General features: G+C 71.0%; 60 protein-coding genes (1 of these 60 only partly in view). 36 read left to right on the top strand and 24 right to left on the bottom strand.

Translation table 11 applies throughout. From position 1 onward, the window contains the following. Positions 1-212 carry the 5' portion of a large conductance mechanosensitive channel protein MscL gene (gene mscL / locus VMS22_11150; GenBank protein ID HXJ34577.1) on the bottom strand. Its footprint begins 223 nt before the window's first position, so the window shows 212 of its 435 coding nt (coding positions 1-212); it begins with the start codon at positions 210-212; the stop codon falls past the left edge of the window. Between the two features lie 255 nt (positions 213-467). Here mscL and VMS22_11145 point away from each other — a divergent pair, with 255 nt between their 5' ends. The 5 genes from VMS22_11145 to VMS22_11125 are packed head-to-tail and all read left to right on the top strand — an operon-like array spanning position 468 to position 4,452. Continuing rightward, a complete protein-coding gene (locus tag VMS22_11145) occupies positions 468-1,517 on the top strand; it encodes an aminotransferase class V-fold PLP-dependent enzyme (GenBank protein ID HXJ34576.1) in 1,050 nt (349 codons plus the stop codon). Next, positions 1,514-2,242, top strand: coding sequence for an NTP transferase domain-containing protein (locus VMS22_11140; protein HXJ34575.1), 729 nt, complete (start codon positions 1,514-1,516; stop codon positions 2,240-2,242). Before VMS22_11145 ends, VMS22_11140 begins: the two co-directional genes overlap by 4 nt. After that, the gene (locus VMS22_11135) at positions 2,239-3,333 is read left to right on the top strand and encodes a CDP-alcohol phosphatidyltransferase family protein (GenBank protein HXJ34574.1); all 1,095 of its coding nucleotides are present in this window, start codon (positions 2,239-2,241) and stop codon (positions 3,331-3,333) included. Before VMS22_11140 ends, VMS22_11135 begins: the two co-directional genes overlap by 4 nt. Before the next feature lies 1 nt (position 3,334). After that, a complete protein-coding gene (locus VMS22_11130) occupies positions 3,335-4,108 on the top strand; it encodes a phytanoyl-CoA dioxygenase family protein (GenBank protein HXJ34573.1) in 774 nt (257 codons plus the stop codon). A gap of 50 nt (positions 4,109-4,158) precedes the next feature. Next, positions 4,159-4,452: a hypothetical protein gene (locus VMS22_11125; GenBank protein ID HXJ34572.1), complete on the top strand. Its 294-nt coding sequence runs from the start codon at positions 4,159-4,161 to the stop codon at positions 4,450-4,452. 166 nt (positions 4,453-4,618) lie between these two features. Here VMS22_11125 and VMS22_11120 read toward each other — a convergent pair whose 3' ends face one another. The 5 genes from VMS22_11120 to VMS22_11100 are packed head-to-tail and all read right to left on the bottom strand — an operon-like array spanning position 4,619 to position 9,665. Continuing rightward, complete coding sequence (locus tag VMS22_11120; GenBank protein ID HXJ34571.1) at positions 4,619-5,635, bottom strand: aldo/keto reductase; 1,017 nt, start codon at positions 5,633-5,635, stop codon at positions 4,619-4,621. Then, on the bottom strand, positions 5,622-6,638 hold the full coding sequence (locus tag VMS22_11115) for a flippase-like domain-containing protein (protein ID HXJ34570.1): 1,017 nt from the start codon (positions 6,636-6,638) through the stop codon (positions 5,622-5,624). The genes VMS22_11120 and VMS22_11115 overlap by 14 nt, the downstream gene beginning before the upstream one ends. A gap of 6 nt (positions 6,639-6,644) precedes the next feature. Then, positions 6,645-7,667 carry a Gfo/Idh/MocA family oxidoreductase gene (locus VMS22_11110; GenBank protein ID HXJ34569.1) on the bottom strand — a complete coding sequence of 341 codons (1,023 nt, stop codon included), beginning with the start codon at positions 7,665-7,667 and terminating at the stop codon, positions 6,645-6,647. Beyond that, entirely contained in the window at positions 7,591-8,574 is a 984-nt protein-coding gene (locus VMS22_11105) for a glycosyltransferase family 2 protein (GenBank protein HXJ34568.1), read from the bottom strand. The genes VMS22_11110 and VMS22_11105 overlap by 77 nt, the downstream gene beginning before the upstream one ends. Next, entirely contained in the window at positions 8,574-9,665 is a 1,092-nt protein-coding gene (locus VMS22_11100; GenBank protein HXJ34567.1) for a DegT/DnrJ/EryC1/StrS family aminotransferase, read from the bottom strand. Before VMS22_11100 ends, VMS22_11105 begins: the two co-directional genes overlap by 1 nt. Positions 9,666-9,867: 202 nt before the next feature. On the opposite strand from VMS22_11100, the gene VMS22_11095 reads away from it, so the two are divergent. Together VMS22_11095 and VMS22_11090 are read left to right on the top strand one after the other, a co-directional pair. After that, positions 9,868-11,529: a glycosyltransferase family 39 protein gene (locus tag VMS22_11095; GenBank protein HXJ34566.1), complete on the top strand. Its 1,662-nt coding sequence runs from the start codon at positions 9,868-9,870 to the stop codon at positions 11,527-11,529. After that, on the top strand, positions 11,490-12,866 hold the full coding sequence (locus VMS22_11090; GenBank protein ID HXJ34565.1) for a BamA/TamA family outer membrane protein: 1,377 nt from the start codon (positions 11,490-11,492) through the stop codon (positions 12,864-12,866). The genes VMS22_11095 and VMS22_11090 overlap by 40 nt, the downstream gene beginning before the upstream one ends. Before the next feature lie 155 nt (positions 12,867-13,021). Here VMS22_11090 and VMS22_11085 read toward each other — a convergent pair whose 3' ends face one another. After that, positions 13,022-14,734 (bottom strand): glycosyltransferase family 39 protein, encoded by a 1,713-nt coding sequence (locus VMS22_11085; protein ID HXJ34564.1) that lies wholly within the window; start codon positions 14,732-14,734, stop codon positions 13,022-13,024. A 56-nt stretch (positions 14,735-14,790) separates the two neighbouring features. On the opposite strand from VMS22_11085, the gene VMS22_11080 reads away from it, so the two are divergent. Continuing rightward, complete coding sequence (locus tag VMS22_11080) at positions 14,791-15,456, top strand: methyltransferase domain-containing protein (protein ID HXJ34563.1); 666 nt, start codon at positions 14,791-14,793, stop codon at positions 15,454-15,456. Between the two features lie 23 nt (positions 15,457-15,479). After that, the gene (gene eno, locus VMS22_11075) at positions 15,480-16,751 is read left to right on the top strand and encodes a phosphopyruvate hydratase (GenBank protein HXJ34562.1); all 1,272 of its coding nucleotides are present in this window, start codon (positions 15,480-15,482) and stop codon (positions 16,749-16,751) included. A 12-nt stretch (positions 16,752-16,763) separates the two neighbouring features. On the opposite strand, the gene VMS22_11070 is transcribed toward eno, so the two are convergent. Then, positions 16,764-17,579 (bottom strand): YiiX/YebB-like N1pC/P60 family cysteine hydrolase, encoded by an 816-nt coding sequence (locus VMS22_11070; GenBank protein HXJ34561.1) that lies wholly within the window; start codon positions 17,577-17,579, stop codon positions 16,764-16,766. A 179-nt stretch (positions 17,580-17,758) separates the two neighbouring features. Here VMS22_11070 and VMS22_11065 point away from each other — a divergent pair, with 179 nt between their 5' ends. Next, positions 17,759-18,298: a hypothetical protein gene (locus tag VMS22_11065; protein HXJ34560.1), complete on the top strand. Its 540-nt coding sequence runs from the start codon at positions 17,759-17,761 to the stop codon at positions 18,296-18,298. Here VMS22_11065 and asd read toward each other — a convergent pair. From asd to VMS22_11050, 3 genes are read right to left on the bottom strand one after another with little or no spacing between them, the layout of a single operon-like run. After that, the gene (asd, locus tag VMS22_11060) at positions 18,283-19,371 is read right to left on the bottom strand and encodes an aspartate-semialdehyde dehydrogenase (GenBank protein HXJ34559.1); all 1,089 of its coding nucleotides are present in this window, start codon (positions 19,369-19,371) and stop codon (positions 18,283-18,285) included. The two genes, VMS22_11065 and asd, sit on opposite strands and share 16 nt — an antisense overlap. 44 nt (positions 19,372-19,415) lie before the next feature. Further along, the gene (locus VMS22_11055; GenBank protein HXJ34558.1) at positions 19,416-20,531 is read right to left on the bottom strand and encodes a hypothetical protein; all 1,116 of its coding nucleotides are present in this window, start codon (positions 20,529-20,531) and stop codon (positions 19,416-19,418) included. After that, positions 20,513-21,391 (bottom strand): LysR family transcriptional regulator, encoded by an 879-nt coding sequence (locus VMS22_11050; GenBank protein HXJ34557.1) that lies wholly within the window; start codon positions 21,389-21,391, stop codon positions 20,513-20,515. The genes VMS22_11055 and VMS22_11050 overlap by 19 nt, the downstream gene beginning before the upstream one ends. A gap of 154 nt (positions 21,392-21,545) precedes the next feature. Here VMS22_11050 and VMS22_11045 point away from each other — a divergent pair, with 154 nt between their 5' ends. The 8 genes from VMS22_11045 (at position 21,546) to msrA (ending at position 27,125) form a co-directional block, all read left to right on the top strand. After that, positions 21,546-22,361, top strand: coding sequence for a glucose 1-dehydrogenase (locus VMS22_11045; GenBank protein ID HXJ34556.1), 816 nt, complete (start codon positions 21,546-21,548; stop codon positions 22,359-22,361). A 2-nt stretch (positions 22,362-22,363) separates the two neighbouring features. Beyond that, positions 22,364-22,588: a hypothetical protein gene (locus VMS22_11040; protein HXJ34555.1), complete on the top strand. Its 225-nt coding sequence runs from the start codon at positions 22,364-22,366 to the stop codon at positions 22,586-22,588. After that, positions 22,585-23,100 carry an isoprenylcysteine carboxylmethyltransferase family protein gene (locus tag VMS22_11035; protein HXJ34554.1) on the top strand — a complete coding sequence of 172 codons (516 nt, stop codon included), beginning with the start codon at positions 22,585-22,587 and terminating at the stop codon, positions 23,098-23,100. Before VMS22_11040 ends, VMS22_11035 begins: the two co-directional genes overlap by 4 nt. A gap of 9 nt (positions 23,101-23,109) precedes the next feature. Further along, positions 23,110-23,487, top strand: a complete 378-nt coding sequence (locus tag VMS22_11030) for a GFA family protein (GenBank protein HXJ34553.1) — start codon at positions 23,110-23,112, stop codon at positions 23,485-23,487. A gap of 99 nt (positions 23,488-23,586) precedes the next feature. Beyond that, complete coding sequence (locus VMS22_11025; protein HXJ34552.1) at positions 23,587-24,147, top strand: SCP2 sterol-binding domain-containing protein; 561 nt, start codon at positions 23,587-23,589, stop codon at positions 24,145-24,147. 47 nt (positions 24,148-24,194) lie between these two features. After that, positions 24,195-24,521, top strand: a complete 327-nt coding sequence (locus VMS22_11020) for a hypothetical protein (protein ID HXJ34551.1) — start codon at positions 24,195-24,197, stop codon at positions 24,519-24,521. 250 nt (positions 24,522-24,771) lie between these two features. Beyond that, positions 24,772-25,899, top strand: a complete 1,128-nt coding sequence (locus VMS22_11015) for an SGNH/GDSL hydrolase family protein (protein ID HXJ34550.1) — start codon at positions 24,772-24,774, stop codon at positions 25,897-25,899. Between the two features lie 110 nt (positions 25,900-26,009). Next, positions 26,010-27,125, top strand: coding sequence for a peptide-methionine (S)-S-oxide reductase MsrA (gene msrA / locus VMS22_11010; GenBank protein HXJ34549.1), 1,116 nt, complete (start codon positions 26,010-26,012; stop codon positions 27,123-27,125). 7 nt (positions 27,126-27,132) lie between these two features. On the opposite strand, the gene VMS22_11005 is transcribed toward msrA, so the two are convergent. Together VMS22_11005 and VMS22_11000 are read right to left on the bottom strand one after the other, a co-directional pair. Continuing rightward, complete coding sequence (locus VMS22_11005) at positions 27,133-27,564, bottom strand: GFA family protein (protein HXJ34548.1); 432 nt, start codon at positions 27,562-27,564, stop codon at positions 27,133-27,135. Continuing rightward, positions 27,564-28,145 (bottom strand): L,D-transpeptidase, encoded by a 582-nt coding sequence (locus VMS22_11000; protein HXJ34547.1) that lies wholly within the window; start codon positions 28,143-28,145, stop codon positions 27,564-27,566. Before VMS22_11000 ends, VMS22_11005 begins: the two co-directional genes overlap by 1 nt. Positions 28,146-28,232: 87 nt before the next feature. On the opposite strand from VMS22_11000, the gene glmU reads away from it, so the two are divergent. From glmU to hslO, 4 genes are all read left to right on the top strand, one after another. Then, a complete protein-coding gene (gene glmU / locus VMS22_10995) occupies positions 28,233-29,744 on the top strand; it encodes a bifunctional UDP-N-acetylglucosamine diphosphorylase/glucosamine-1-phosphate N-acetyltransferase GlmU (protein ID HXJ34546.1) in 1,512 nt (503 codons plus the stop codon). Positions 29,745-30,087: 343 nt separating this feature from the next. Further along, complete coding sequence (gene ribB / locus VMS22_10990; GenBank protein ID HXJ34545.1) at positions 30,088-31,302, top strand: 3,4-dihydroxy-2-butanone-4-phosphate synthase; 1,215 nt, start codon at positions 30,088-30,090, stop codon at positions 31,300-31,302. A gap of 11 nt (positions 31,303-31,313) precedes the next feature. Beyond that, entirely contained in the window at positions 31,314-32,993 is a 1,680-nt protein-coding gene (locus VMS22_10985; GenBank protein HXJ34544.1) for a cytochrome c biogenesis protein CcdA, read from the top strand. Next, on the top strand, positions 32,986-33,855 hold the full coding sequence (hslO, locus tag VMS22_10980; GenBank protein HXJ34543.1) for an Hsp33 family molecular chaperone HslO: 870 nt from the start codon (positions 32,986-32,988) through the stop codon (positions 33,853-33,855). Before VMS22_10985 ends, hslO begins: the two co-directional genes overlap by 8 nt. A gap of 149 nt (positions 33,856-34,004) precedes the next feature. Here the strand turns inward: hslO and VMS22_10975 are convergent, their stop codons facing one another. Genes VMS22_10975 through motA form a run of 3 tightly spaced genes read right to left on the bottom strand, consistent with a single transcriptional unit; the run spans position 34,005 to position 38,118 of the window. Further along, positions 34,005-36,332 carry a Smr/MutS family protein gene (locus VMS22_10975; protein HXJ34542.1) on the bottom strand — a complete coding sequence of 776 codons (2,328 nt, stop codon included), beginning with the start codon at positions 36,330-36,332 and terminating at the stop codon, positions 34,005-34,007. 11 nt (positions 36,333-36,343) lie between these two features. Further along, positions 36,344-37,255, bottom strand: coding sequence for a flagellar motor protein MotB (locus VMS22_10970; GenBank protein ID HXJ34541.1), 912 nt, complete (start codon positions 37,253-37,255; stop codon positions 36,344-36,346). Continuing rightward, positions 37,252-38,118, bottom strand: coding sequence for a flagellar motor stator protein MotA (gene motA / locus VMS22_10965; protein HXJ34540.1), 867 nt, complete (start codon positions 38,116-38,118; stop codon positions 37,252-37,254). The genes VMS22_10970 and motA overlap by 4 nt, the downstream gene beginning before the upstream one ends. Before the next feature lie 92 nt (positions 38,119-38,210). Between motA and VMS22_10960 the strand changes: the two genes are divergently transcribed. From VMS22_10960 to VMS22_10950, 3 genes are read left to right on the top strand one after another with little or no spacing between them, the layout of a single operon-like run. Then, positions 38,211-39,035 carry an alpha/beta fold hydrolase gene (locus tag VMS22_10960; protein HXJ34539.1) on the top strand — a complete coding sequence of 275 codons (825 nt, stop codon included), beginning with the start codon at positions 38,211-38,213 and terminating at the stop codon, positions 39,033-39,035. Continuing rightward, entirely contained in the window at positions 39,032-40,183 is a 1,152-nt protein-coding gene (locus tag VMS22_10955) for an acetyl-CoA acetyltransferase (protein HXJ34538.1), read from the top strand. Before VMS22_10960 ends, VMS22_10955 begins: the two co-directional genes overlap by 4 nt. Next, the gene (locus VMS22_10950; protein HXJ34537.1) at positions 40,180-40,587 is read left to right on the top strand and encodes a Zn-ribbon domain-containing OB-fold protein; all 408 of its coding nucleotides are present in this window, start codon (positions 40,180-40,182) and stop codon (positions 40,585-40,587) included. Before VMS22_10955 ends, VMS22_10950 begins: the two co-directional genes overlap by 4 nt. Positions 40,588-40,755: 168 nt before the next feature. Here the strand turns inward: VMS22_10950 and VMS22_10945 are convergent, their stop codons facing one another. Then, positions 40,756-41,130: a hypothetical protein gene (locus VMS22_10945; GenBank protein ID HXJ34536.1), complete on the bottom strand. Its 375-nt coding sequence runs from the start codon at positions 41,128-41,130 to the stop codon at positions 40,756-40,758. A 120-nt stretch (positions 41,131-41,250) separates the two neighbouring features. Here VMS22_10945 and VMS22_10940 point away from each other — a divergent pair, with 120 nt between their 5' ends. Then, on the top strand, positions 41,251-41,901 hold the full coding sequence (locus tag VMS22_10940; GenBank protein HXJ34535.1) for a PHP-associated domain-containing protein: 651 nt from the start codon (positions 41,251-41,253) through the stop codon (positions 41,899-41,901). Next, the gene (locus VMS22_10935) at positions 41,898-42,350 is read left to right on the top strand and encodes a GNAT family N-acetyltransferase (GenBank protein ID HXJ34534.1); all 453 of its coding nucleotides are present in this window, start codon (positions 41,898-41,900) and stop codon (positions 42,348-42,350) included. Before VMS22_10940 ends, VMS22_10935 begins: the two co-directional genes overlap by 4 nt. A gap of 102 nt (positions 42,351-42,452) precedes the next feature. Here VMS22_10935 and VMS22_10930 read toward each other — a convergent pair whose 3' ends face one another. The 3 genes from VMS22_10930 to VMS22_10920 form a co-directional block, all read right to left on the bottom strand. Next, entirely contained in the window at positions 42,453-42,896 is a 444-nt protein-coding gene (locus VMS22_10930) for a response regulator (GenBank protein HXJ34533.1), read from the bottom strand. 75 nt (positions 42,897-42,971) lie between these two features. Further along, positions 42,972-44,378: a sigma-54 dependent transcriptional regulator gene (locus VMS22_10925; protein ID HXJ34532.1), complete on the bottom strand. Its 1,407-nt coding sequence runs from the start codon at positions 44,376-44,378 to the stop codon at positions 42,972-42,974. Next, the gene (locus VMS22_10920; protein ID HXJ34531.1) at positions 44,375-45,856 is read right to left on the bottom strand and encodes a HAMP domain-containing sensor histidine kinase; all 1,482 of its coding nucleotides are present in this window, start codon (positions 45,854-45,856) and stop codon (positions 44,375-44,377) included. The genes VMS22_10925 and VMS22_10920 overlap by 4 nt, the downstream gene beginning before the upstream one ends. Before the next feature lie 38 nt (positions 45,857-45,894). On the opposite strand from VMS22_10920, the gene VMS22_10915 reads away from it, so the two are divergent. The 4 genes from VMS22_10915 to VMS22_10900 all read left to right on the top strand — a co-directional run bounded on the left by VMS22_10915 (position 45,895) and on the right by VMS22_10900 (position 47,885). After that, entirely contained in the window at positions 45,895-46,332 is a 438-nt protein-coding gene (locus VMS22_10915) for a MaoC family dehydratase N-terminal domain-containing protein (GenBank protein ID HXJ34530.1), read from the top strand. Between the two features lie 3 nt (positions 46,333-46,335). Beyond that, positions 46,336-46,737 (top strand): MaoC/PaaZ C-terminal domain-containing protein, encoded by a 402-nt coding sequence (locus VMS22_10910; GenBank protein HXJ34529.1) that lies wholly within the window; start codon positions 46,336-46,338, stop codon positions 46,735-46,737. Positions 46,738-46,836: 99 nt separating this feature from the next. Then, on the top strand, positions 46,837-47,652 hold the full coding sequence (locus tag VMS22_10905) for a lysophospholipid acyltransferase family protein (protein HXJ34528.1): 816 nt from the start codon (positions 46,837-46,839) through the stop codon (positions 47,650-47,652). Then, positions 47,649-47,885 (top strand): hypothetical protein, encoded by a 237-nt coding sequence (locus VMS22_10900; GenBank protein HXJ34527.1) that lies wholly within the window; start codon positions 47,649-47,651, stop codon positions 47,883-47,885. The genes VMS22_10905 and VMS22_10900 overlap by 4 nt, the downstream gene beginning before the upstream one ends. Positions 47,886-47,891: 6 nt before the next feature. Here the strand turns inward: VMS22_10900 and VMS22_10895 are convergent, their stop codons facing one another. Next, the gene (locus VMS22_10895) at positions 47,892-49,250 is read right to left on the bottom strand and encodes an FAD-binding protein (GenBank protein ID HXJ34526.1); all 1,359 of its coding nucleotides are present in this window, start codon (positions 49,248-49,250) and stop codon (positions 47,892-47,894) included. 133 nt (positions 49,251-49,383) lie between these two features. On the opposite strand from VMS22_10895, the gene VMS22_10890 reads away from it, so the two are divergent. After that, complete coding sequence (locus tag VMS22_10890; protein HXJ34525.1) at positions 49,384-50,343, top strand: lysylphosphatidylglycerol synthase transmembrane domain-containing protein; 960 nt, start codon at positions 49,384-49,386, stop codon at positions 50,341-50,343. A 13-nt stretch (positions 50,344-50,356) separates the two neighbouring features. Here the strand turns inward: VMS22_10890 and VMS22_10885 are convergent, their stop codons facing one another. After that, positions 50,357-51,481: a M20/M25/M40 family metallo-hydrolase gene (locus VMS22_10885; protein HXJ34524.1), complete on the bottom strand. Its 1,125-nt coding sequence runs from the start codon at positions 51,479-51,481 to the stop codon at positions 50,357-50,359. Between the two features lie 9 nt (positions 51,482-51,490). On the opposite strand from VMS22_10885, the gene VMS22_10880 reads away from it, so the two are divergent. The 4 genes from VMS22_10880 (at position 51,491) to VMS22_10865 (ending at position 53,991) form a co-directional block, all read left to right on the top strand. Further along, positions 51,491-52,498 carry a 2-dehydropantoate 2-reductase gene (locus tag VMS22_10880; protein HXJ34523.1) on the top strand — a complete coding sequence of 336 codons (1,008 nt, stop codon included), beginning with the start codon at positions 51,491-51,493 and terminating at the stop codon, positions 52,496-52,498. Continuing rightward, the gene (locus VMS22_10875; protein HXJ34522.1) at positions 52,486-52,953 is read left to right on the top strand and encodes a Mov34/MPN/PAD-1 family protein; all 468 of its coding nucleotides are present in this window, start codon (positions 52,486-52,488) and stop codon (positions 52,951-52,953) included. Before VMS22_10880 ends, VMS22_10875 begins: the two co-directional genes overlap by 13 nt. After that, complete coding sequence (locus VMS22_10870) at positions 52,950-53,714, top strand: hypothetical protein (GenBank protein HXJ34521.1); 765 nt, start codon at positions 52,950-52,952, stop codon at positions 53,712-53,714. Before VMS22_10875 ends, VMS22_10870 begins: the two co-directional genes overlap by 4 nt. Positions 53,715-53,862: 148 nt before the next feature. After that, on the top strand, positions 53,863-53,991 hold the full coding sequence (locus VMS22_10865; GenBank protein ID HXJ34520.1) for a hypothetical protein: 129 nt from the start codon (positions 53,863-53,865) through the stop codon (positions 53,989-53,991). A 4-nt stretch (positions 53,992-53,995) separates the two neighbouring features. Here the strand turns inward: VMS22_10865 and VMS22_10860 are convergent, their stop codons facing one another. Both VMS22_10860 and VMS22_10855 read right to left on the bottom strand, forming a co-directional pair. Next, positions 53,996-55,246, bottom strand: a complete 1,251-nt coding sequence (locus VMS22_10860) for a hypothetical protein (protein ID HXJ34519.1) — start codon at positions 55,244-55,246, stop codon at positions 53,996-53,998. Between the two features lies 1 nt (position 55,247). Continuing rightward, a partial coding sequence (locus tag VMS22_10855; protein ID HXJ34518.1) for an AIR synthase-related protein occupies positions 55,248-55,638 on the bottom strand: 391 nt, incomplete at its 5' end.

Below are 55,638 nucleotides of genomic sequence, written 5' to 3'. Positions count from 1 at the left end.
TGCGCGGCCTTCAGCGACGGAAACGATCCGCCGCTGAGCGTCAAGAAGAGGTTCGTGAAGTCGACGCCGCCCAGAAGCTTGCCGATCGGCGGCATGATGACGTCCTTCACGAGCGAGTCGACGATCTTCCCGAAGGCGGCGCCGATGATCACGCCGACGGCGAGATCGACGACGTTGCCCTTCATCGCGAACTCTTTGAACTCCTTGAGCATGGTCCCCCTCCTCGCGTTCGCTCAGCCGCCGAGCAGCGACTGGATCGACTTCAGGGTGTCGACGTTCTTTTGGAGCGCGGCCGCGACCATCGCGCCGATTCGTCGTCCGTGTCTCATCGTGGATCCTCCCTGGGTTGGAACGGTCGTTCGCGAGCTGGTCGGGCCTGTACACCCGCCTCCTGCTTCTGGCTAGACGGGTTCCGATCTCGTTTGACCCCGACGGGTCGCCCGGATAGCCGGGCGGCGTCGGCTCTCATGATCCTCCTCAATCCCGGCCCCGTGAACGTCTCGCCGCGCGTGACGGCCGCGCTCGCAAGGGGCGATCTCTGCCATCGGGAGCCCGAGTGCGCCGCGCTCCTCGAGCGCATCCGGCGACGCCTGGTCGCGGCATTTGCACCCGATGAGGGCTTCTCGGCCGTGCTCGTCACGGGATCCGGGACGGCGGCGCTCGAGATGGCCGTCACCAGCGCCGTCGGGCCCGGCGGCCGGCTCGTCGTGGTGGCGAACGGCGTCTACGGCGAGCGCGTCGCGGCGATGGCGACCGCGGCCGGCATCGCCCACACCGTCGTCGCCAGCGAGTGGACGTCGGCCCCGGACCTCGCGGCCGTCGAGCGCGCGATCGCAGCGCCGGGCGTCGAAGTCGTCGCCATGGTGCACCACGAGACGACGACCGGGCTCTTGAATCCCGTCGCGGCCGTGGGCGCCATCGCGCGGCGGCACGGCAAGATCCTGCTCGTCGATTCCGTGAGCGGCCTCGGCGGCGACGCGCTCGACATGAGCACGGTCGACCTCGTCGTCGGGACGGCCAACAAATGCATCCAGGGTCTGCCGGGCATGGCGTTCGTGCTCGTGCGCACGAGCGTGCTCGCACGCCTCGCGACGTATCCGCGCCGCTCGGTCTACCTGTCGCTGCCGACGTACGTCGAGAGCCCCATGCCCTTCACGCCCGCCGTCCAAGCTGCCTACGCGTTCGACGAGGCGCTCGCCGAGCTGCTGGAAGAGGGCGTTGCGACGCGCCTGCGGCGCTACGCCAACGCCGCCGCGCAGCTTCGCGCGGGTTTCGATCGCCTCGGGCTCGAATGCGTGCTCCCCGCCGAGCTCCGCTCGAGCTCGATCACGTCGCTCTGGCTTCCGCAGGATCGCTCGTACCGGGACCTCCACGACGAGCTGAAGGAGCGCGGCTTCGTCATCTACGAGGGGCAAGGGCGGCTCGCGCGGGAGATCTTCCGCGTCGCGAACATGGGCCATCTCACCCCTGTGGATTTCGAGCAGTTCCTCTCTGCGCTCGCGAAGGTGCTCGCGTGACGGCGATCATACTCGCGGCCGGCGTCGGCAAGCGCCTCCACGCGGCATCGGGCGGGCGGCCGAAGTGTCTCATCGAGATCGGCGGCAAGAGCCTGCTGCGCCGGCTGCTCGAGAGCCTCGCCGCGTGCGAGGTGCGCGATGCCGTCGTCGTGACGGGCTTTGGCGACGACGCGGTGCGCGCGGCGCTCGCCGCACCTCCGCCCGGCATCGTCGTGCGGACGCTCTTCAACGCACGATTCGCCGAAGGGGCGATCCTGTCGCTCGCGACCGCGCGCGCCCTCCTCGATCGCCCCGTGCTGGTGATGGACGCCGACGTGCTCTGCCAGACGTCGATGCTGGCGCGGCTCGTGCGCTCGCCGCACGAGAGCTGCTTCCTCATGGACGCGAGCGCGGCGAACACCGGCGAGGAGCAGATGCTCCTCGTGCGCGACGGCTGGGTGCGCAACATCGTCCGCGGTGGCGCGCCGGGTTACGACCTCTCGGGCGAGTCGATCGGCTTCCTGAAGCTCGGCCCCGGTGCCGCGCGCGTGCTGCGCGACTTGCTCGATCGACGGATCGCCGCGGGTGACACCGGCATCGAGCACGAGGAGGTCTATCCCGAGCTGCTCGCGCGGGTCGAGGTCGGCTTCGAGCGCGTCGACGGCATGCCGTGGATCGAGATCGACTTCCCCGAGGACATCGAGCGCGCGGCGCGGGACGTGCTGCCCCGCATCGAGGGCTCGTGACGCCGGCGATCCGCGACGCCGTCATTCTCACGTCCGAGGACGACGCGACCCGCCGGGTCGCCGGCGTGCCGCTGCTCCTGCGCACGGTGCTCGTCCTGCAGCGCAGCGGCGTCGAGCGCTGCACGCTCGTGGGACCGGGGCCGACGCCCCGCGACCCGCGCATCCGCTGCGCGGTGACGTCGGCGACGCGGCTGGCCGCGGCGTCCGACGACACGCTCCGCCTCGTGATCGATCCCGGCAGCGTCGTCGACGAGGCGCTCGTGCGCGACCTGCAACGCCGCGCACGGCCCGGGCAGGCGATCGCGTTCTCCGCCGACGGCGTGCGCGTGCGCGTCGTACCGGGGACACATCTGCTCGACGACGGGGGCGGCGGCGCACGGCCGCCGGAGGGGACCCTCACGTCCGCGTCGGCGCCACCTGCGCAAGTGGAGCAGGCTCTGCTGCGTGCCCTCGAGAACCCGCGCGACGGCTACGTCGATCGCCTGCTCTACCGGCGCCTCTCGCGGCCGCTCACGCGCCTGCTGCTGCGGACGCCCCTCACCCCGAATGCCGTGACGGTGATCGGGGTCGCGATCGGCATCGGGGGCGGCCTCGCGATCGGGGCGGAGAGCGAGCTCGGCATCCTGGGCGGCGTTCTCGCGCTCGTGCTCTCCGGCGTGCTCGACTGCTGCGACGGCGAGATCGCCCGCATCAAGCTGACCGAGTCGAAGCTCGGCCACGTCCTCGACGTGACCGGCGACACGCTCGTGCACGTCGCGCTGCTCACCGGAATCGCGAAGCGCCTCGCGAAGGTGGCCGCCTGGCCGGGCTCCGCGACGCTCGGGCTCCTCGGCTTCGGGGTCATCGCGTCGTTCGCGGCCATCACCTGGAGCGAGCAGACCGAGGCGCGGCGCCAGGCGGTCGACGCCTGGGAGAATCGCGTGCTCGAGAGCGTGCTGTCACCGCTCACCACGCGCGACTGGCACGTCTTCCCGGTGGCGTTCGCGCTCGCGGGGCGTCTCGACGAGCTGGTCCCGGCGGCGGCCTGGGGCGCGCAGGCGTTCTGGATCACGGTGGTCGTGCTCGTGTGGCGCGTGCTACGCCGCGCGTGACGTGCTCACACCAGCGCAGCGTGACGAGTTCGAGCGGTGCGGCGTCGTGCGTCTGCGCGGCGTCTTCGGCGAAGCCGACGCGGCGCGCATGCGTGAACGGCTCTGGCGGATGCTGTCGGACGAGCACGGGATCCAACCGGGCCGGCCGGAGACCTGGAGCGTACGGCAGCCGACGGGCTTCCAGGCGCTCAGGCGATCGTCGGCGTTCGAGGCGCTCGGGAGCCCCGTCCTCGCTGCGGCGCTCGACGACCTCCTGGGCGCGGGCTGCTGGTGCGCGCCGAAGCGCTGGGGCTCGCCGCTCGTCACCTTTCCGTGCGGATCGCACTGGGACGTACCGAGCAAGCAGTGGCACCTCGACATTCCGGCGCGCGGTGCGGCGCGCCCGCTGTTCTTGGTACGGATCCTCGCCCTGCTCGACCGCCTCGAACCCGGCGGCGGGGGAACGCTCGTCGTGGTGGGATCGCACACGCTGGTCGGGCGCCTGGTCGCCGCGGGCGCGAAGACGCGGCACTCGAAGGACGTGCTCCGCGCACTCGGGCGCGTGAGCCCCTGGCTGCGCGACCTCTGCTCGGACGCGGCGGACGACGACCGCATCCGGCGATTCATGGTCGAGGGCGCGGTCGTCGACGACGTCGTCACCCGCGTCGTCGAGCTCACCGGCGAGGCCGGCGACGCCTTCCTCATGCATCCGTGGCAGGTGCACGGTCCTTCGCCGAACTGCGGGACGTCGCCGCGCCTCATGCTGAGCGAATCGATCCTCCGCGTTCGCCAGTAGCTGCCTCGCCGTGGGGACACGGAACTGGTAGCGGGAAGTGGGAGAGCCGCTTGGCGCATTGCCCTCCAGGCCTGCTGAAGGACCTCGCCGACGTGCTCGCGGAGGTGCGCGCGCTCCCGGGCATCTCCGAGCCGCGCCCCGGGATCTTCTACCTTCGCCGCGCGCCGTTCCTCCACTTCCACACCAAGGACGGCAAGCGCTGGGCCGACGTCCGCGCCGGCCGCGACTGGGGCACCGAAGTCCCGATCCCGTACGACGCCTCCGCGAAAGCCAAGACGTCGTTCCTCCGCACGGTCGAACGACGTCACCGCGTCACTGCCGGTGCGACGAAGCGTGGACGTTGAAATCGGCGCTCGGTGCCGCGAGGCCGGGGGGCGAGGCTTCGGCTTCGGCTCCGCCGCGCGACGAAACACTCGGTGCGTCACGGCCCGACGTTTCGTCGCGCCGCTTCGCAGGCGCCTCCGCCTCGCCCCCCGACCTCGCGATGGACATCGCGCGCTCGACGTCTCGCTAGGACCACGGCAGCGTCGCGCGCGTCGCCCAGTATCGCTGCGGCGGCTCGGCGAGCGCGCGCAGGCGATGGAAGTCGGGCGGGTCGAGCGTCACGGCCGTGGCCGCGACGTGCGAGGTGAGTTGCGCCGCGGTCGCCGCGCCTGACAGCGCGACGTCGACGAACGGGTGGGCGAGCACGAACGCCATGGCGACCTGGTCGAGCGTCGCGTGGCAGTTCGCCGCCGATGCGCGCAACGAGTCCAGCAGCGCGGCGTCGTCGGGTCGGGTGTTCGCGTCCGTCAGACGGCCGTTCGCGAAGACCTCCTTCGCGATGATGCCCATGCCCTCGCCGCGTGCGGCGAGAAGCAGCGGGGCGAGCGACGGCTCGAGGCAGTTGAACGTCGCCTGCACCACGTCGAAGACGCGCTCGCCGTCGACGCGGGCTGCGAGCGCGGTTCCCAATGCGCGGGCCGAGGTCGCGCCGGACAGCGTGAGGCCGACGGCGCGATAGGCGCCCCGACGCCGCCCGTCGGCGAGCGCGGCGAGCAGGCGACCGTCGACGAGGACGCCGGACTCGGCGGTCGCGCTGTGGATCTGGTAGAGGTCCAGCCGATCGCCGAGGAGCGCGCGCGTCTCGCCGAGCTGGGTGGTGAAGCGCTCGACCGAGAGCTCCTTCTGCTCGTGTACGGCGGCGTCGATGCGCCAGTCGGCCGTATAGCGATAGCCCCACTTGCTGCCCACGACGAGGGCGTCGCGTCCGACGGCTCGCTCGCGAAGCCAACGCGCCAGGAACTCCTCGGCCCGTCCGTAGCTCCGCGCCACGTCGGCGTAGCGCACACCCGCCGCGATCGCGGCGTCCAGCACCTCGGCGGCGCGGCCGTACAGGGCGTCGGGCGAGCGATCGCCCGGGAGGTCCTGCGCACGGCCGAGGGTGATGTAGCCGGGGCGGCCGATCGCCGCGAGACCGACACCGATCCGCGTCACGGTGAGCCCGGTGCGCCCGAGGCTCCGCGGCGCGAGGTCAGGCACGGGCACGGTAGCCGTCCACCGCCGTCCGCCGTGCGAGATACAGGAGGCCGAAGATGTCGAAGACGATCTCGCGCCCGCGCTTGCAGAGCCACAGCGTCGCGGCGACCGATTCCGGCATGCCGAGAAAGTGGCAGAACGCGACGCCGCCCCATTCCTGCACGCCGAGGCCCCCCGGGATGATGATCGCGACGGCGCGGATCGGCTGCGCCACCGCTTCGATCACGAACGCTTCGAGCCACGAGATCGGATGCCCGATCAGCGTGAGGATCAGCTGCACCTCGACGACCCCGAACAGCCAGCCGGCGAAGTTCCAGGCCGTCGCGGTCGCGAACGACCAGCGCTCGCCGCGATAGAAGTCCTGAAGCCGCTCGTCGATCGCCTTCACGCTGGGCTCGAGCCGATGCAGGACGTGCAGGTTCGGCATCAGGCGCGAGAGCCAGCGCCACACGGCGGTCACGGGGTTGCGCTGCTGGACGTGGAGCAGGAGATAGGTGAAGCCCACCAGGGTCGCGAGGAACACGACGGACCAGAGTCCCGCCATGCCGGCGCGGTCGAGCACCACGAGCAGCCCCACGATGCCGAGCGCGGTGAACAGGCTCTGCGCGATCGTGAGCGTGGTCTTGGCGAGCACGATCGATGCGAGACCGTCGGACAGCGGGACCCCGTACGCACGAAGCAGATGCGCCTTCACGGGCTCGCCGCCGAGGGTCGCGGTCGGCGTCACGCTGTTGACCGCTTCGCCCGCGATGCGCGCGAGGACGAAGGCGGGGAAGGGCACGCCGCGCCGCACGCCCTCCGGCAGCGTCATGCGCCACGAGAGCGCGTCGCAGAGGCTGACGCCGACGTAGGGCAGCAGGACGAGCGGCGAAAGCGCCCCCAGCTTCTCGAACTGATCGTGCAGCTCGTCGAAGCCGGTGTAGACCAGCAGCACGACGAGCAGCGTGACGCCGATCGCGACGGCGAGCGCGGTGCGAAGGCGCGAGCGGGGCGCCGGGTCGTCTCCCGGCATGCCGGCCTACGCGAGCCTTCCGCTGCGGCGCGCGGTGCGGTCCGCCGTCTCGAGGGTCTCGACGACGCGCAGCGAGCGTGCGCCGCTGGTGAGCGGCTCGGTGCCCTCGAGGATGCTCGCGACGAAGTGTCCGGCGGCGAGCCGCAGCGGCTCGGCGTCGAGCGCGACGTCGAGCCGGCGGCCCTCGAACTTCGTGATCGGCACGACCGGGATGCCGCCCGGCTCGGCCGTGGCCGGAAGGCTCGGGTCGACGGCGTAGTCGAACAGGATGACGGCGCGCTTCTCGAAGCGTCCCTCGTAGGCGAGCATCCGATCGCGCCCGATCACCGTGACGGTGGCGGTCTTCTCCGGGTGGAGCCACGAGAGGTACACGTGCGCCGTGACGCCGCCCTCGAGCTCGAGATCGCAGACGGCCATGTCCGCGACCCCGGGCTGCAGGTAGGCGTGCAGGTGGAGGTCGACGGCCTTCACCGCGCGCGGCACGAGATAGAAGAGGATCGAGAGGTCGTGGGGCGCCGAGTTCCACCACACGTTCGAGTCGCGGCGGATGCGGCCCATGCCCAGCCGTTCGAACGAGAGGTGGAAGACGTCGCCCAGCTCGCCGGCGTCGATCACGCGCTTCATCTCGCGCACCAGCGGGTCGTATAGGAAAGTCTCGTCGACGAACAGCGTCCGGCCGGCGGCGCGCGCGGCGTCGACCAGCTCGCGGCCCTCGGCCGCCGTCAGCGCGAGCGGCTTCTCCACCCAGACGTGCTTCCCGGCGCGCAGCGCGGCCAGCGCCATCGCGTGGTGCCGGGACGGCGGCGTGGCGACGACGATCGCGTCGACGTCGGGACGCGCGAGCAGCGCGCCGAGATCGCTCCCGGCGCGCGCGTCGGGGTGGTTTGCGCGGGCGGCGTCCAGCAGCGCCGGGTCGAGATCGCAGAGATCGGTGACCTGGGCGGGCGGCAGCTCACTGAAGGTACGGAGCAGGTTCTTGCCCCAGTACCCCAGTCCCACGATGCCGACTCGCACCCGACGTTCCGCCATGATGCACCTTTCTCACCCGGAACACGCCCTTTTCGCGTGCCAGTGCCATGCGCGCGACACCGTCGCGCGCCGCGATCAAGTTGAGCTGCGCCCCGAGCGCCGCGAGCGCCAGCCAGGTGTGGCCGGTGAGCGCCCCCACGACGACGAGTGCGTAGACCGCGGCGATCGTGCGCCCGAGCGCGCGCACGACGGCTTGCGGCGGGCGCCGGAAGCGCGTGAGGAGCGGGAGCGCGGGGAGGTCGCGCAGGACGATGAACAGCCGCGAGAGGCCGTAGTGCGATGCGCCGCTGCCGCGCGGTCGATCGCGCACGGTGATCTCGGCGACGCGCTTCGGGTCGACGCCGAGGATGGCCGGCAGGAAGCGGTTGAAGCCGCGCGGGAGCTGCGCGCCCTCGACCAGGTGACGGCGGTAGGCCTTGAGGCCGCACCCGCAATCGTAGACCGGCACGCCGGTCGCGAGCGCGATGGCGCGGTTCGCGACCAGCGAGGGGAGCACGCGGGTCGTGAAGGCCTCGCGGCGTCGCAGGCGACGCCCGCTGGCGGCGTCGTACCCTTCCTCGAGCTTCTCCAGGAGGAACGGGATCGCGGCGGGGTCGTTCTGGCCGTCGCCGTCGAGCGTCGCCACGACGTCGCCGCGGGCGGCGTCGAAGCCCGCGGACAGTGCGGCGGCCTCGCCGAAGTTGCCGTCGAGCTCGACGACGCGCAGCGCTGGATCGGCCCTCGTCAAGGCGACCAAGCGCGGCAGCGTCTGGTCGGTGCTGCCATCGTTCACGAACACGATCTCGTATGGACGGCCGATCTGCCGGGCGACCGCCGACAGCTCGGCGTGCAGCGGCCCGACGTTGCCTTCCTCGTTGTAGACCGGAACGACGATGGACAGGGAGGGCCGTGGCTCGGCCGTTCCCATCAGTCGAAGAACCGCACGACGGAGTCCGCCACGCGCTCCACCTCCAGGTCGGTCAGGTCCGGGTGCACGGGCAGCGACAGGATCTCGCCGGCTATCGCCTCGACGCGCGGCAGGGCCGGGTGGTCGCCGAACGTCTCGCGCCACGCCGTCTGCCGGTGGATCGGCACCGGGTAGTGGATGCCGGTCTCGACGTCGCGCGCCTCGAGGTGCGCGCGGAGGGCGTCGCGCCGCGGCGTGCGGATCACGTACTGATGGTACACGTGCGTGCGACGCGGATCGGCGGGCGGCGTCACCACCCGGTCGCCGAGCCGCTCGCCGTAGTACGCGGCGATCTGGGCGCGCCGGGCGTTGCGGGCATCGAGGCGGCGGAGCTTCACGCGCAGCATCGCCGCATGGATCTCGTCCAGACGGGAGTTCCCGCCGTAGAACGCGTGGTCGTTCTTCTTCACCTGCCCGTGCGTGCCCAGGTGCTTCACCCGTTGCGCCAGCTCGGGATCGTCGGTCGCGACCATGCCGGCGTCGCCGGCGGCCGCGAGGTTCTTCACCACCCCGAGGCTGAACGCGCCGGCGGCGCCGAAGGAGCCGACTCGCCGGCCGTCGTAGGTTGCCCCGTGCGCGTGCGAGCAGTCCTCGAGCACCGCGAGATCGCGATCGCGCGCGAAGGCGAGGATCGGATCGAGATCGACGGGGAAGCCGTAGAGGTGGACGACCATGATCGCTCGCGTCGCCGGCGTCACGCGTGCGGCGAGGTCGTCCAGATCCGGGCCGAGATCGCTCGCGCGGACGTCCACCGGCACCGGCCGCGTTCCGGCGTCCACCAACGCCTCGACCGCCGCGACGAACGCATTCGCCTGGAGCAAGACGTCGTCACCGGGCTCGAGCCCCACGGCGCGGACGGCGAGGCGAAGCGCATCGGTGCCCGACGCCACACCACGCACGTAACCGACCCCGAGATACGCGGCCATTTCGTTCTCGAAGCCCTGCAGCTCCTCACCACCGAGGAGCTGCATGCGATCCAGAACACGCTCGACCCCTGCCAGGAGCTCCGGACGGGAGCTTCGGTACTCGCGTGCGAGCTCGATCAGGCGCACGCGAGGCGTGGGGGTCGATACCCGTGCTAGCGCTTCCTGTGCCACCGGGAACACCTCCGCTGGAAGTCAAATCGCGCGAACCCTACAGAGCGTCGGTCGCGGAGGCAAGGCCGCGTTGACTTTTTCCCGTCGTTCTCCGAAGACCTGCGTGGGGGTTGTCGGGGTGTCGGAAGGGCGGAGGACTGCCGCAGGCCTGGCCATTGTGGTCGGCGCGTTGCTGGCCTTTCGCCTCAACGAGCCCGGATGGTTCGACAACGAAGGGCGCTTCGCCGAAGGCGCGCGCGAGATGGTCCTGCGCGGCGACTACGTCACGCCGTACGTGAACTTCTTTCCGCTGCTGACGAAGCCGCCGCTGACGCAATGGCTCTCCGCGGTGATCTTCTGGGTGGCGGGACCAAGCGAGTGGGCCAGGCTCGTTCCGATCGCCGCGGCGATGATCACCCTCGTCGTCACGTGCCGGCTCGGGGCGCGCCTGTACGGTGAGCAAGTCGGGCTGGTCGCGGGCGTGCTGCTGGCGACCACCGCGGGCTTCGTCCTCGAGGCGCGCACGCTGCGTCCGGACTGCTTGGTGGTCGCGGCGGTGGCGAGCGCGATCTTCTGCTGGCACGTGGCCGAGACGGGTGTCCCGGCGCGGCGCACGCGCTGGCTCGTCGCGATGTACGCCATCCTCGGGGTGGGCACGCTCGCGAAGGGCATCGTTCCAGTGACGCTCGCCGGCGCGCCGATCGCCCTCATGAGCCTCCGGGCCCACGGGCTCGCGGCGATACGCCGCCTGCGCGTCGGCATGGGCCTCGCCATCTTCGTGGTGGTCGTGCTGCCGTGGCACCTGGCTGCGTCGCTCGCGAACCCCGGCTTCGCGTGGGACTACGTCGTGAACCAGCACCTCCTGTTCATGCTCGACAAGAAGGAGCCGCGCGATTCCGAGGGCGACGCCCTGTGGTTCTACCTGGCGGCGTTCCTCGGACGCTCGTCGCCCTGGGTGCTCTTCCTGCCGTTCACGATGGGGGAGGCGATCCGCGGTCGGGCAGGTCGTGCGCCCGGCGGCATCGACGGCACGCAGCTCCTCTGGCTCTGGGTGCTGACGACGGTCGGCCTCTTCGCGCTGGTTCCGTCGCGCCTCGAGCACTACTCGCTCCCGGCGATTCCTGCGGTGGCGCTGCTCGCCGCGCGCGCCTGGGACCTCGGGCGGCAGCACGGGTTCGGGCGCCTGGGGCGCGGCTATCTCACCGCCGTCGGCCTCGCGTTGCTGGCGGGCGGCGCGTTCGGCTTTGGGTACGGCGAGCAGATGGTCGCCGAGCAGGTGTACTGGCTCCCGCAGTCCTCGGGGCTGATGGCCCTCGTCGCTCCATCGGCGATCGTCGCATGTCTGGCCGGCGCGATGACCCTGGTCGCGGTGTGGCGCCGGTCGGCTAGCGGAATCGTGATGGCGCTCGTCGTCGGGATCGTTCCCTTCCTCGCCATCCTCGTCCGGGCGCTGATCGCCGCCGAGGCGCTCTTCTCGTGGCGCCCCGTCGCGCGGGCGCTCGAGCGCGTGCCGTCGGGGACCGAGCTCGTATTCGAGGCCCCGGTCGAGTACCAAATCATCGGCGCGCTCAACTTCTACACGCGGCGCCGCATCACCATGCTGGAGCCGCCCGGAGGGTACACGCCGCCCGCCTATCTCACGGGACGCACCGCCGGTATGTTCATCACCCGGGACGACCTCGAGAAGCGCTGGCAGTCGGGGCGACCGGTGGCGTTGGTCAGCGACCCGCAGGAACGACGCGACTCCGCCGACGGCATCGCGCCCGCTCCGTACTTCGTTCTCGACCGCTTTGGTGATCGATGGGTGCTCACGAACTTCCCGCAAGCCGCCGCGCACTGATCGCGCTCGTCCTGGGTGCGGCGGTGCTCGCGCATGCCGAGGAGGCTCCGCCGGCGCCCGCGGCCGCGTGCGACGCGACGCTGCCGGAGGGCGCGGCGGCGATGTCGATGGTCGCGGAGGATGAGGCCCCTCCTCCCGGAAGCGACGTCCTGCCGCCCGTGCCCGAGGCGTCGGAGATCCCGAGCATCGGCACGGAGGAGAAGAGCAACATCAGCTTCGTGCCGATCCCGGAGATCATCCTCGATCCGAACGAGGGCAACACCTACGGCCTGCTCGGCGTGTGGCTGTTCCTCGACGACAAGGACGAGATCAAGTACATGTTCGCGCCCGACGTCCGCTACAACGAGACGAAGGGTGTCTTTCCGAACTTGCGCCTCTTCGGCTACCCGTCGAGGACCGAGCGCTACTCGATCCTGGTCGGCAAGTCGACGACGCGCGACGAGAACTACGACGTCGAGTATGCGAACCGCGGCCTGTGGGACGAGCGCGCGTACTTCCTCACCCGCGTCCTCTACGAGCGCGATTCCACCGAGCGGTTCTACGGTTTCGGGAACAACACCCCGCAGGGCGGCGAGTCGAACTACACCAGCAACGACTTCCGTGCCGATGCGACGCCCGGCGTGTGGGTGGTGCCGCACTTCAGCGTGTCGTATCGGATGCGCATCCGCCGCTTCGACACGGAGCACGGCCAGGTCTCGGGGGTGCCGTACATCGGGACCAAGTATCCCGGCCTCAAGAACAAGGGCATCGACCCCACCGTCTACTGGCAGCATCGCCTCTCGCTCACCTACGATTCCCGCGACTCGATGGACATGCCGACCGAGGGGGCCTACGCGAACGGCTACGTCGAGGGCGCGGACCAGCACGTCGGCAGCAGCACCTCGTTCTGTGCGTTCGGGTTCGAGTGGCGGGACTTCATCCCGTTCCGTGGCGCGCGGCGGAATCCGATCCTCGCGATGCGCGCGCTCGTCGACTATCTCGACGGCCCCAGCGACACGCCCTACTTCCTTCGCAACACGCTCGGCGGGCGCCGCTACCTGCGCGGGTATGGGAGCGATCGCTTCACCGCCTTCAACCGCTCGCTCTTCGGCGCGGAGCTGCGCACGCGCGTCTACGAACGCAAGCTCTTCGGCGTGAACGCCGAGGTCGAGCTGGCACCCTTCGTCGAAGCGGGGCAGGTGTTCAAGGACATCACGGACCCGCCGCTCAACGATCTGCATTGGGTGGGCGGGCTCGGCTTCCGCGGGCTCGTGCGGCCGCAGATCGTCGCGTTCGTCGACGTTGGGTATGGGGGCGAGGGGGCGTCCGTCTTCACGGGGATCGACTATCCGTTCTGAGCGCGTGTCGGTGCCGCGAGGTTGGGGGCAAGGCTTCGGCTTCGGCTCCGCCGCGCGACAACTCACGCGCCTCGTCACGGCCCGCATTTCGTCGCGCCGCTGCGCAGGCGCCTCCGCCTTGCCCCCAACCTCGCGACGATCGCTCCGCGGGCAGTTCAGTCGGCCGGCCCCATTTTGGGTGGGGAGCTTGGCTGTGGCGTTGTGGCGGTGGTCGGGCGTTCCGAGTCTGGAACGCGCTGGAGCTTGCCGGGGGGAGCCCTCACCAGGGCGAGGTGGCCGCGGCGGGATTGGCGGGACTCGCTGACGGCGAGGGGGCGGAGCGGGGCGCCGGCGGCATCGCGCCACTGCGTCCACTCGTTCTCCCACAAGAGCAGGTCGCGTGGGGTGTCGGCTCCGGCGGGGGACAGCTTCACGAGCGGACGGGGCGCGTAGAAGCGCAGGCCGGGGTCGGTGGGGAAGACGGCTTCGAGCGTCGCGTCCGGCGGGAGGAGACGATCCACGCGGACCATGAGCTCGCGCAGGCTGCGCGTGCGGGAGATGGCGGGGTGGATCGTCGCGTCGAAGAGCGCGGTCCACACGACGGTGAGCGCGGCCACGACCTGGACGAGCCCGGGCCAGTCGGGAACGCGGCGTGCGCGCTCGATCGTGATCGCGCCGGCGATGGTCGCGAGCGAGACCATCGCGACCAGCGTGCCGTTCGCGCGTGCCGCGGCCGCGACCGCCGTCGCGCCATGCGCGTCGTCGCCGCGAAGCCACGGGCGGAGGAGAGCGCCGGGATCGAGACCCACGGCGAGCGCCAGGCCGGCCCCCGCCATGAGGAGGAGCGCGGGAAGGTACGCGATCGCGAGCCGCCGCGCCCACGTGTCGTCGCCGCGGGTCGTGCCCGCGGCCACGAGCAGCGCGACGGCGGGAAAGGCCGGCAGCAGGTAGACGCTCCGCTTGGCGTTGGCGAGCGAGAAGAAGACGACGGTCACGACGCTCCATGCCGCCGCGAGGCGGAGCGGCCGCGCCCGGTCGGCGCGCACGGCCGTCCACGCGAGCGGGAGGAGCGGCACCCACGGCAGGAGGCCGACCAGGCCGACGATCGGCAGGTAGAGCGGGCCGTGGGCGTGACCCGTGCGCGCATCGTCGGTGTCGATGAAGCGGACGAGGTTCTCCTTCACGACGACGTCGAAGAACGCTCGACCCTGCTCGGCGAACGCCGCGAGATACCACAGGCCCGCCACGGCCGCCGCGATGCCGAGGACCGGCACGACGCCCAGACGCCGCAGCACCCGCGGATCGCGTTCCCACGCGGCGAGGGCACCCGCGGCGAGCGCCGGGAGCGCGAGCGCGACCGGCCCCTTCGCGAGCGTCGCCAGGGTCGCGCCCGCCGCGGCGAGCCAGATCCACCGCCGATCGCCGCCGCGCAGCACCAGCATCCACGCCGCGAGGACGGCCGTGAGCGGCGCGGCGAGCGCCATGTCGACGCGCGCGCTCGTCGCCGCGCGCGTCCACTCGAAGGCGGTGGCGAGGACGAGCCCCGCCGCGAGGGCGACCGGCGGGCCCACGGCCGCGCGGGCGACGGCCCAGGTTCCGAGGACCGCCGCGATTGCGAGCGCGACCGACGGAAGGCGCAGGGCGAGCTCGGGAGCGTCGGGCAGGGCCCGCAGCACGGGGCTCGCGAGCCAGTAGTAGAGCGGCGGCTTGCGGGCGACTTCGCCTTCGGGCCGAGCCGGCACGAGCCACGTTCCGGTGCGCAGGATCTCGCGCACGACGAGGCCCTCGCGCGGCTCCCCGCGCGTGTAGAAGTCGATGTCGCGCAGGCCCGTCAGATACGCGACGCCGCACGCGACGGCGAGCAGCAGGACCTGCCGCCGAACCGTCATTCGCCGCGCTCCGTGCGGGTTTGCGTCGCGCCCCTGCGCCTTGTTAGCACAGCCCCGTGGCGACCGCCCCGGACGAGAGCGCGTACTACGACGCGCGGTGGGGCTACCGCCGCTTCGATGCGCGGCGCTACGAGGCACGTCGCTACGGCAGCTTCGGCCGGCGCGTCAACCACCGGCTGCTCGAGCGCGCCCTCAAGAAGGGGCTCGCCGGCGTGCGCCGCGGCGGCATCGTCCTCGACGCGCCGTGCGGCACGGGGATCCTGGCGGACTTCCTGCGTGGCCAGGGATTCCGGGTGCTGGGAGCCGACATCTCGCCCGCGATGCTCGAGGTGGCGAAGGAGCGCGGGCCCGTCATCGGTCACGTGCGCGCCGACCTGGAGCGCCCGCCCCTGCGGCCGGGCAGCGTCGACGCCGTCGTCAGCACGCGCTTCCTGATGCACCTGCCGCCCGAGATCCGCCCCCGGGTGCTGGGCGGCATGGCGCGACTCGCGAACGGTCCGGTGGTGGCGACCGTGTGTCATCCGTACACGTACAAGACGTTCGGGCGCGCGGTCCGCCGTGCGCTCGGCCGCAAGGTGAAGCAGAGCCCGCGGCTCACGCGCGCCGAGCTCGAGCAGGAGGTGGCCGCGGCGGGACTCCGTCTCGAGCGTGTGATCCCCGTGCTGCCGCTCCTGTCCGAGGTCTGGGTGATCGTGGTGCGCACGACGCCCGGATCCGCGTAGCAGCCCGAACGAGGAGACCGCAAATGGCGAAGATCGAGAGTGTCCGTGCGCGCGAGATCCTGGACTCGCGCGGCTTTCCGACGGTCGAAGCGACGATGGTGCTCGCCGGCGGCGCGAGCGGCACGGCCGCCGTGCCGTCCGGCGCGTCGACCGGCGAGCGCGAAGCGCTCGAGCTGCGCGACAAGGACAAGGGCCGCTACTTCGGCAAGGGCGTGACCAAGGCGGTCGGGAACGTGAACGGCCCGATCGCGCAGGCGCTGCTCGGCATGGAAGCCGACCAGAACTACGTCGACGCCAAGATGCTCGCGCTCGACGGCACCGAGTTCAAGACGAATCTCGGCGCGAACGCGATTCTTTCGGTGTCGCTGGCCGCGGCCCGCGCGATGGCGGCGGACCGGCACCTGCCGCTCTATCGCGCCATGGGCGGCGACGCCGCCGTGCGGCTGCCCGTCCCACTCATGAACATCGTGAACGGCGGCGCCCATGCGGACAATCCGCTCGACTTCCAGGAGTTCATGATCGCGCCGCACGGTGCGCCCTCGTTCGCCGAGGCGATGCGCTACGGCGTCGAGGTGTACCACGCCTTGAAGGGTCTGCTCACCAAGGCGAAGCACACGACTGCGGTCGGCGACGAAGGCGGCTTCGCGCCCAAGATCAAGAGCCACGAGGCCGTGATCGAGCTCATCGTCAAGGCGATCAAGGTCGCGGGGCTCCGGCCGGGTAGGGACGTCGCGATCGCCCTCGATTGCGCGTCGAGCGAGCTGCACCGCGGGACCCGCTACGTCTTCCGCAAGGCGGGCGGCAAGAAGAAGTCGGCCGACGATCTCATCACGCTCTTCGAGAAGTGGTGCGCCGCCTACCCGATCGTCTCGATCGAAGACGGGCTCGGCGAGAAGGACTGGGACGGCTGGAAGCGCTTGACCGACCGCCTGGGACGGAAGGTCCAGCTCGTCGGCGACGACCTCTTCGTCACCAACGACAAGATCCTGGCCGAGGGGATCGCCAAGGGCGTCGCGAACGCGATCCTCGTGAAGGTGAACCAGATCGGCACCCTCACCGAGACGCGCGCCGCGATGGCGCGTGCCGAGCGGGCCGGCTACCGCTGCGTCGTCTCGCACCGCTCGGGGGAGACCGAGGACGCGTTCATCGCCGACCTCGCCGTCGCGACCAATGCCGGGCAGATCAAGACCGGCGCGCCGGCGCGCTCGGAGCGTAACGCGAAGTACAACCGCCTGCTCGCGATCGAGCAGGAGCTGGGCAGCCGGGCGCGCTACGCCTCGCCGTTCGCGAGCTAGGAGGCGGCGATCCTACGCCCAGCGGATCCGCCGGTAGTCGAAGTCGCCGAGCTCGACGGCATTGTACTTCACGACGTCGAAGTAGGGCGAGAGATCGAAATCGCGCGGCGTGATGAGCGTCTCGCGCTGGCGGTGGAAGAGGACGGGGTACGGCGTCTTGCGCCGTCGCAGCCAGTCGACCCAGCCCTGCCGCGCGCCGGCCGCGGGCTCGACCGCCGGCAGGATCGGGAAGCCGATGTTCTGGAATGCGCGCCCGATCATCGACGAGCAGATGACGTTGGTCGTGAACCCGCCGCCCACCTCGAGCGCTTTGCGCCGGAGGCGGCGAGGAATCAGCGATACCGGGAAGAAATAGCGTCCCAGGTCGAGGAAGTGCTGCACGTCGTACTTCGAGCCGAGCTGTGCGAAGACCTCGTCGACGATGCGCGCGAGGTCGTCGGCGCGCAGCCCCCGCGGGCGGCAGACGCGCAGGTTGAAGTCGGCGTACTTGACCAGAGGGACCGCCTTGACGCCGTCCTCCAGGGTGGCCTCGACGATCATGTGCTCGGCCTCGATGCCGTGCTGGTCGACGAGCGTCTCGCGGCGGGCGGGAAATCGGCGCAGCAGCTCGTCGCCCACGTACAGCGCCGCGTGCGACCACGAGCTCTGCGTCAGATACTTGATGACCTCGCTCACGCGTTGCTCGCCGTCGACGAGCACGACGTCGCCCTTGCGGACGACGCCGCGGAGGTTCGCGAGGTTGTTCGGGTGCCGCAGCTCGTAGCGACGGCGCGGTTTGGTCAGTACGCGGGCCGCGGCCTGGATCATCCTGTCGCGGAGACGTCCCATCGATGCCTCGCCCCTCGAGTCTAGCGCGGCGGGCCGCGGGTGAGGAGCGCAGAGGCCGTGCGCTCCCGGACAACGCCCGGGCGTTCCGGCGCCGCCTCCTCGCCTGGTACGGGCGCCACCAGCGTCCGCTGCCCTGGCGGCGGACGCGCGACCCGTACGCGATACTGGTCTCGGAGATCATGCTCCAGCAGACCCAGGTCGCGCGCGTCGAGGACTACTGGACGCGCTTCCTGCGCCGCTACCCGACGGTCGAGCACCTGGCAGAGGCTCCGGCGAGTGCGGTACGCGAGAGCTGGGACGGCCTCGGCTACTACGCCCGCGCGCGCAACCTGCACGCCGCCGCGCGCCACGTCGCGCGCAAGCGGGACGGCGCCTTCCCGGCGACGGTCGACGGGCTGCGCGCGCTGCCGGGCATCGGACCCTACACCGCCGCGGCCGTCGCCAGCATCGCCTTCGGCGCCGACGTGGGCACCGTCGACACGAACGTCGCGCGCGTCCTGTCACGCGTTTTTCGCGTGCGTGGCCGGGCGAGGTCGGCGGCGCGGGGCCGCCGGCTGTGGCGTCTCGCGGGCGCGCTCGTGCCGGCGGGCCGGTCGGGCGACTGGAACCAGGCGCTCATGGACCTCGGCGCGACCGTCTGCACGGCGCGCGCGCCGGCATGTCCCGCCTGCCCGGTGCGGACGGCCTGTCGCTCGGGCAGCCGCTACGCGGTCAAGTAGCCGGCCTTGTGCAGGTACTCGGCCGTCAGCACGAGGCCCTTGGCCGCACCCATCTTCGTGTTGTGCGAGAGGGACAGGTACTTGATGCCGTTCGGCAGCGCCGGCTCCGGACGGATCCGCCCGACGCTCGTCGCCATGCCGCCGTCGGCGTCGCGGTCGAGGCGCGGCTGCGGGCGGAACGGGTCGTCGTGCACGATGATCGGATGCGCCGGCGCGCTCGGGAGGTTCATGCCGGCGTAGTCGCCGCCGAAGGCGCGCATGGCGGCCGCGACGTCGTCGGGCGAGCACGGCTTCTCGGTCTCGACGGCGATGGCCGCGGTGTGGCCGTCGAGCACGGCGGCTCGCGTGCACGTCGCGCCGACGACGAGCGATGCCGGCTCGATCGTCCCTTCGCCCAGACGGCCGAGGATCTTGCCCGTCTCGCGGGCGACCTTCTCCTCTTCCTTCGGGATGAAGGGGATCAAGTTGTCGACCATGTCGAGCCCGAGCACGCCCCCTGCGCGGCCGGCGCCCGAGATGCCCTGCATGGTCGTGACGAGGGCGCGCCGGACGCCGAAGCGGTCGAGGATCGGCTTCAGCGAGACGACGATGCCGACCGTCGTGCAGTTCGATTGCGGGAGCACGAAACCCTTCCACCCGCGCTGCCTGCGCTGGTGCTCGACGAGCGGGAAGTGGGCGACCATGTTCACGCCCGGCACCAGGATCGGCACGTCGGTCTCGTAGCGGTACGCCGACGCCGACGAGAAGGTGGGCACGACCTTCGCGAACTTGGGCTCGAGCTCCCTGGCGGCGTCGCTCTCGATCAGGCTGAAGACGACGTCGACCGAGCCCGGATCGAGCTTGGCGGCGTCGACGACCGTGAGGTTCATCACGGCCGCGGGCGGATCCTCACGGCACCACCACAGGCGGGCGCCGTTCGCGTCGCGAATGGCCTCGGCGTACGGCTTGCCCGCGGTGCGCGCCGAGGCCGCGACCGTCGTCACCGTGAACCATGGATGGTTCGCGAGAGCGACGAGCGCCTGTTGCCCGGTGATGCCGGTGGCGCCCACGACGGCCGTACGGAGCTGCTTCATGGGACCGCCAGTATTTGCGGTGCGGCGGGGGACAGTCAAACCGGCTAGTGCGCGCCGCCGGCCGACGTGACGAAGTCGAGTGCCGGCTCGAACACCATGCGGGCGGCGTTGTTGCCGACGAGGACGTCCAGGTGTCCGAAGCGCGGCAGCAGCCGCACGACGGCCTTCTCGCCCCCGAACGCCTTGGCGCCCGCGCGCACCTGCTGGGCCCACTCGGGACCCATGTTCTGGGACGCGAACGCGATGACCGGCATCGCGCGCGGCGAGACCGTGCCGCCGCCCAATGCCGCGCGCGGCCACCAGCGGTCGTAGCTCGCGAGCAGGCGCGCGAGCGGGACGACGTCGGTGACGCCGTCGCGGGCCGCCGAGAGCCCGCCCTGCCCGCCGAACGACGACGACGTGTAGACGATGTCCTCGAGCGCCGCGCCGGCGGTCGCGAAGCCGGGAACGGGGGAAGCGCTCTGCGGGTTCTTCAGGACCGTGGAGAGCAGGCGCTCGCGCTCCGGCCACGGCAGCCGGCTGCTGCCGACGTCGATCGCCGGGCCCGAACCCTCCGGCGCGTACCCCCCGCCCGGAGGCGTGCCGTCGAGGATCACCAGGCCCTGCATCGGCACGCGCCGCGACGCCAGGCGATAGGCGACGCCGGCGCCGTAGCTGAAGCCCGCGACGTAGAGCGGCCCGGGATCGGCGGTGCGCACGAAGCCCACCGCCCACTCGGCGTCGCTCGCGAACGTGTCGGCGGTCCAGCTCGCGAGCTCGGACAGCTCCTCCGGTTTCGCGTCGGCTGGCACGGCGTGCGTGCGGTAGTCGAGACCCCACGCGCGCACGCCCGCGAGCGCGAGATGCATACGGATGTCGTAGCGCGCATCCGTCTGCGGCAGCTCGGCGTTCTGGTGCATGCCTGGCAGGTAGAGGACGACGGGACCCGTCGCGCCCTCGCAGAAGGCGAGCCGGCGCAGCCCGATCCGGTTGAAGCGCCCGCCCGGCGGACGCATGCACATGAAGACGTCTTCGCAGAGGTGGTCGCCGCGCAGCTGGCGCTCCGAGCGCAGGCGCGCGCACTTCTCCGGCTTCTCCTTCACCCCGCCGACCACGCCGCACGCGGCGACCGCCAGCGCGAGGATCGTGGCGGCGACCGGCCTCATTCGGTTCGCAGACATTCGATCAGCTTCTCCGCGGCGGGCGAGAAGTGCTTGCCGGCGCGGTGGATGATCCCGAGCGGGCGCGTGAGCACCTCGTCGGACAGTTGGACGGCGACGAGCGAGCCACCCTTCACCTCGGGGCGCACGGCCGGCTCCGGAAGGATCGTCAAACCGAGGCCGATCTCGACCACGCGCTTCATCACCTCGGCGTTGTCGAGCTCCATCACGTAGCGCGCCTCGACGCCGTGGCGGCGCAGCACGCGATCGGTCTCTTTGCGGGTCGGGATGTCGCGCTCGAAGCCGACCAGCGGCTCGCCGGCGAGCTTCTTGATCGACACCGTCCGGTGCTTGGCGAGCGGGTGCTGCGGCGAGCAGACGAGCACCAGGCGGTCCTCGCGGAACGGGACGACCGTGATCCCGGGACGGCGGCTCGGAAACGCCACGATGCCGAGGTCGATGCTGCCTTTGAGCGCGTCGTCGTAGATCTTGCTCGATCGGCTGTATTCGAGCTGGAGCTGCACCTGCGGGTACGCTTTCAGGAACCGCTTCAACTGCGAGGACAGCTCGTAGAGACCGATCGTGTGCACGGTGGCGACGCGGACCGTGCCGGCCACGACCTTCGTCACGGCCTGCAGCTGCGCCTCGAGCTCATGGTAGCGCGCCACGATGTCCTTGCTCACCTGGTAGAGGATTTCGCCGGCGGGCGTGAGCTGCACGTTGCCGCGCGTGCGCTCGAGGAGCTGGCGCCCGTACTTCTCCTCGAGCATCCGGATCTGCTGGCTCACGGCCGACTGCGTGACGTAGTTCTGGGAGGCCGCAACCGAAAAGCTCTTGGTCTCGACGACGTCGCAGAAGACCTTGAGGGTTTCGAGATGCACTTATGCTCCACGCCGGTGAGCGTGAGAGACCCTCATATTGACCCCATGCGGGTTCTGCAAGCTCACGCGTCGCGCGCGGGCGCCCGTCCGCGGGCCGCGCAGCGGCCGCCGGCTATGGACCTACCTGGCGATGTTTGCCAGTGTCGATCGCGTCATGGATCTCGAAGGGAAAGTCGCTCTCGTGACGGGCGCGGCGCGCGGCATCGGCCGGGCAATCGCGATCGGGCTCGCCCACGCGGGCTGCGACGTCGCCGTCTCCGACATCGCGCCCGGCCAGGACGCGATCACCGTGTATCCGCTGGGCTCCGAGGCCGAGCTCGCCGTCACGGCGGGACAGATCCGCCGGCTCGGGCGCAAATGCACCGCGTTCCAGGCCGACGTGACCTCGGCGGCCGACGTCGAGGCGATGCTGCAGCAGATCGAAGAGCGCCTGGGTGGTCTCGACATCCTGGTCGCGAACGCGGGCATCATCATGGCAGGGCCGATCGCGAGCATGAGCGAGGCGCAGTGGGACCGGATCTTCGCGGTGAACGTGAAGGGCGTGTTCCTGTGCGCCCAGGCAGCCATTCCGCGACTCGCCAAGCGCGGCGGCGGGCGCATCGTCAACATCGCGTCGGTGGCGGGAAAGACCGGACGCGCCGGGCTGGCCGCGTACTGCGCGTCCAAGGCGGCCGTGATCTCGATGACGCAGTCGATGGCGGAGGAGCTGGGGCCGGCCGGCATCGCCGTCAACGCCATCTGCCCCGGCTACCTGAAGACGGCGATGTTCACGCAGGTCCTGAACCCGCTTCTGGCGCAGCTCTACCACGCGCCCGAGGAGGAGGTCTTCGAGAAGTTCGTGCAGCGCCAGACGTTCCTCGGCCGCGGCCAGAGCCCCGAGGACATCGCCGAGGCGACGGTCTACCTCTGCCGCGCCGAGAACGTGACCGGCATCACGCTCACGGTGGCGGGCGGCGGCGAGGTGCACTAGCCGTGCTGACGGCGGTCACCATGAAGGAGATCGAGGCCATCTTCGAGGTGCTCGATCGCCTCGGCATCTCGCGCGAGGCGGTCGTGATCCCCCTGCGGCCGGCGCATCCCGGCGGCATTCGCACGCTGTCGTCCGGCAAGGTCGAGATCCAGGTCGAGTCGCAGACGCCGCTCGCCGAATGGCTTCCCGAGCTCGAGCGTCAGCTCCGCGAGGCCACCGGGGCGTGAGCGAGCGGGCCGCGAAGCCTCCGCTCTGGGCGCTCCTCGGCACGATCGTCTTCGTCGTCACGGTTCCCGGCAGCGTCGTCGTCCTCGTACCGTACATCCTGTCGGGATGGCGTCTGGGGCCGCCGTTTCTGGACACGGAGCTGACCCGGTGGCTCGGCGTCGCGCTCGTGGTCGCGGCGACGCCGCTCTTCTTCTCGTTCGTCTCGCGCTTCGTGTGGGAGGGGCACGGGACGCCGGCGCCGGTCGCTCCCACCCGGCACCTCGTGGTCGGCGGCCCGTTCCGCTGGTGCCGGAACCCCGGCTACGTCGCCGTCGTCACGCTCGTCGCCGGGCAGGCGCTCGTCTTCGCGCGGCCGGTGATCCTGCTGTACGCCGCATGCCTGTGGCTCGGCTTCCATCTCTTCGTCGTCTTCTACGAGGAGCCGACGCTGCGGCGGACGTTCGGCGCCGAGTTCGACGAGTACTGCCGCCGTGTGCCGCGCTGGATTCCCCGAGCGCCGCGCGCAGAGTAGGGTGCGGTCATGCAGACCTACACGGGTGGATGCCATTGCGGGCGCGTCCGGTTCCGCGTGACCGCCGACCTCGACCGCGTGACGTCGTGCAACTGCTCGATGTGCGCGAAGAAGGGCTTCCTCCACCTGATCGTGCCGCCGGAGCAGTTCGAGCTCGTGAGCGGGGCGGAGGACCTCACGACCTACGAGTTCAACACCGGCGTCGCGAAGCACCGCTTCTGCCGCACGTGCGGCATCCACTCCTTCTACACGCCGCGCTCGGATCCCGACAAGGTCGACGTCAACGTGCGCTGTCTCGACGGCATCGACCCGGCGGCGCTCCGCATCACCGGGTTCGACGGCCGACATTGGGAGGAGGCGATGCAGGAGAGACCGCCCTGGCGCTAGGTCGGTCGCCCGGGGCGACCGCTCGCTCGCCACGGGTTGCCGGGGACGCCCGGCCGGTGGCATGACGGATGACCATCCGCCCGAAGGAGGTATCGAATCATGGCCGATCAGGAGAGCGTGACCCCCGAGCAGTTCTTCGTTGAGCTGCTGCCGGCGGGATTCCAGGCGCAGCGCGACGCCGGCGGCGCCGTGCCACAGGACTTCACCATGCAGTACGTCCTCACGGGCGACGGCGGCGGCGAGTGGGCCGTCACCATCAAGGACGGACAGCTCTCGACCAACAGGGGCCGGCACGACGCGATCATCACGTTCACGCTCTCGGCCGACGACTTTGGCGACGCGATCCTCGGCCGCAACGGCGCGACGATCGCGATCCTCCTGCCGCAGAATCGGCCCGGGCGCCCCGACAACACCGGGCGCGTGAAGCAGATGAAGGGCACGGTGGCTCAGGAGCTGGCGCGCGACGGCATGGACCCGTTCAAGATCGAGATGTGCTTCAACGGCGGCGAGGCGCCGCGCACCGTGCTGAAGATGAAGCTCGTCGACTTCGTCGCGATGCAGGAAGGGCGTCTGAACGGGCAGGAAGCGTTCATGACGGGACGGCTTCGCATCGAGGGCGACATGGCCTTCATGATGCAGATCGCCGCGCTGACCGCCTGACCGCGACGGCGCTCACGATCGGCGAGGCGCCGCGGCGTCTCGAAGCCGTGCTGCACGAGCCGGCGGGCTCGCCACGCGGCGCGGCGGTCGTCTGCCATCCGCACCCGCAGTACGGCGGCGACATGGACAGCAGCGTCGTGGTCGCGGTCGCCGATGCGCTCGTCGGCGCGGGATTCGTCGCGCTGCGCTTCAACTCTCGACGCATTCCGCGTTTCCCAGCAGGCCTGGCCGGAGCCCAAGCGGTGTCGTTCACCCTCGGTCGCGGTGTCCCCATGCCGGCGGGCGACCCCGGCCATTCGTGCGTCATCTCGGAGGAAACGGGACTGTCGCTGGCGAACGAGCGCCTCTGCCGCGCGTTCCGCGACTTGGAGTGAGGGCTGCGCCGGCCGATCACTCGAGCTGCGCCTGAACGCAGCCTAGCGTCGTACGTCGGGGTGGGGGACGACGGGGCGTTGGCGTCTGAGATCAATGCTTGGGAGCGCTACCCCGCGCGACCCTTTGAGGATTCGGCGTGGGCAACATACAGGATACGAAGTGCGCGGAGCTTCGTGGATCAGGCATCTGCTCCTTGGCTGCGCTCTCCTTCTGGGTCTTGTCGCGGGAATTGGTCTCCTGGAAGGCGCCGTGTCGCTTCTCCCCGTCTCTCCCTGCACCGGGACACCACCGCTCTGGCGCCCGAGTCGCATTGTCGGTTGGGGACTGATCCCGAACGGTCGGGGAGAAAAACAAATCTGCGCGGAAGATCGCCTCGTCGCGCGGCGGCCGATCGTCATCAACAGTCTCGGCCAACGCGACCGCGAGCGCTCCTACCGCAACACCGACGGCGCCTCGAGGGTCCTTGTTCTCGGCGATTCGTTCGTCGAGGCTCTCCAGGTCGAGCTGGCGGACACATTTCTGGCGCGCATCGAGAACGACCTCGGAGTCGAGATGCTGAACGCTGGGGTGTCGGGTTACTCGACAGACAATGAAGTCCGCGCATTCAAGTCGACGGGGCGCCGGTACGCGCCTGATGTCGTCATTCTCGTGTTCTTCATTGGCAACGATGTGCTGGAGAACGGCGCGCGACTCTTCTTGCTGAACCCACACGGCCTCCCGCCGAAACCTTGGCTCAGGGCACGTCCTCCGTCGGCGGCTCTCCGGGCGTGTGCCGGCATGGAGTACGCAGCGAACTTCGTGGCCTCCACGACTCCCCAGCTGTTGTGGCAACGCTCGCGCGTCGTGCGATCGCTTGAGATCTCAGCGGCGCAGGAACTCACGAGACGATGGTGCGCGCATCCAAGTGGTCCACCGCTTCACGACGGCGTCCCGGAGATGCTGGGTGTCTACAGGGAACCGTCCACCCCCGCATGGACTGAAGCGTGGGTGACATCCGAACATCTCCTGCGAAAACTGAAGGACAACGTGACTCGGGCAGGCGCACGGCTCGGGGTTGTGCTCGCCCCGTATGCGGCCGAGTACGATCCCCGTATGAGAGTGCTCGAGACGCAATACGAGATCCTGAGAAATGCAAAGTGGGACTACGACTACCCCTACAGACGGTTGAGCGCGCTGTTCGAGCGCGAGGGTGTGCCCTGGATGTCACTCGCCCCGACGTTCAAGGCATACTACCGATCCACCCACGATTCGGGATGCTACGCGAGCGATGCACACTGGAACGAGGCAGGCCACGAAGTGGTCGCGAACGCGTTGGAGCCATTCGTCGCGTCACTGATCGGCCGTCGTCCCCCACCCCGACGTACCGACGCCAATTGAGGCTATTGCTTCGATGCTGCAAACGAGTCCAGGCACAGAACAGCTAGCCTGGACGGCAGGCGACACCAGCGCGGCCTCGTGGCATCGTATGGGTTCCGGAAGGAACCACGATGCTGCGAGGGACGATCCTGCTGGCTCTGCTGCTGCTCGCTCCGCCGCTCCGCGCCGCCGAGTCGGGCGCCCGGGCGACGGCAACGTTCGCGGGCGGCTGCTTCTGGTGCATGCAGCCGCCGTTCGAGGATCTTCCCGGGGTGCTCGCGACGACGGTCGGCTACACGGGCGGGCAGAAGGAGCGCCCGACCTACGAGGAGGTCTCCGAAGGCGGGACCGGCCACGCCGAGTCGGTCGAGATCGTCTACGATCCCACCAGGATCTCCTACGAGAAGCTGCTCGACGTGTTCTGGCACAACGTCGATCCGCTGACGCGTGACGCGCAGTTCTGCGATCACGGCCGCCAGTATCGCTCCGCGATCTTCTACCACGACGAGACGCAGAAGGCGCTCGCGGAGGCGTCCAAGCGTGCCCTCGAGACCTCGAAGAAGTTCGATCGGCCGATCGTGACCGAGATCGTTCCAGCGAGCACGTTCTGGCCGGCCGAGGAGTACCACCAGCGCTACCACGACAAGAACCCGGTGCGGTACGCCTACTATCGCTGGGGGTGCGGCCGCGACGCGCGCCTGAAGGAGCTCTGGGGCAGCTCCGCGCCGCAGCCCGAGACCGGATTCGATCCGGCGACGTGGAAGAAGCCGGGCGACGCGGCGCTCAAGCAGAAGCTGACGCCGCTCCAGTACGAGGTGACGCAGCACGCGGCGACGGAGCCGCCCTTCCACAACGAGTACGAGGACGAGCATCGCCCCGGCATCTACGTCGACGTCGTGTCGGGCGAGCCGCTGTTCAGCTCGCTCGACAAGTTCGACTCCGGCACGGGCTGGCCGAGCTTCACGCGACCGATCGATCCGGCGAACGTGAAGGAGGTCAAGGACTACAAGCTCATCTGGCCACGCACCGAGGTGCGCTCGGCGCACGCCGACTCGCACCTGGGGCACGTCTTCACCGACGGCCCGAAGCCGACGGGGCTCCGCTACTGCATGAACTCGGCGTCGTTGCGCTTCATTCCCGCCGATCGGCTCGAAGCCGAGGGGTACGGTCAGTACGCGAAGCTCTTTGCGTCGAAGCCCGCGCCGCCGCAGACGGAGACGCCGCCGGCACCGCCACCGGCGAAGTAGCCGCCCGTCAGCCGCGTGCGCTCGGATGCGGCAGCGTCCCGTCGTCGACGTGCGGCAGCTCGTCCCACACGTCGAGCCATTGGAGGCGATTCGCCCACCACTGGTGGATCGCCGGACGCACGCGCCCCGGCTCGTCGAGAGTCGTGAGGGCCACCGACACGAGCCGCGCGCCCACCTTCGGCTGCGGCTCGCGCGCGTCGGTGCCGAAGACGTGCGTCCCGCAGTCGGCGCAGAAGTGACGCGCGAAGAACGACGACGATCGGAACGCGCGCGGCGTGCCGCGGACGAGCTGGAAGTCCGGTTCGGGGACCGCGATCCACGCCGCGACCGGCGCGCCGAACCGCCGGCAGATCGTGCAGTGGCAGTAGCCGGCGTCGAAGACGGAACGGATGCGATACCGGACGGACCCGCAGCAGCAGCCGCCGTCCAGCGGATCCATCAGTCCTCGATCAGGACCGGCGTGCCGACCGGCACCATGCCCGCCAGCTCGTCGACGTCGTCGTTCGCGAGCGAGATGCATCCCCACGTCCAGTCGACGTTGCTCTCGTTCAGGCGCGGCCTGTCGGTGCCGTGGATGCCGACCGCACCGCCGACGCCCGCGTAGTGGTTGTCGAGCATCGGAATCCGGCCGGAGTCGAGCGCCGTCCAGTAGCGCTGGACGTCCTGCAGGTTCGGGTAGTCGAGCAGCAGGAACTGGTGCCAGCGATCGTGCTCTCGCTTGTCGACGATCGCGTAGAGCCCGGTCGGGGTCTTGCGGTCACCCTCGTGCAGCTTTCCCTTCGGGCCGCCCAGCCCGAACACCGCCGGGTAGCTGCGGACGCGCTCGCCGCGCACGTAGACGTCGAGCGTGCGGCACCACGTCCGCACGACGACGAAATACGGCTCGTCGGCGGCCCAGTCGAGGCGATCCTCGTCGGCGGGCGGTGGCGGCCCGTTCCATCCCTTGTGGACGCCGCACGCGGCGAGCATCGCCACGAGCGCCGCCGCCATCCACCCCCGTCCCCACCTGATCCGACTCATGATCCGCTCCGTTCGACATTGTTTCCGCAAAGCCGTGCGCGTGCAATCGGCTGCAAAGCCCGAAAGCATGTGATAGCTCGCGCCCCCGTGCCGGCGCAGCGACCACTTGCGGCGATCGTGATGGCGGCGGGACTCGGAACGCGCATGCGCTCCGGCCGCGCGAAGCTCCTGCACGAGCTGGGCGGCCGCCCGCTCGTGCGCTATCCGCTCGCAGCCCTCGCGCCCCTCTCGCCGGCACGCGTCGTGCTCGTGGTCGGCCACCAGGGCGACGAGATGCGGGCCGCGGCCGCGGCGTCGGGTCTGCCCATCCGGACGGTCCTGCAAGCCGAGCAGCGCGGCACGGGCCACGCCGTGCAGTGCGCGGCGCCGGCGCTCGAGGACTTCGACGGCGACGTCCTCGTCATGAACGGCGACGTTCCGCTGGTGACGACGGCGACGCTGCGGCGCCTCGTTGAGACGCATCGTGCGGACAACGCGGATCTGACGCTCGTCACGATGCGCTTTGAGGACCCCACGAGCTATGGCAGGATCCTGCGTGATGCGGGCGGGCGCGTGCGCGGCATCGTCGAGCACCGGGACGCATCCCCCGCCGAGCGCGAGATCAAGGAAGTCAATCCGGGGCTCTATTGTGTTCGTGCGTCGCTCCTCTTTCCGCTGCTGCGCGAGCTGCGCGCCGACAACGCGCAGGGCGAGCTGTACGTCACGGACGTCGTCGGGCTCGCGGCCGCGGCCGGGCGCACGATCGCGAGCGTGCTGCTCGAGCGCCCGGAGGAAGTCGCGGGCATCAACACGCGCGCCGAGCTGGCGCGCATGGAGGCGCATCTGAGAGCCGACATCACGAGCCGCTGGATGGAGACGGGCGTCACCTTCGAAGACCCGGCGACGGCATACGTCGGCCCCGAGGTCGAGATCGGACGCGACACCGTGATCGGCCCGAACGTCGTCCTGCGCGGGAAGACGCGCATCGGCGTGGGCTGCCGCATCGACGGCACGGCGTTCATCACCGACGCCACGCTCGGCGATCGCGTCCACGTCCGCTTCGCATGCGTGGTCGACGAGGCGCGCGTCGGCGACGACGCCATCATCGGCCCGTTCGCGCGCTTGCGGCCCGGCACCGATCTCGCCGAGCACGTGCACATCGGCAACTTCGTCGAGACCAAGAAGGCCCACGTCGGGGCGCGCACGAAGGCGAACCACCTCACCTACCTCGGCGACTGCGACGTCGGGCCGGACTCGAACGTCGGCGCCGGCACGATCACCTGCAACTACGACGGCTCGACCGGCAAGAAGAGCAAGACCATCATCGGCGCGCGCGTGCAGATCGGCAGCGACACGCAGCTCGTGGCGCCGGTGACGGTGCACGACGACGCCTACGTGGGCGCCGGCACCACCGTCACGCGCGACGTGCCGGCGGGCGCGCTGGTCGTCACGCGCACGCCGCCGCGGGTCCTCGAGGGATGGGTCACGCGCCGCCGGGCATGGGCCGAGGGCGAGCAGCCCACGCCGGCGGCGGCGAAGCCCGCGCCGCGGCGCGCGGGCAAGAGCAAGCGAACGATCAAGGCACGCAAGGTCTCGCGTCGCGTCCGACGGCGGCGCTAGTCGATCGAGGGGCGCGGGCCGACACCCGTCACCGCGAGCCAATCGTCTTCGTCGCCCGCCACGATGAAGACGATCGGAGCGAAGCACGGCTTCGGCAGGTCGATCTTCGCGGAGATGAACGCGTTCCCGCCTACGTCGTGCGCATGCCTCGTCGCGCGGGCGCGGCTGCGCGGGTGGATGAATCGTACGCTCCACGCGTAGCACCCACCCCTGGGGTGGAATAGGCGAGAAGTTGACCAATTCGCGCAGACACATCCCCGCCTCGCGGGGTAGCCCGTCCCGCGGTTCGGCCGGTCCGGCTCTGCTAGCCTCGGCGGGACGCCGCCGTTATGATCGGCCCCGCATGCCTCGCCGCCGCCAAGGCAGCAGCATCGTGCCGATCGAGGAGGCGCTCGAAGAGTTCCGCGCCGGGCGCATGATCATCCTCATGGACGACGAGGATCGCGAGAACGAGGGCGATCTGTGCGTCCCCGCCGAGCGCGTGACGGCCGAGCACGTGAACTTCATGGCGACCTACGGTCGCGGGCTCATCTGCCTGGCGCTCACCGAGAACCGCTGCGATCAGCTCGGGCTCCCGATGATGGTGCGCGAGAACCGGGCCCCGCTCGGGACGGCCTTCACGGTGTCGATCAACGCGCGCCACGGCGTTCGCACCGGCATCTCGGCGATCGACCGCGCGACGACGATCCGCACCGCCATCCGCGCCGACGCGGGGCCGAACGACATCGTCTCGCCCGGCCACGTCTTTCCGCTGCGCGCCCGCAACGGCGGCGTCCTCGTGCGCGCCGGGCAGACCGAGGGCGTCGTCGACATGGCGCGGCTCGCAGGTCTCGTGCCCGCCGGCGTCATCTGCGAGATCATGAACGAGGACGGAACCATGGCGCGCCTCCCGGACCTCGAACGCTTCGCGCGCGAGCACGGCATCAAGATCGCGACCATCGCCGACCTGATCGGCTATCGCAGCCGTCACGAGACGCTCGTGCACTGCGTGGCCGAGGCGCCGCTCAACACGCGCTACGGCGGCGAGTTCCGCGCCCTCGTGTACCGCACGGACATCGACGAGCACGAGCACCTGGTGCTCGTGAAGGGCGACGTGAAGACCGACGAGCCGGTCCTGGTCCGCCCGCACATCGAATACCTCCCGGGCGACATCTTCGGCTATCGCGAGCGCGACACGCGAAACCTCCTCCATCGCTCCATGGAGCGCATCGCGTCCGAGGGACGCGGCGTGATCCTGTACCTCCGCCGCACGGGTCGCGGCCTCGACCTCTTCTCGCTGCCCGAGGGCAACCCGACGCCGCCCAGCACGGGCTTCCTCTCACCGCGCTCGTCGATCTTCCGGGGCTTCGGCATCGGCGCGCAGATCCTGCACGACATCGGCGTGCGGAAGATCCGCTGGCTCACGAACAACCCGCTCCGTCTGGTCAGCCTGCCGGCCTACGGGCTCGAGATCGTCGAGTGGGTGCCGCTCACGGTGGCGGCTGCGACCACATCTGACGGGACGGCCGCCGATTCCCACGCGGAGCCGCGCGGCTCGAAGGTGCTTCCGCTGCGCTGAGGCCGATCGTGATGCGTCTTCGGTGGGTCGTGCTGGCTGCGACGCTCGTCGCCTCCGGCGCACGTGCGGCGGATCCGGTGACGGCGGTCATGCGGATCGACGGCGCGCGCGCCGTGGTCGAGATGACGGTCGCGGCGGGCTGGCACGTGAACGCCCACGATCCCAAGGATCGCTTCCTCATCCCGACGACCCTCGACCTGACGCCGCCTGCCGGCCTGCACGTGGGGCCGATCGTCTGGCCACGGTCGGTGTCGAGGGTGCTCGAGTTCTCGGACGGCAAGGCGCTCGAGCTCTACGAGGGCAAGGTGCGCTTCGAGGCGCCGCTCGAAGGCGCGGCAACCGAGCCCACCCCCGTGCGCGCAAAGCTGCGCTTCCAGGCCTGCGACGACACCACCTGCCTGCCGCCCCGTACGCTCGAGCTGGTTGCCGAGACGCGCGCGGCCGCTGCGCCGGGCGCAACGCGGTCGGCGCCGGCGGCCGGCAACGAGGTCGAGCAGTGGATCGCCCGCTTCGGCTGGGCCGGGACGCTCGCGTGGGTAGTCCTCCTCGGCATGGCGCTCAACCTCACGCCCTGCGTGTACCCGCTCATCTCGGTGACGGTCGCCTTCTTCGGCGGCACGACCGGGCACGAGCGCGGCGCCCCGGCGCGCGCCGTCGCCTACGTGCTCGGCATCTGCCTCACGTTTTCGGCCCTGGGTGCCACGGCGGCGCTCACGGGATCGCTCTTCGGCGCGGCGCTGCAGAAGCCCGCCGTGCTGGGCGCGATCGCGACCCTCATGGTGGTCCTCGCGGCGAGCAACTTCGGCCTCTACCAGCTCCGCATGCCGTCGGGCATCATGCAGTGGGCGAGCCGGACGGGCGAGGGCGCGCTCGGCGCGCTCTTCATGGGGCTGACGATGGGCGTCGTCGCCGCACCCTGCATCGGACCCATCGTCGCGGCGCTCCTGCTCTACGTCGGTGCGCGCCAATCCGTGCCGGAAGGCCTCGCACTCTTCTCCGCGCTCGGGGTCGGGCTGGGGCTGCCGTACCTCGGCCTCGCGCTCGTGGCCGAGCGCGTGCGGCGGCTGCCGCGCTCCGGCGCGTGGCTCGTGTGGATGGAGCACCTGTTCGGGTTCCTGCTGCTCGGGCTCGCGCTCCACTTCGCGACGCCGCTCTTGCGACCGCAGGACGTCACGCTCGGACGGGCCGCGCTCATGATCGGGGGCGGGCTCGTCCTCGGGTTCATGGGGGTCGTACGACATCCCGCGCTCCGATGGCTCCGCCGCGCCGCGGGTGTCGCCGTTGCGATCGCGGGCGCGGCGACGCTCCTGGTCGGCGAGCCGCCGGTCGCGATCGCCTGGAGCCAGTTCTCGGACCGCGCGCTCGCCGAGGCCCGCGACGCGGGCCGGCCCGTGCTGATCGATTTCCAGGCCGTGTGGTGCATCCCGTGTCGCGAGATGGAGCGTACGACGTTCCGCGATCCGGAGGTCGTCGAGGCGGCGCGAGAGTTCGCGACGCTCAAGGCCGACGTGAGCGAGGAGGACGACGGGACGGCGGCGCTCATGTCGCGCTTCGGCGTCCCCGGCGTCCCGACCTACGTGCTGCTCGACGCCCACGGCGAGGAGCGCCGGCGCTTCGTCGGCTATGTCGAGGCGCCGGACTTCCATCGCGCCCTGCGCGAGGTGGCGATGTCCGGAGCGCAGCGTGGCTGATCGGCTGGCGCGCATTCTCACCGACGACGGCGCCGTGCGCGGCGTCGCCGCCGTCACCACCGACCTCTGCGACGAGGCGCGCGTGCGTCACGGCACCTTCCCGACGGCGACGGCGGCGCTCGGGCGTGCGCTCACGGCGTCGCTCCTGCTGGCGACGACCGTGAAGCGCGACGAGCGGCTCTCGATGGAGTTCACGGGCGACGGCCCGCTGCGCGGCATGCTCGCCGAGGCGACGCCGGAGGGGACGACGCGCGGGTTCGCCTATCGACCGAAGACCGACGTGCCGCTGCGCGGCGGCAAGCTCGACGTCGGCGGGGCGCTCGGCAGCGGCGTCCTGTGCGTCATGCGCGTCCCGCTCGCCGGTGGATCGATCTACCGCAGCGTCGTGCCGCTCGTGTCGGGCGAGATCGGCATCGACGTCGCGAGCTACCTCACGACCTCGGAGCAGACGCCCTCCGCGGTCGGCGTCGGCGTCCTGGTCGGAAGCGACGGCGAGGTGCGGGCCGCGGGCGGCTATCTCCTGCAGGGAATGCCGGGCGCCGATCCCGACGTGCTCGCGCGCGTCGCCGCGCGCGTCGAGCGTGCGCCGGCGCCGAGCGATCTCGTTCGCACCTTGCTGGTGCCGGCGGCGATCTTGGCCGAGCTCCTCGCCGGCATGCCCGGCCGCGTCCTCGACGAGCGCGACGTCCGCTTCCAGTGCCGCTGCAGCCGCCGCCGCGTGCAGGCCGCGATCCTCGCCATGGGTCGCGGCGAGATCGAAGCGCTCATCGCCGAAGGCCGCCCTGCCGAAGCGGTCTGCGAATTCTGCAGCACCACCTACGTCGTCACCGAAGGCGAGCTGGGTGCACTGCTGTCGACTTGAGAGCACGGTCGAGTCCGGTACACCCCACGTTCGTCGTGCGTAGCACGCCTGCCGCGCCAGCTTCGCTGGCCGCGGCATACCGGTCGCGCGTGCCACGAACGCCCCACTCTCGCCTTCGACCCCGCCCCAAGACGTAGTCTTGGGGCGGATTAGTCGAGCTCGACCACGGTCACGCCGCCGCCGCCGCGCGCCGGCTCCTCGTCGCGGAACTTGACGCAGTACGGGCTGGCGGCGAGGAACTCCTGCACGGCGCGCCGGAGCGCCCCGGTCCCGACGCCGTGCACGATGCGGACCTCGGACAAGCCGAGGCGCACCGAGCGGTCGAGGAATCCCGCCAGCGCGTCGATCGCCTCGCGGGCGCGCTGGCCGATCAGGTTGATCTCGCCGCGCTCGTGATCGGCCTCGGGCGGTGGCGAGACCTGCACGGCGATGCGGCCGGGGCGTGGGGCCTCTTTGGCCGGGCGGAGCTGGTTGGTCGCCACCTCGAAGCGGAGACCGCCACGCTGGATGCGCGCGCGCTCGCCGTGGATCTCGACCAGCTCGCCGCGGATGCTGCCGCCGAGCACCTCGACGAAGTCGCCGATGCGCAGCGGCTGCTCGGGCGGCGGTGCCTCCGGCGAGGCGGGCGCATGCGTCGCGATCTCGCCGGTCGCGTCGCGCACGAAGGCTCGCAGCGTCGAGGGCTCCGGTCGCGCCCGCAGCTCCTCGATGACGGCACGGCCCTTGCGCTCGATCTCGCGCACGAAACGGCGAGACGCCTCGAGGTCTTCGTTCCAGCGGTCCCGCTGGCGCGCGCGCAGGTCGTTCGCGAGCTGCTCCGACTCCGCACGCGCGGCGGCCAGCCGCGCGCGCTCCGCCGCCATCTCGTCCTTGGCGCGCTCGAGCTCGCGCCGCGTAGTCACGAGGCGGGCGAGGGCGCGGGCGAGGTCCTGGCTCTCGCCGACGAGGAGTCGCTCGGCCACCTCGATCGCCCGCGGTGGAACGCCGTGCCGGCGGGCGATCGGCAGGGCGAAGCTCTGGCCCACGGAGTGGTAGACGAGCTGGTAGCGCGGCGCGCCGGTCTCCGCGTCGACGTCGCACGCCGCGACCTCGATCGCCCGCTCCGACAGCGCGTACGTCTTCACCTGCGCGAAGTGTGTCGTGAAGACGACGTACGGCCCGCGCTCGAGGAGGTCGGTGAGCACGCCCACGGCGAGCGCGGCGCCCTCGACCGGGTCGGTCCCGGCGCCCGGTTCGTCGAGGAGGACGAGCGACCCCGGTCCCGTGCCGGCCGCGATGGCGGCCAGGTTCGTCGCGTGGGCGGTGAAGGTCGAGAGGTCGCGCTCGATCGACTGCGCGTCCCCGATGTCGGCGAGCACCGCGCCGAAGCAGGGCAGGCGGGACCCCTCGGCGGCGTGCACGAAGAGCCCGGTCTGGGCGAGGAGCGCGGAGAGGCCGAGGGTCTTCAGGGCCACGGTCTTGCCGCCCGCATTCGGCCCGGTGATGGCGAGGCCGCGCTGCGTCGCGCCCAGGACCAGGTCGACGGGTACGACGGGACGCCCGGCCAGCTCGAGCAGGGGATGACGCGCGGCCCGCAGCACGACGTCGCCGGCGCCGAGCGTCGGGCGCGTCGCACGGTGGGCGGCGGCGAAGGCGGCGATCGCGCCGTGTGCGTCGACGGTGGCGAGCGCGGCTTCGAGCGCGCCCAGCGCGTCGACGTTCACGCGCACGAGATCGGTCAGCTCGGCGCGCACGCGCCGCTCCTCGGCTTCCTCCTCCTTGGAGGCGAGCAGGAGACGGTTGTTCAGCTCGACCGCGAACAGGGGCTCGACGAAGACGGTCTCGTCCGAGCCCGACCGATCCTGCACCACCCCGCCGAACGACCACGCGGCTGCGGCGCGGATCGGAACCACGTAGCGGCCGTTGCGGACGGTCACGTACTGGTCGGCGACGACGTCGCCGTGCGATGGATCGCGGACCACGCCGAGGAGCCGGTTCTCGAGCTGGGCGCGGAGCTCGCGGCAGTTGGCGCGCATCGCGGCGAGCGACGGGCTCGCATCCTCGCGGATCTGCCCCGCCTCGTCGATCGTCCGCGCGAGCGTCGTGCGCAGATCGCGAAGGTCCACGAGCGTGTCGGCGATCGTGGCCAGGGTGGGATGGCGCGCCGGATCGCGGCGCAGGGCCGCAGCGACGCGCCGCGAGACGCCGATGACGTCGCGGATCTCGACCAGCCGGCGCGACTCGAGCGCGGCGCCGTGCGGCGTCGCGGCGGCGAGGGCCGCCCCGAGCAGCGGGACGTCCGCGGTCGGGATGCGTCCATCCTCGGCCGCGAGGGCGATCAGCTCCGCCGTCACACGCAGGCGACGCTCGGCCTCGAGCGGGTCGGCCGTGGGCCGCAGACCACGCACCACGTCGCGGCCGGCGGCGGAGCGTGCGTGCGCCGCGACGGCGTCGAGCACACGGGGCAGCTCGAGGGTTTCGAGGTCGCGCGGCCGCAAGCGCCGCGAGTCTAGCTCCGGTCGTTCGGGTTGTGAACGGGCCGGCCGGCGTCGTGCGCCGGCGGCTGTGCGGGGACCGGCGGCGTCAGCTCGTCGGTGATCGGACCGCCCTCGTTCGCCGGCGGCGCCGGGAAGCGACGGACGGCCAGGATGGACAGGCGCCGGTTCTCGTCGGCGAGGGGATTCGAGGGATCGAGCGGCTCGACATCGGCGTACGAGATCACACGCTCGACCTGGCCCGCCCAGAGGCCCGACGCCTCGAGCACCCGCCGCGCGTTCTCGGCGCGCTGGAAGGCGAGCTGCCAGTTCGACGTCGCCGAGCCGGTGGGGAACGGCCGGCTATCGGTGTGGCCCCCGATCTGGAGCGGGTTCGGCAGCTTGCCCAGCACCGGCGCGATGCTGCGCAGCAGCTCCAGCACGCGCGGCTTCAGCTCGGCCGACGAGAGATCGAACAGGAGCATGCGCCCCTGGTCGACGACCTCGATCTGGAGGCCCTGCGGCGTCACCTCGACCTTCACCTGCTCGGCGATGCCTGCGAGCTCGGCGTGCTCCGCCGCCGCCTGCTTGACCGCCTTCTCGATCTCCTTCGCGCGACCCTTCATGACGCGCTCTTCGCCCTCGCCCTGCACGACGAGGATGTCGTCGGTCACGACCTTCGGATCGCGCGTCCGGGCCGCGTTCATCTCCTCGTTGATCGCCGCACCGCCCGGCAGCACGCCCGGGCTGCGGAAGTACTTCGCGATCTCCGAGCGGAGCTTCAGGTCGGCCTGCGTGAGGAGCCACATCACCATGAAGAAGGCCATCATGGCCGTCACGAAGTCGGCGTACGCGAGCTTCCAGACGCCGATGCGGTTGTTGTGCCCGAAGGTCCGGCGCTTGCGGATGATGATGCGCGGGCGCGGCGGCTCGTGGGATCCGGTCACGTGGTCGCCGCCTTCACGACCTTGCATGCGCGCTCGGTCTCGGTGCTGGACGGACGGTCCGCGGCGAAGATGGCCTTGCGGGCGAACTCGATCGCCACGATCGGCGCCGCGCCGCGCAGCGACGCGACGAGGCCCTCCTTGATGCAGCGCAGGTAGCGGCTGCCGATCGCCTCCTGCAGCTCCGCGTTGGTCGCGAGCGGCTGCACGAGGCCGTACGAGAGGAGGATGCCGAGGAACGTGCCGACCAGCGCCGCGGCGACGTTGTGCCCGATCTCCTCGGGCGTCGCGTCGAGCTTGCCCATGGTGGTGACGATGCCGAGCACGGCGGCGACGATGCCGAGGCCGGGCAGCGCGTCGCCCGCGGTCTTGAGGAGCCCGATCGGGATCGCGTGCTCTTCGTGGTGCGTCTCCAGCTCCTGCTCGAGCATCACCTCCAGCTCCTCCGCCGACGCCGTGCCGTTCACGACCTGCTTGAAGGCATCGACCAGGAACTCCACGGCGCGCTCGTTGCGCAGGAACGAAGTGTACTTCCGGAAGATGGGGCTCTTGCGCACGTCGGCGATGTGCTCGTCCAGGGCGACGGCGCCGTTGCGGCGCATGAAGGTGAAGAGCTCGTAGAGCAGCTTCAGGAGGTCCAGGTACTCCTGGCGTCCGGGAACGCCGCTGCCGAACGCCTTCAGCACGGTGCGCAGGAGCTGCCCGCGCACGTTGCCGACGGCCGAGATGATGAGCGTGCCCAGGCAGGCGCCGCCGATCACGACCAGCTCGTTCGGCTGCATCAGCACCTGCATGCGCCCGCCCGCCATGGCGAATCCGCCCAGCACGGCAACGGCGACGACGAACAGGCCGATCAGTGAGAACATGACCCCGACGGTCTATCGGCGCTCCGCCGGCAAACCTTGAAGTCGGTCAGCGAATTGACACCGGCGCGCGTGGCAGCCTAGACCCGTGCACCTTGGCCGCCGCGTTCTCCACCAAATACATCGACCAGGGCGGCACGGCCCTTCACTACCTGCACACCGGTCCGACGACGCTCCCGGACGTCCCGCCCGCGCTCGATCGCGGGACGCTGTTCGTGCTCCTCGCGCCGGCGGGCGGGTCGGCCGGCATGTGGCGCCGGCAGATGGAGCTCCTGGTGGAGGCCGGCCACAGCGCCGTCGCCCTCGATCTCCCCGGTCACGGCCGCTCGGCGGGGCTCGACGCTCCCCCGACGGTCGACGCGTGCGCGGACGTCGTCGCCGCCGTCGCCGAGGCGCTCGGGCTGCGGCCGTTCGTCCTCGTGGGACATAGCTACGGCGGCACGATCGCGCTGGCGTTCGCGACACGACACGGCGCCCGGCTGCGCGGCCTCGTCCTGCTCTCGTGCTCGGCCAGGCCCGAGATCGGGGCCGCGATCGAGCAGCTCCGCAGCGTCGTCCAGGGGCGGATGCCGCAGCAGTTCTCCCCCGAGCTCTTCTCGCCGCAGTCGACGCCCGACGTCATGCGCGAGTTCTTCACCGAGCTCGTGAAGACCGACCCGCGCGTGCGCCTGACCGACTTCGAGGCCGCGGCGGGCTTCGACGGCCGGCCGCTGCTCGGGACGGTGTGCGTGCCGACCCTCGTCGTCGCCGGCGCCGACGACCGCGTCACCGCGCCCGCCCTGACGGAAGCGCTGTGCCGCGGCATCGCGGGCGCGCGCTTCGAGACCGTCGCGCGGGCCGGACACCTCGCGCCACAGGAGCAGCCCGAGGTCGTGGGCCGGCTGCTCGCCGACTTCGCGGCGGGGACCGCCCGGCCATGAGCGTGTGGGGCAAGGTGGCGGTGGCGGGCGTCTACGAGCATCCGACACGCTATGCGCCCGACAAGACCGCGTTCCAGATCCACGTCGAGAGCGCGCGCGGCGCGCTCGAAGACGCCGGGCTCACGATCAAGGACGTCGACGGCTTCTTCACCAGCGGGGTCGGGCCGATCGGCATCATGTCGCTCGCCCAGCACCTGAACCTGCGCCCCGGCTACCTCGACACGCAGGACATCGGCGGCTCGTCGTTCGTCTCGCATTGCCTGCATGCGACGGCCGCGATCGAGGCGGGACTCTGCTCGGTGGCGCTCGTCACCTACGGCTCGACGGCCGCCTCGGAGCGCTTCGCGATCGGCACCGGCGGCGGCTTCATGATGAGCCCGGCCGACAACTTCGAGGCGCCGTTCGGCCCGACCATCGTCGGATCGTACGCCCTCGTGGCGCAGCGTCACATGCACGAGTTCGGGACGACGAGCGCCCAGCTCGCCGAGATCGCGGTCACCATGCGCCGGCACGCGATCCTGAACCCGCATGCGAAGTATCGCGATCCGATCACGGTCGAGGACGTGCTCGCCTCGCGGATCATCTCGTCGCCGCTCCACCTCCTCGACTGCTGCATGATCTCCGACGGCGGCGGCGCGCTCGTGCTCGTGTCGGCCGAGCGGGCGCGCGACCTGCCGAAACGCGCGGCGCTCATCCTGGGCGCGAGCGAGGCGGTGCGACACCACGGCATCGGCGATCGCGATCTGCTGGACGTGGCCGCGCGGCAGTCGGGGCCGGTGGCGCTCGAGCGCGCCGGCGTGAAGCACACCGACGTCGACCTCTGCATGATCTACGATTCCTACACGATCACCGTGCTGGCGACGCTGGAAGGGCTCGGCTTCTGCAAGCCCGGCGAGGGCGGCGCGTTCTGCTCGGATGGCCGGCTGGGGCTCGGCGGCTCGCTGCCGACCAACACCGACGGCGGCGGGCTGTCGTCGAACCACCCGGGCATGCGCGGCATCTTCCTCGTGATCGAAGCGGTGAAGCAGCTCCGCGGCGAGCGCGGCGCGGCGCAGGTGAAGGACTGCGAGATCGCGCTCGTGCACGGCACCGGCGGCATGCTGGGCCAGCGCCACAGCGGCGTCACCATGATCCTGGGGCGCGCATGAGCAGCTACAAGAAACCGCTGCCGCGCATCGACGAGGAGAGCCGGGGCTACTGGGAGGCCCTGGCCCGCCACGAGCTCTACTTCCAGCGTTGCCGCGACTGCGGAACCAGGCGCTTTCCGCCGCGCGCCGTCTGCCCCACGTGCCTCTCGTCGCGGACCGAGTGGGTGCGTGCGAGCGGGCGCGGCACGGTCTACAGCTTCACGGTCACGCACCAGAATCAGGCGCCGGGCTTCCGCGAGACGCTGCCCTACGTGCTGGCGGTCGTCGAGCTCGAGGAAGGCCCGCGCATGATGACCAACGTCGTCGGGTGCGCGCCGGATGCGGTGCGCGTCGGGCTACCGGTCGTGGTCCAATACGAGGACGTCACGCCCGAGCTGACGCTGCCGCTCTTCCGCCCGGCCTGACGTATCGCCCGCATCCCACCCGGCACCCGCGCCACCCTGGCGATGGCACTTCGAGCCGGATGCGAGTCACGCGGCTCGAGGCGGCGGTCTCCGCGCGCGCGAGCGCCGTTGCGTGCGTTGCACGCCTGCCGCGCCAGCTTCGCTGGCCGCCGCATGCCGGTCGCGGGTCTAGTCGTCGTCGTCGAGCGGGTTCTCGAAGATCGAGTGCGTCGCGTGGTGGGCCGTGCGCTTCGGGTTTTCCTCGTCCGCGGCGGGGGCGGTCTTCTGCGGAAGGGGCGTCGGCTCCTCCTCCTCCAGCTCCACGTGGGCGTTCGGATGGTCGCGCAGGAACCCGCCCAGGCTCGGATGACGGCGCAGGTACTCGGCGTCGCCGGCGAGGGCGGGCTGGCGCCGCAGGTCGGCCCCGATGCGCGGGTGCTCCTCGGCGAACTCGTCGAAGCCGGTGACGGAGTGGAGGTCGGTGGCGCTCGCGGTGCATGCGAGGAGGCCGAGCGCGAACGTGACACCTGCCAGGAGACGGCGCATCGCCGTCGCAGCAGCCATCGTGCCACGGCGGGCGCCTTCGACGCCTTCGAACCACCGGGGCACGATGCCTCGCGTGTGGCATCTCGTCCCGGGACGGTTGCCGCTCCTGATCCTTCGGGTTAGCGTTCACGGCCGGCGATGATCCTCGATCTGCACATGCACTCGGAGGCCTCCGACGACAGCCGGGCGCCGGTCGAGGCGTACTTGAAGATCCTGCAGCGCAAGCGCGAGGAGCGGCCGCTCGACGGCATCGTGCTGACCGAGCACCGCCAGTTCGACCCGACCCGCGATTTCCGCGACCTCGAGGACAAGTACGGCCTGCTCATCCTCAACGCGGCCGAGATCGAGACCGACTACGGCCACGTACTCGTCTACGGCGTCAACGACGACATCCTGGCGCGGTTCGACTTCGCGAACGTGCGTCTCCCGGCGCAGGACGTGATCACCGAGGTCTACCGGATGGGTGGCGTGGCGCTGCCATGCCATCCCGGTCGCCCGAACGTGGGCATGTGCGCCCACTACGAGACGAAGCCCGTGCTCGAGGGTGTGATCGCGGTCGAGGCGCTGAACGGGGGCTCGAAGAAGGGCGAGGACGCGCGCGTCCGCGAGCTGATGGAGCGGTACGGCTACGCGGGCTTCGGCGGCAGCGACTCGCACCTGGTGAGCTTCGTCGGCATCTGCGCGACGGAGCTCGACGCCGACATACGCACCATGGACGACCTCGTGCGCGAGCTGCGGGCCGGCCGCTGCCGGCCGGTCGACTTCCGGCCGCGCGCCGCGGCGTCGTGACCGTCGTCCGCGAGTGGCGTCGCGACGGGTTCGTGGTGAGCACGGACCCCGTTCGCCTGGACCTCCTCCTGGTGCAGCGCTGGCTGGCCGAGGAGTCGTACTGGGCCAAGGGCATTCCGCTCGACGTCATCGAGCGCGCCGCCAGGGGATCGCTCAACTTCGGGCTCTACGGATCCGACGAACAGGTCGCCTATGCGCGCGTGGTCACCGACTACGCGACGTTCGCGTGGCTCGCCGACGTGTTCGTGGCGGCGGCGCACCGCGGGCGCGGCCTCGGCAAGTGGCTCGTCGAGTGCGTGATGGCGTGCCCCGAGCTGCAAGATCTGCGGAGCTACCTCCTCGCCACCGCGGACGCCCACGAGCTCTATCGTCGCTTCGGGTTCGAGGAGCCCGAGCCGCGGCGGCTCATGCGCAAGACCGATCCCGACATCTACCTGCGCGGCCGGTAGCCCCTCCGGTCACGGGACGACGAGCTGCCTTGATCTACGGGAGGGGAAAGGCAGCTCGCCGCCCCGCGGTACCCGTGCCTCACACACGAGCACCTCGCCGTCTCACCACGTCCGTTCGGAGAGAAGGCGTGAGAGCGCGCTCGTCAGGGTTTCCATCTCGAAGGGCTTGTCGATCATGACCGCGGCGCCGAGGGCCCGACCTTCGGCATGCGTCTCCTCGTCGCCGAAGGCCGTGATCAGGACGACGGGCGTGCGCCACGCCGCGGCGTTGAGCACGGCCATGACGTCCATTCCGGAGAGCCACGGCATGCGGACGTCGGAGACGACGGCCGCATACCGATCGGATGCATCGTACTTGGCGGCTTCTTCGATGTAGTCGAGGAGCTCCATGCCGTCACGCGCTTCGGTGACGTCGTAGCCCTGGGCGCGGAGCGTGCCGGCGATGAGCCGGCGCATCTCCGTGCTGTCCTCGGCCACCAGGATGCGAGGCCTCCGCGCCGTCGTCGGCAAGCTCAGGGCGGCTGCGTTGGTGCTCGATTCGTTCATGAGACCTCCTGGTCGCATCGAGCAGAAAACGTGCCGGAGAAAGCCTCCGATTCGCGTCGGAGCCGCGGCGGTGTCCTACCCCAGCTGCGGAGAAACGCTGCGGAAGGACGCCCTGCGCGGCACGCCCGCGTAGCCGGTGAGCTTGCGGTGGAGCGTCTTGCGATCGATGCCGAGCACCTGGGCCGCGACCGTCTTGTTGCCGCGCATCGCCTCCAGCACACGCAGGATGTGGCGCCGCTCGACCTCGTCGAGCGGTGCGAACGTGGTGGGCTGCGCCGTCTCGCCCGGAGCGGCGGAGCCGTTCGTGCGGGGCCCCGTCACGCGCTCGGGCAGGTCGTCGGCGTTGAGGACGTCGGTGCGCGCCAGGGCGACGGCGCGCTCGATGGCGTTCTGCAGCTCGCGCACGTTGCCCGGCCATTCGTAGGCGAGCAGGCGCTCGGCCGCGGCGGGCGAGAGACCGCGCACGGACGAGTTGGCCTCCTTGGCCGAGCGGCTGAGGAAGTGCTGCGCCAGGGCGAGGACGTCGTTGCCGCGGTCGCGCAGCGGCGGCACGGGCACGTGGATCACCGCCAGGCGGAAGAACAGGTCCTCGCGGAAGCGTCCTTCGCGGACGGCCGCCTCGAGATCGCGGTTGGTCGCGGTGATGACGCGCACGTCGCACGGTACCTCGGCGTCGGAGCCGACCGGGCGCACCGAGCGCTCCTGGAGCGCGCGCAGCAGCTTCGGCTGGAGGGAGAGCGGCAGGTCGCCGATCTCGTCGAGGAACAGCGTGCCGCCGTGGGCCTGCAGGAAGAGGCCGGTGCGCGCCCCGCGGGCGTCCGTGAACGCGCCGCGCACGTGCCCGAAGAGCTCGCTTTCGATGAGAGCCTCGGGAATGGCCGCGCAATTGACGGCAACGAACGGGCCCGCGCTGCGGCGGCTGCGCCGGTGGACGGCGCGCGCCACGAGCTCCTTGCCGGTGCCGCTCTCGCCGGTGATGAGCACCGACGCGGTGGTGGGCGCCGCCCGCTCGACGAGGTCGTAGACTGCCTGCATGGCCGCGCTCGACCCGAGCAGATCGCCGAAGCCGCGTGCGTCCTCGACCACGCGGCGCAAGGTCTGGACCTCGGCCCGCAGCGAGCGGTGCTGGATGGCGCGCTCGAGTGCCACCGTGAGGGCGTCGATGTCGACCGGTTTGGTGAGGAAGTCGTAGGCCCCTGCGCGGATGGCGCCGATCGCGGCCTCGAGGCTGCCGAAGGCCGTCATGAGGACGACCGGGACGTCGGGACGGCTCGCGGCGACGCGCTCGCAGAGCTCGAGCCCGCCGACGCCTCGCATCTCGAGGTCGGCCAGGACTACGTCGGGCTCGACGGTGTCGAGCATCTTCAGGGCTTCGTCGGGGATGGTACTCGAAGCGACCGTGAAGCCGGCTCGGCGCAGGCCGACCTCGAGGAACTCGCACAAGGATTTGTCGTCGTCGACGACGAGAATCGTACCTTTCATACGGCCTCCGCTTGATTGGGCGTCATGTCCTCCGCCTCGAGGACGACCTCGAAGCGGCTCCCATGCCCCGGTGTGCTGATGACGTTGATCCATCCCCCGTGCTCGGCGACGATGCCGTGCGCGACGGCGAGCCCGAGCCCGGTGCCTTCGCCGACGCTCTTCGTGGTGAAGAACGGTTCGAACAAACGAGGAACGTGCTCGGCGGGGATGCCGACGCCTTCGTCCTCGACCACGACCTGCCAGTAACCAGTTGCGTCGCCGTTCCTTGCAGGCGGCGTGCCATGCGAGGGCCCGGGCCCCACCTCGACGTGGAGGCGACCCCCCTCGGGCATGGCCTGGATGCCGTTCACCAGGATGTTCGTTAAGGCCTGCTGAAGCTGGTTGGGATCGGTCCGGATGCGCATCGGGTTGGGTTTGCGCTCGACGTCGATCGTGACCCCCCGACCCCTGGCCAGCACGGCGAGCATGTCGGTGGTCCGGGCGACGATGTCGCGCAGGTCGACGACCGCGGCGCGGGTACCCCGCCGTCGCGCGAAGTCCAGGAGCTGGCGGATGATTGCGGTCATGCGCTCGGACTGCTCGGCGATGACGCGGGCACTGCCGGTCACCTCGTCGGGCGAGAGGGCTCCGGACGCGATCAGCTTGGCGCGGCCGCCCACGACGTTGAGGGGCGTCCCCAGCTCGTGTGCGACGCCGGACGCGAGCTGTCCGACGGTCTTCAGGCGGTCGGCGTGCCGGAGCTGCTCCAGCGCCGCGATGCGTGCCTCGGTCTCCACCCGGACCTGCTGCTGCGCCTCGGCGAGCCGATCGCAGGTGACGTTCAGCTCGGCCGCCAGGCTGCCGATCTCGTCGCGCTGCCGCAGGCCGAGGCGCTGCGAGAGGTCGCCGGTACCGATCCGGCGCGCCTGCTCAGCGAGCGCACGCATCGGCCGCCCGACGAAGACGACGCCGAGCCACATGGCCGCCGCGCCGCAGACGAGGATCAGCACGATCAGCGTGCCGAGGATCTGCAGCTCGGTGCGGCGCAGGAAGCTTCGCTGCGGCTCGAGGGGCTCCGAGAGCTCGATGGCCGCCACCCGGGTGCCCCCGACGACGATCGGCATGTACGTCGACTGGTGCTCGTTGCCGACCTCGTCGGTGCGCACGACGTGCGCCTCGTCGCCCTGCAGCAGGTGCTCCCGCGCCCCGGGGGTGAGGGCCGCCATGTCGCCCGGGCGGTCGAGCGAGATCCAGCGGAGGTTCACCCGGCTCTCGCTCTGGCGGATCCGCTCGAGCAGGGCCCGCGCATGGTCGACGCCGGCCTCGGTCGCGGCGGCCTCCAGGGCCACCCGGAGCGCCTGGCCCATCGCACGCTCGTCGTGCGCCATGTCGGACTCGAAGAGCGTGACCTCCCGGCGAAGCTGGAGGGCCGCGTCGATCCCCATGACCACGAAGATCGTGACCACGAGCGCCAGGATGAGCTTGCGAGTGAGCTTCAAGTTGCCACGTCCACCACGATGACCTAGCTTCGCCACTCATGCTCGACGTCGACCCCGCCATCCTGGGACAGGAATTCGACCGTGCGGAGCACGAGGCTGTGACGGCCGAGGAGCTCGTTTCATTCGCTCGTGCGCTCGGAGAGACCGACCCGCGCTACACCCAGGCGGGGCCGGAGCTGGTCGCGCATCCGACCTATTGCGTGCGCTTCAAAGGGCAGAAGTTCTTCCCCGATACCCTCCCGGAAAAGCTCAGGTTTCGCATGAGCTTCGATGCCGGGAAGGACATCCGGCTCGGGACCCCGATCCGGCCCGGCGACCGGATCACCGTCAGCTCCACCCTTCATGAAGTCTACGAGAAGACCGGCCGTACCGGCTCGATGGTCTTCGTGGTCGTCCGCTTCACGATGATGAACCGCCGGAGCGAGACCGTCGCCGTCGTCGACAACCGCTTCATGTACAAGGGACTCGAGGGCTGAGCCGTGCGCTTCGACGAGGTGGCCGAAGGCGACGAGATCACCCCGCACGATCTGCGCCACTCGAAGGACGCCGTGCGCGCCTATGCGCGGGCCTGCGACATCTATTTCCCCCGCTTCACCGACGACGAGGGTGCCCGGCGGGAGGGACTCCCCGAGATGATCACGCCGGGCAACATGAGCATGGGTCTGCTCTCGGCGTACCTCGAGCGATGGGCCGGTATCGGCGCGCTGCGTCGTCTGGGCACGACGTTCCGCGGACTCGTCCTGGCCGATCGGACGATCCGGCTCTGCGGTGTCGTCACCGAGCGGGACGAGTCGGCGCGTACCGTCGAGGTCGACGTGTGGATCGAGAGCGACGAAGGCGAGCGCCTCGTCATCGGCACTGCGACCCTGCAGCTCGCCTGACCTCGAAAAGCGCCTTGTCACCGGCGGCGCGCGTGAGCTATAGGGACGCCGAGCAGGGAAGCGGAGATGGTGCGTGGGGGTGGCAGCGGCGTGACAGGGATGGCGCCCGAGGTCACGAACGGTGTGCGGCGCGAGCCCGTGTGGCGCGCGACGCCCGAGGACGATGCGTTCGGGTTGGACGTCGCGCTGCGGGAGCGCGTGATCCCGCTCTTCCGCTTCTTCTACGAGCGCTACTGGCGCGTCGAAGCGCTCGGCCTGCACAACCTGCCGAAGTCGGGCCCCGCGCTCTACGTCTCGAACCATTCGGGCGCGCTGCCGTTCGACGGCGCGATGATCTGCACGGCGCTGCACCAGCACGACGGCCGCGTGCTCCGCTTCCTCTACGATCGGTTCGTGGCCAACGTCGCTCCGGTCGACGCGTTCTACCGCAAGGTGGGCGGCGTCACCGCATCGCGCGAGAATGCGCTGGAGGTCCTGAAGCACGACGGCGAGCTGCTGATCTTCCCCGAGGGTGTTTCGGGCGTCGCGAAGCCGTTCAGCGATCGCTACCGGCTGCGCTCGTTCAGCCCGGGCTTCGCGCGCATCGCCCTCGCGCTCGGCGTGCCGGTGATTCCGGTCGCGGTCGTGGGCGCCGAGGAAATCTATCCCCTCGTCGGACGCGCGGAGGGCGTGGGGAAGCTCTTCGGGATGCCGTACGTGCCGATCACCCCGTTCTTCCCCATCCTGGGGCTTCTCGGGGCGTTGCCGCTGCCGACGAAATGGTTCATCAAGTTCGGTAAGCCGATGCAGCTCTCGGTCGCGGACGACGAGGCCAAGTGGCTGCGCGCTCGGCTCGAAGCCATGAAGGTGCGACGCAAGCTGCAGGCGATGGTCACGCGGTTGAAGCAGCGCCGGCGCTCGGTGTTCTTCGGATGACGCCGCCCACCGTCACCACACCGCGGACCTATCTGCGCATCGGCGCCGCCGTCTATCCCGTCTACGGCGATCCGCTGCGGGGTTGGAGCCTGCGCGCGGAGGACTTCGGCGGCCTTCTGGCGGCGTCGCCCTACGCGTACGAGTCGATCGACGAGCTCTTCTTCGCGATCGTCAACCTGTGGACGCAGGCGACGGGCGCGGGACGGCGCGCCGGCGCCGAGCTCGCCCAGTAGTCGCGCTCAGGCGCCCTCGTCGGCGACCGAGCCGAGCGCGAGCGCGGCGGCCCGCGCGCGGCCGAGCGTGACGAGCGCGTCCATTCCGACGAGCCCGCCGTCGGTTCCGTCGCCGGAGAGTCCGCTCGCTGCGCCGCCCACCGCGAAGAGCCCGGGGATCGGCACGCCCGAGGTGTGCCGCACGCGTCCAGCGGCGTCGACCGCGAGGCCGCCGAGCGTGGCGCGCCGCGCGCCCGTCACGCGAATGCCGGAGAAGGGCGCCTCGAGCGCCACGCGGCTGCGCTGGCGGCCGAATGGATCGCCGCCGAGGCCGAGGTTCGCGTTGTACGTTTCGAGTGTCAGCGCGAGGCCCGCTTCCGTGAGCTCGAGCTGCTTCGCGAGCATGGCGACGCTGCTCCCACGGCGCGCCGTGCGCGGCAGCACGACACGCGCGAAGAACGGATCGTTCGCTGCGACGGCGTTCATCACGCGCTCGTCGAACAGGAGATAGGCCACCTTTCCCGGCTGCGCGCGAATTTCGAGCGCGAGCGCCAGCGCGTCCTTGGTTTCGTCGGCGAACCGCTTGCCGAGCTGGTTCACGAGGATGCCGCCGAGGTCGACGACCGCGCGCGGGACCGCGAGATGGCTCGGCTGGGCGAGGAACGGCGTCACCGCGCAGGCCCCCATGTGTGAGGTGGCGGCGCCGACGGGTTCCGCGAGCCGGAGCGCCTCGCCCCTGCCGCCGAACGCGCCCAGGTGGGGAAGGTCCTTCACGTCGGGACAGTGCGTCGCGATCAGCTCGTCGTTGGCGACGAAGCCGCCGCAGGCGAGCACGACGGGCCCCGTCACGATCGAGGCGCCGCGTCGATCCGGGCGCACGGCGATGCCGGTGACCGCGCCCGCCTCGTCGGTCGTGAGGCGCTCGACCTCGGTCGCCGCGCGCACGCGGATGTGGGTCTTGCGCGAGGCGTGGCTCACCAACGTCGCGATGAGGCTGGCACCGCCCTGCTCGCCGACTGCGTGGAGACGGGGCGCGCTGTGGCCGGCCACCGCGGTCCTGGACTGGAGGGTCACCTGGACGCCGCAACGTTTTTCCAGCCACTCGACGAGGGCCGCGCTCTGGGCGACGAGCGCGGCGGTTTCGTCTGCTTCCAGATGATGCCGGGTCACCGCGCGCAGATCGGCTACCAGGCGATCGGGCGCGTCGTCGAGGTCCGCGACGCGCTGGAATCGGGTGCCGGCCGCGGCGATCGTCTCCGACTCGGTCCCGGCTCCGCCCCCGAGCTCCTTGGCGCGCTCGAGCAGCACCACGCGGTGCCCGTGATCGGCCGCGGTGATCGCCGCGACGAGGCCGCCGACGCTCGCCCCGACGACGATCAACCCCACAGATTCGTGTCGTTCTGCCGCCGCCATCGGGCGCGCCTTAGCCGGCCCGTGGCGACGAAGTCAAGGAAGCAGTCGCCGCAGGATGGCGCCCGAGTGAATTTGCAAAAAACACTCCGCCGTTCACAATCGCGCGATGCGCAGGTTCCGGGAGGCGGGACGATGGGGCGCGCGGATCGCCGTCAGCCTCGGAATCGTCACCTACATCCTGGTCGACGTCGATCGGCAGCATCTGTGGGCGTCGCTCACGGGTGTACGCGTCTCCTGGGTCGCCCTCGCGCTGGCGCTGTACCTGGTCGGGCAGGGCATCTCCGCCCTCAAGTGGGCCGTGCTCGGACGATCGGTCGGGTTGCGGGGCAGCTATCTCGAGTATGCCCGCTTCTACTTCATCGGTATGTTCTTCAACTTCCTCGGCGTCTCGACCCTCGGAGGGGACGTGGTCCGTGCGCTCTACCTCGGGCGCGGTCACCGGCCGGGACTGGCGCTCAACTCCGTGCTCTTCGATCGTGTGAGCGGGCTCGCGATCCTCATGGCGCTCGGCTCGGTCACGCTCCTCGCCTATCCGCAGTATCACTTCGCGGGGCCGATCAGCTTCGCCCTCATGGCGGGCGGCATCGTTCTGGTCGTCGGGTGGTGGACCTGCCCGCGGCTGGTGAAGCTGCTGCCGAAGGACAATCGCATCCGCCGCCAGGTGGAGACCGATCTGGCGCCGTTCTGGCGCGATCGGGGCGTGCTCCTGCGCGCCGTCGCGCTCTCGCTCGCCTTCCATCTCTCACAGGTGTGCGTGCAGTGGCTGCTCGGTCGCGCGGTGGGCGTGACGCTGCCCTTCTCCTACTGCTTGGTCTTCCACCCGGTGCTCTCGATCATGATGGCGCTCCCGGTCAGCATCGGCGGCTTCGGCGTGCGCGAGGGCGGCTATCTCTACTTCCTCGGCCTGATCGACGTGCAGGACTCGGTCGCGGTCACGATCGGCCTGCTCTGGTGGGTCGTGACGGCCATCGCCGGCCTCGTCGGCGGGGCCATCTTCTTCGCGACCGGCGCCGAGCTCCCGAACCTCCGGCTCCGCCGCGAAGAGCACAGCGCGACCGCCGCGTAGGCGCACCCCCGCCTCAGCCGCGAAGATCGGCCGCGAGCCGGATCGCGGCGAGCGTGACCTCCGCCGCCGCGACCATGTCGCTCACCTTGAGCCACTCCTTGGTGGTGTGGATCTCGCGCATGCCGGTGCCGAGGTTCACGACCTCGAGGCCCCGCTGGTTCAAGATGTTCGCGTCGCAGCCACCGCCCATGCCGGCCGATTCGATGGTCCGTCCGACCTCCGCGGCGGCCCTGCGCAGGAGCCGCATGATGGGCGCGTCGTCGGAGACGTTCATGGCCGCGTAGCTGGGCTCGACCCGCACCTCGACGGCCGAGCCGGGCGCGCGCCGCGCGGCGTCCTCGAAGCAGCTCCGCATGTGCGCGCACTGGGCGTCCAGCTTGGCGGCGTCGTGGCTGCGGGCCTCGCCCAGGATGCGCACCTCGTCGGGGATGATGTTGACCGCGCGCCCGCCGGTGACGACGCCCAGGTTCGCCGTCGTCTCGGCGTCGATGCGCCCGAGCCGCATGTGCGAGATCGCGTCGGCCGCCACCTGGATCGCGCTCACGCCCTGCTCGGGCGCCATTCCCGCGTGCGCCGCCCGCCCTCGTACGACGACCTCGAGGTGATTCGACCCCGGCGCGCGCGTGAACACGAAGCCGACGGCGTCGCTGTCGAACACGAGCCCGCCGCGCGCCCGCACGCGCGTGATGTCGAGATGGCGCGCGCCGAGCAGACCGAGCTCTTCACAGATCGTGAAGACGATCTCGAGGGGCGGATGCCGGAGCGTCCGTTCGCGACAGACGCGAAGGCACTCGAGGATGATCGCGACCCCCGACTTGTCGTCACCACCGAGCACCGTCGTGCCGTCGGTGCGGATGACGTCGCCCTCGACGATGGGTTTCACGCCGACGCCCGGCTCGACCGTGTCCATGTGCGCGCAGAGCAGGAGCGGCGGCGCGTCGGTGGTGCCGCGCACGTGCGCGATCAGGTTCCCGATCTCGCCGCCGACCTTGGCGCCGGCATCGTCGAACTCGATGTCCGCACCCAGCTCGGAGAGCTCGGTCGCGAGTCGCCTCGCGATGTGGCCCTCGCGCTTCGAGAGGCTGTCGATGCGGACGAGCTCGAGGAGAAGATCGCGGATGCGGTCCGCCTGGATCATGCACGGAGCATGACGTATCGTGCCGGCGTGACGCAACGGGAGGCACGCGCGCCCGTGCTGGTGGCCGGGGCGGGCGCGCTCGGCTCGGTCTTCGGTGGCCTGCTGGCGCGTGCGGGATGGCCCATCGTGCTGCTCGGGCGCGCGGAGCACCTGGACGCCGTACGCGCGAGCGGGCTTCGCATCGAAGGCCTCTTCGGGGAGCACGTCGTGCGCGGCATCGAGATCGCGACCGACGCCGCCGCGCTGCGCCGCTCGTTCGCGACCGTCCTCGTCACCGTGAAGTCGTACGACACGTCGGCGACGGTGCGCGCGATCGCGCCGCACCTCGCCGCCGACGGACACCTCGTGTGCCTGCAGAACGGTCTCGGCAACCTCGAGCAGGCCGCGGAGGTCGTGGGGCCGCGACGCGTGCTCGGCGCGCGCGTCATCTTCGGCGCGGAGTTGCTCGCGCCGGGACGCGTGCGCGTGACCGTCAACGCCGCGCCGGTGCTGGTGGGCAGCCCGGATCCGGCGGACGCCGCCCGCGCCGCCGCGGGCGCCGAGTGGGCGGATGCGTTCGCCGCCGCCGGCATTCCCTCGGAGCCGACGGCGAACCTCGCGGGCGAGCTCTGGGCCAAGGTGTTCTACAACGCCGCCCTGAACCCGCTGGGCGCGCTGCTCGGCGTGCCCTATGGCCATCTCGCGCAGGACGCGGACACGCGCGCGCTCATGAACGCCGCGATCGACGAAGCATTCGCCGTGGCCCGCGCGTCGGGCGTTGCCCTCGGCTGGCCCGATGCCGCGGCATATCGCGACGTCTTCTACGGTGCGCTCGTGCCGCCGACCGCGGCGCACCGCTCGTCGATGCTGCAGGACCTGGAGCGCGGCCGCCCGACCGAGATCGAGGCGATCAACGGCTACGTCGCGCGCCGCGGAGGGGAGGTCGGAATCGCCGTACCCGTCAACACGACACTCACGCACCTGATCCGGGCCCGCGTTCGGCGGTCCCGCCTCGGCGAGGGACCATGGAGCCACTGACGATCGACCGGGCGGCGCTCGACGCGATGTTCTCCCACGCGCGCGAGGTGCATCCCGACGAATGCTGCGGGGCCGTCGTCCACCGCGGCGGGCGCGACGTCGTGCATCGGTTCACCAACATCCAGAACGAGCTGCACGCGAAGGACCCGCAGACCTATCCGCGCACGGCGGCGACGGCGTACACGCCGAAGCAGGACGAGCTGTTCGCGGCCCAGCGCGACGGCGACCGGCCCGGCTCGCAGCTCCTCGTCTTCTACCACTCGCACGCCATCAACGGCGCGTACTTCTCGGACGAGGACAAGAAGAAGGCCGTCGAGCCGTGGGACGAGCCCAACTATCCCGACGTGACGTACGTCGTCGTCTCGGACGCGCGCGAAGTGGGCGAGGCCAAGGCGTTTCGCTGGGACGAGGCCCGCCGGGAGTTCGTCGAGGTGGCGATCGAGGTCCGTGGATGAGCGATCCCGCGGCGACGGCGCGCGCGGCGAGGCTGGGTGCCGTCGTCGGCGGCGTGCGGCTCCCGTTCTGCGTCATGAACGCGTCGGGAGCGGCGACGACGGCGAGCGAGCTGCGCGCCCTCGCGCACTCGCGCACCGGCGCGATCGTGCTCCCGCCGACGACCGTCCGGCCGTTCTTGCACCCGCAGTTCCGCTCGCTGCACAACCCCGGTTTCGACAAGTTCCTGCCCTTCGTCCGCGAGCTCGCGCGCGACGCGACGCGACCGGTGGTCGCGAGCGTGGTGGGCGGCACGCCCGACGAGTTCGGGTTCCTCGCCAGGTCGTTCGCCGACGCGGGCGTGGCCGCCGTCGAAGCGAACCTCGCCGACGAGTGGGTCGACGCGACGCTCGTGCCGTTCGACGAGCCGGGGCTGCTGGCCGAGATCACGAGCCGGGTGGCAGCGGCGAGCCCGTGCTGGGTGAGGATCCCGGATCATCCGCGCATGCCGTACGTGCTGCTCGTCGAGACGCTCCTGGGCGCCGGCGCGCGGGCCGTGGTGGCGCCCAACGCCTTCACCGGATTCGAGAAGCTGCTGGTCGAGGCGCCGCACCCGATCGACGTGGTGGTGGCGGGCGGCATCGCGTCGGCCTACGACGTCACCCGCGCGCTCGGGAAGGGCGCGCGTGCGGTGCAGGTCGAGGCCGAGCTGCGCAGCGAGGGCGCGGCCATCTTCGCGCGGCTCGAACGCGAGCTGCAGCGGACGCCACCCGCGCGTCACTGATCTGCCGCGCCGGCTCCGCCGGCCGCGACACCCGGTCGTGCTGCGGATGCGCTTTCGGCGGCAGGTTCGGTCGCCGGGGGCGAGTGGGTCAGATCGGGTGCCTGCTCTAGGGAGGTGTCACGCGTCAGCACCGCACTTGCGATCACGCGTGATCGTGCGCGCCCCGACACGACCGGGCCGGTACCTGCTCGAAGTCTCGCTCGTCCAGGTGGGCGGCCCCGATCTCACCGGACCCTACAATCCGTTGCGGCTGCCGATCGAGGTGATCGGCGGCTGAGGCCTCATGCGGGCGGGTCTTCGACGAGCACGTGGACGACCGACGCGGCGACGACGAGAGCGAGGACGGCGACCACCGACCGGCGGGTGCGGGTGGGCAGCGACGGCCAGGCGGAGGCGAGCACCACGTTCGCCAGTGCGAGGATCGGCGGGACCATGCCGATCGAAAGCCGAACGCGATAGAAGCCCAGCCAGTAGAGGAAGGACGTCTGGCACGCGAGCGTGAGGACGGCGGCACACGCCTCGATCCGACGCTCCGGTGGAAGACCCGCCGGACGGAGCTGCGTCCACCCGACCGCGACGGCGGATCCCAGGATGGCGAGCGGGATCCACAGCACGGATGCCGAGGTGACCGCGAACTCGCGGGCGAAGGCGCTGGCCGTTGCGAGGAGGCGGCCCGACGCCGCGGCGTCCGCCGGCCAGACGAACTGACGGTACTTCGCGACCTCGCCGCTGTACACGGAACCGCTCGCGATCTGCACGAATGCATACCACGCAAGCGTCGGCGTCGTCGCCGCGACGACGAAGAGAGCCAGAGCCGTCGTGACACCGGATCGCCTCGTCGCGGGGCGCAGCATCGACGCGATCACGACGACCGGAACACACACCAGGAACGCGCCGTATGCCAGCACGAGCAGCCCGATCGTGCCGCCGAGAACGAGGGCTCGCCTCTGGGTCATCACGCCCGGCGCCGCGAGCGTCGAGCGCGCCAGCACGAGACACAGCACGGGCGCAAGCACGATCAGGAGCTGGGTATGGGGCGAGCACAGGAACCAGCGCACCACCTCGTTCACGAGCAGGAGCGCGGCGAGGAGCGCGGTCACCGGGTAGCGAGCTCCCGGCGGCGCGACCGCGGCATCGAACAGCCAGATCGAGGCGACGAGGACGATGGCGTTGAGCACGAGGTAGGGCGACCACCACCCCGGCAAGGGAGCCAGCCGGAGGGCCTCCTCTGGGACGACGACGGTCGCGGCCCGTCCGACGGCGTGCGCCGTCGCGAAGACGAGCGGACGACTCTGATACAGGAAGCCGGGAGTCAGCAGCATGCCCGGATGCTCCGCGACGATCATGAAGACCGTGGAGTCCCCACACAGCGAGAAGCCGAGATGGTCGCCGAGCGCAACGTACCTGGCGTAGCGCGCGCGGAGCTTCTCTGGATCCGGCCGCGGCGCGGCCAGGATCGACGCCGCAGCGAGCGGGACGAGCGCCGCGAGCGTCAGCCGGCGGCGCCATGGGCCAGGCGGATGCGTCCACACGTCAGCGGACGGCGAGCGTTTCGCTCGCGTAGCGGAGCCCGAGGGGTTCGACGATCACCTCGCGGGGACCCGCCTCGATGTGACCGGCCGCCCACGACGTGATGTCCCGCGCCCGCGCGATCTCGACGATGCGTGCGGCGTCGGCTTCGGGGGCGTAGACCGCGAATCCGGCGCCCATGTTGAACGTCGCGTACGCCTCCGCGGAGTCGATCCCCGCACGATCCACGAGGAAGCGGAAGAGCGGGGAGAGTGGCGGCACCGCGTGCAGCACGTAGCGCAGCTCGCGGCGCGCGCGCATGAGCTTGCGCCAGCCGTGGCCGGTGACGTTGGCGAGGTAGTGGACGTCGATTCCGGCCTCGAACAGGTCGCGCACGACCGGCGGATAGAGCACG

The sequence above is a fragment of the Candidatus Eisenbacteria bacterium genome, assembly GCA_035577985.1.
In the GTDB taxonomy this organism is placed as follows: domain Bacteria; phylum Desulfobacterota; class Binatia; order DP-6; family DP-6; genus DATJZY01.
The sequence above is the reverse complement of the archived record's forward strand: the minus strand, read 5'-3'. Positions and strand labels throughout refer to the sequence as shown.

Excerpts from the sequence above, each read along its gene's own strand:
- VMS22_11070 (HXJ34561.1), bottom strand. The coding sequence starts at position 17,579 with ATGGGACGTCTCCGCGACAGGATGATCCAGGCCGCGGCCCGCGTACTG.
- ribB (HXJ34545.1), top strand. The coding sequence starts at position 30,088 with ATGCCTCGCCGCCGCCAAGGCAGCAGCATCGTGCCGATCGAGGAGGCG.
- VMS22_10915 (HXJ34530.1), top strand. The coding sequence starts at position 45,895 with ATGCTCGACGTCGACCCCGCCATCCTGGGACAGGAATTCGACCGTGCG.
- VMS22_11055 (HXJ34558.1), bottom strand. The coding sequence starts at position 20,531 with ATGTCTGCGAACCGAATGAGGCCGGTCGCCGCCACGATCCTCGCGCTG.
- VMS22_10875 (HXJ34522.1), top strand. The coding sequence starts at position 52,486 with ATGGAGCCACTGACGATCGACCGGGCGGCGCTCGACGCGATGTTCTCC.
- VMS22_11090 (HXJ34565.1), top strand. The coding sequence starts at position 11,490 with ATGGGTGCTCACGAACTTCCCGCAAGCCGCCGCGCACTGATCGCGCTC.
- VMS22_11105 (HXJ34568.1), bottom strand. The coding sequence starts at position 8,574 with ATGGGAACGGCCGAGCCACGGCCCTCCCTGTCCATCGTCGTTCCGGTC.
- VMS22_11030 (HXJ34553.1), top strand. The coding sequence starts at position 23,110 with ATGCAGACCTACACGGGTGGATGCCATTGCGGGCGCGTCCGGTTCCGC.
- VMS22_10890 (HXJ34525.1), top strand. The coding sequence starts at position 49,384 with ATGCGCAGGTTCCGGGAGGCGGGACGATGGGGCGCGCGGATCGCCGTC.
- VMS22_11110 (HXJ34569.1), bottom strand. The coding sequence starts at position 7,667 with ATGGCGGAACGTCGGGTGCGAGTCGGCATCGTGGGACTGGGGTACTGG.
- msrA (HXJ34549.1), top strand. The coding sequence starts at position 26,010 with ATGCTGCGAGGGACGATCCTGCTGGCTCTGCTGCTGCTCGCTCCGCCG.
- VMS22_10930 (HXJ34533.1), bottom strand. The coding sequence starts at position 42,896 with ATGAACGAATCGAGCACCAACGCAGCCGCCCTGAGCTTGCCGACGACG.
- VMS22_11065 (HXJ34560.1), top strand. The coding sequence starts at position 17,759 with ATGCTCCAGCAGACCCAGGTCGCGCGCGTCGAGGACTACTGGACGCGC.
- VMS22_10985 (HXJ34544.1), top strand. The coding sequence starts at position 31,314 with ATGCGTCTTCGGTGGGTCGTGCTGGCTGCGACGCTCGTCGCCTCCGGC.
- VMS22_10900 (HXJ34527.1), top strand. The coding sequence starts at position 47,649 with ATGACGCCGCCCACCGTCACCACACCGCGGACCTATCTGCGCATCGGC.
- VMS22_10955 (HXJ34538.1), top strand. The coding sequence starts at position 39,032 with ATGAGCGTGTGGGGCAAGGTGGCGGTGGCGGGCGTCTACGAGCATCCG.
- VMS22_11025 (HXJ34552.1), top strand. The coding sequence starts at position 23,587 with ATGGCCGATCAGGAGAGCGTGACCCCCGAGCAGTTCTTCGTTGAGCTG.
- VMS22_11115 (HXJ34570.1), bottom strand. The coding sequence starts at position 6,638 with ATGCCGGGAGACGACCCGGCGCCCCGCTCGCGCCTTCGCACCGCGCTC.
- VMS22_11085 (HXJ34564.1), bottom strand. The coding sequence starts at position 14,734 with ATGACGGTTCGGCGGCAGGTCCTGCTGCTCGCCGTCGCGTGCGGCGTC.
- VMS22_10885 (HXJ34524.1), bottom strand. The coding sequence starts at position 51,481 with ATGATCCAGGCGGACCGCATCCGCGATCTTCTCCTCGAGCTCGTCCGC.
- motA (HXJ34540.1), bottom strand. The coding sequence starts at position 38,118 with ATGTTCTCACTGATCGGCCTGTTCGTCGTCGCCGTTGCCGTGCTGGGC.
- VMS22_10870 (HXJ34521.1), top strand. The coding sequence starts at position 52,950 with ATGAGCGATCCCGCGGCGACGGCGCGCGCGGCGAGGCTGGGTGCCGTC.
- VMS22_11145 (HXJ34576.1), top strand. The coding sequence starts at position 468 with ATGATCCTCCTCAATCCCGGCCCCGTGAACGTCTCGCCGCGCGTGACG.
- VMS22_10880 (HXJ34523.1), top strand. The coding sequence starts at position 51,491 with ATGACGTATCGTGCCGGCGTGACGCAACGGGAGGCACGCGCGCCCGTG.
- VMS22_11045 (HXJ34556.1), top strand. The coding sequence starts at position 21,546 with ATGGATCTCGAAGGGAAAGTCGCTCTCGTGACGGGCGCGGCGCGCGGC.
- asd (HXJ34559.1), bottom strand. The coding sequence starts at position 19,371 with ATGAAGCAGCTCCGTACGGCCGTCGTGGGCGCCACCGGCATCACCGGG.
- VMS22_11000 (HXJ34547.1), bottom strand. The coding sequence starts at position 28,145 with ATGAGTCGGATCAGGTGGGGACGGGGGTGGATGGCGGCGGCGCTCGTG.
- eno (HXJ34562.1), top strand. The coding sequence starts at position 15,480 with ATGGCGAAGATCGAGAGTGTCCGTGCGCGCGAGATCCTGGACTCGCGC.
- VMS22_10905 (HXJ34528.1), top strand. The coding sequence starts at position 46,837 with ATGGCGCCCGAGGTCACGAACGGTGTGCGGCGCGAGCCCGTGTGGCGC.
- VMS22_10940 (HXJ34535.1), top strand. The coding sequence starts at position 41,251 with ATGATCCTCGATCTGCACATGCACTCGGAGGCCTCCGACGACAGCCGG.
- VMS22_10950 (HXJ34537.1), top strand. The coding sequence starts at position 40,180 with ATGAGCAGCTACAAGAAACCGCTGCCGCGCATCGACGAGGAGAGCCGG.
- VMS22_10925 (HXJ34532.1), bottom strand. The coding sequence starts at position 44,378 with ATGAAAGGTACGATTCTCGTCGTCGACGACGACAAATCCTTGTGCGAG.
- VMS22_11005 (HXJ34548.1), bottom strand. The coding sequence starts at position 27,564 with ATGGATCCGCTGGACGGCGGCTGCTGCTGCGGGTCCGTCCGGTATCGC.
- VMS22_10945 (HXJ34536.1), bottom strand. The coding sequence starts at position 41,130 with ATGGCTGCTGCGACGGCGATGCGCCGTCTCCTGGCAGGTGTCACGTTC.